The sequence below is a fragment of the Lacibacter sp. genome (assembly GCF_035299325.1).
GTDB lineage: Bacteria > Bacteroidota > Bacteroidia > Chitinophagales > Chitinophagaceae > Lacibacter.
Genome location: NZ_DATGWT010000030.1, coordinates 1 through 57671, shown reverse-complemented (window position 1 = coordinate 57671; position 57671 = coordinate 1). Strand labels below are relative to the sequence as shown.

The following is a 57671-nucleotide window of genomic DNA, read 5'->3' as shown; positions in this document are numbered from 1 at the left end:
ACTGGAAAACAAACTCAACGAATCAAAACAAAAGAAAAATTATCTGCGTATCCGCTTCCGTGGAGACACAAGTAACATCAATGGCATTGGCACAATTGCACATCTTTATTACAAAGGCGGTGAGCAGGTTGCAGAGCACACGCCCTATCGTGGCTATATGAGTTCAGTCGAAAATATCATGCACTTTGGTTTGGATAGTATTTCCACTGTTGATTCAATTGTTGTTTACTGGAATGATGGTAAGAAAGAAGTATTGAAAGATGTACTTGCCAATCAAACTATGACCATCAGCCAATCAATTTCTGCACAGCCAAATAATGAACAACAGCCAATCATTGCAACCGGTAATTGGTTTACAACTATCACTTCGCAAACAGGACTTAACTTTTTTCATAAAGAAACTGATTATGTTGATTTTAATATTCAACGTCAGTTGCCGCACAAATTATCACAGTATGGCCCTGCAATTGCAGTTGGTGATTTAAACAAGGATAGTCTCGTTGATATTGTGATTGGCGGAAGCAACCCAAATGCAGCGATCATTTACATGCAACAACCCAATCACCAATTCAGTATGAAACCATTGCATACCGGATTTCAACAAATAGCTGATGATGCCGGGGTTTACTTGTTTGATGCTGATGGCGATGCTGATCTTGATCTCTACATTGCAAGCGGAAGTAATGAACTGCCAAAAGGAAATGCAGGTTATGCTGACAGATTTTACTTAAACGATGGAAACGGCAATTTCAGCTATGATAGTCTTGCATTGCCGTTACTTATTGGCAGCAAGTCATGTGTAAAAGGAGCAGATCTTGATGCTGATGGCGATATTGATCTGTTTGTTGGCGGACGGAGTGTACCTGTTGAATATCCCAAACCAGAACAGAGTTATTTGTTGCGTAACAATTCAACAAAAGGCAAAATAAGTTTTGAACTGATCACAGACAATGCTGCACCTGCATTAAAAACTATTGGCATGGTGAGTGATGCAATCTGGAGCGATGCAGACAACGATAAAGATATTGACCTAATTGTTACCGGTGAATGGATGGGTATTCATTTTTTTAAAAATGAAAAAGGAAAGCTGCAACTTCAACCAACCATCACTGATAAACAAACCGGCTGGTGGAACTGCATTGCTGCTGCTGATCTTGATAATGATGGCGACATGGATTATATAGCCGGCAATTTCGGCAGCAATGGTTATTATCATGCAACAGAAAAACAACCGTTAACTATTTATGCAAACGACTATGATAATAACGGACGCTGGGATGCATTGCTTAGTATCTGGAAACCGAACAAGCTTCATGGCAATATGCAGGAGTTCCCCGTTGCATACCGAGATCAATTGGCTGAAGAAATTCCTTCAATTAAGAAAATATTCCCTGTATTCAACGCTTATGCTTCAGCAGATATGAAAAGCCTGTTGGGTAATTTCAAAAGGGAGAATGAGTTACAACGAACTGCTGTTACACTTACTTCTGTATGGATCGAAAATAAAGGCAAGTTTGAATTTGAAGTTCACCCTCTTCCTTTCAGTGCGCAATTCAGTTCTGTATTTGGTATAGCAGTAAGTGATTACAATGCCGATGGCAATCCCGACATCATTCTGACAGGAAACATGTTTGATATGCATCCCTTCCAGGGAAGAATGGACGCTTCGAATGCTGTTGTACTGCAAGGCAATGGTAAAGGCAACTTTACGCCATTATCAATTTTGCAAAGTGGACTATACGTACCGGGTAATGCAAAATCGCTTATTCAATTTCCATACAAAGGATCTATTGCAGTTGTTGCTGCACAAAACAGGGACAGGGCAGAATTCTTTTATTTAAAAAAGCTGCAATAAAATAAAGAACCCGGGTATGAATACCCGGGTGAAACCAACTGCATGTATGCTGAGAAAATTATTGATTTTCCAATTAGAAATAAGTAAAATTGATTGTTGAGTTCACAGGTTGCTGCCCAACAACTGTTGATTGCATAACTGCCGACTTAGGTACTCCGTTTGAATGATACTGGTAAGTATAATTTACCGTTTCTTCCAGGATATTATTATCGTCTTTATGAATTTCCGTGAGTATATTATTTGGAGAAGCCGGCACCCAAAGTAAATGCAACAAATCTTTTGCAGCATACAGCGGGTTTGTCTTATTGTCGAACGTATTTGTTACACTACCGCCAAAGATAAACAGATCAGGTTGCAAAGGATTTTGAACGAAGAACTCTGTTTTTTCTACGTTACCTGATGCGCTGTTTGTGAAAACAAATTTTAACCAGGGTTCACCGGCTGCTGAATAAATTTCTACTGACTTTAAAAAATTGTTTTGATAAGTGTAGGTTGTAACAAAAAGCTCTATTCCATCCTTTGTTTCAAATGAAGCCTCTGCCAATACACCGTTCTGGTAAATGGGAACAATTCGGATATCTTCATCAGACGTAATTTCGCTGATCTTACCCTGTGCATCGTAACTCACTTCATAATTCACCAGATCGCCCGATGTAACAAAATCATTTTTTAAAGCTGCAGTTTTTATAGTACCGTTTGCATTATATGTAAACGACACCTGATTGTCTGGCGACACAACAGTTTTGATCTTTGTGCTTGTGAAAGCATCTGATTTGTCTTTTTTGCACGAGGTGAGAATAAGTGCGGTGCTAACAAAGAGAGCAAACAGCTTAGCTGTTGATTTAAACGTAAATTTCATAATAATGATAAAGTTTAATGATTAATGACTTGACAAAGATCATTCAACTAACGTTGCACCACAACCGCATAAATATGTGAAATAAAAAAAGACCTGTAATACAGGTCTTTGGTGTTTGATTAGCATTTGTAAATCTTCTATTAATTATGATCCGTTGCAAAGATGCGGGTTGAATAACTACACTCCTATCGCATGAACATGTGGTTTGTAATTTTTTAACATTCACAGTTTTTTTACAAATCAACCATTACCAATTTATTGCTCACCGATGCAGGAATATCTTCACCTGACGCATTCATGGATATCTGATTCAGTCCATCTTTGTAACGAACCACTTTACTAAAACGAATACTTTCTTTGCTTTCAAAAATTCCGTTGAATTGCCTGCTGATCAACAACGGTGTTGCAGAGGCAGGATATACACGTAAACTTTGATAAGGAATGATGGTATCCCATAAAATTACGGGTACTGATGCTCCAGCTACCTGTTTACTAACCGAGAGACGAACTTCAGCCTGGATGCCGTCATAAACAGAACCTGAATAATCAGCTGCTTGCGCCAGACGAAATTCAACGGTCTTTGAAACAGGAATTTCTTTCTCGCTCACATCTGGTTTACTGCAGGAAGCAAACAAAAGCAAAAGAAGAGATGATGAAAAGGTTAATTTCTGCATTGTATAATTTTTTACTAAATCAAAGTAAAGAATTGCGCAGGCTTATTATGTCACATGAATATGTGATTAACAATTTTTTTTGAAATGGGAAGGAACCCGCTATTTTAATTTCGCTTCGGTTTTTACACCGCCTTCAATATAGAACAGGCGAACAATTTTGTCCATTGAAAACATATTCAAGCTGAATATCTACATCAGGCTCTGCAACATAAAACTTTGTTTTGGACTCAGCAACCAATTCAATATCCCTTCCAATATTCATAAACAACTTGCCTTGTTTTTCGATTACCTCAAAAGGGAAAACTGTCTCAAATTTACCTGCATACAGCTGAAGATTTTCAGAGGCCAATTGAAATGGCTTATGCGGATAAGGAATTACCACATCCTTATCAAACATGATTGCCGCAATTCCCCTTGGAAAAAAATCAAGATTTGTTTCTTTGTTTGCCAGAATAATGATCGTCACATCGTCCTCAACATAATTCAACATGACTGAACTGTAACCGGGAATATTTCCTGTATGAAATCTTACTTTCCGGTCGAACATATTATCGATAAAAATTCCATATCCGGCACCGCCTTCCTCACGGTTTGGCTGATTCATTTTAGAGAGATACTCTTTACCAATAATATTGCACGAATGGAGTGCCCTGTTCCAGTTCAATAAATCTTCGACCGTTGAAAATAAACCACCATCACTAAACCCCAATTTAAAGGGAACGACCATTTGCGTAATAATGCCTGCTGGCGTTTGTGTATACCCGAAAGCCCTTTTTGAAGTAACAGTATCTTGATGAAACAATCCACTGTTGTTCATCTCCGCTTTTTGAAATATATTCTTCTTAATGTAATCACCATAAGTCTCACCGGTTATTTGTTCAATGATATAGCCTAAAAGAATATAACCAGTATTACTATATCCCCAGAAAGAGCCCGGCGAAAAACTGAAAGGGAGCTTTTGGAAAAGTTTGATGATTGTGTCTTTCGAAAGTTCATTTGTATAATTCAATTGAAACAGCCCGGGTACTTGAGAATATTCCTTTATGCCCGATGTATGATTCAGCAGCATGTGTATAGTTACACTATCGCCTTTGGGATAGCCTGGAAAGAATTTACTTAATCTGTCATCAACAGAAAGCTTTCCCTGCTCTGCTAGTTGCAGAATAGCGGCTGCTGTAAATTGCTTTGTTAGCGATGCGATGGGAAAGCGGGTATCGGTAGTGTTTTTCACAGACCATTCTCTGTTTGCATAACCAAAAGCCTTTTGAAAGATAATTTCATTCTTTTTTGCCATAAGTACGGCCCCATGAAAATCATATACCGCAGCATAAGCTGTTGTATATTGATCAAGTTTTCTGTTATACTGAATTTGTGTCGAACCAAGTAAAGGCAATAAATAAAATACTGAGAACGCAAGAATGGATTTCAACATATACGTAAACTTGTTAGAAATTATGTTATTCTGCAAATCCATTTTTTAATCGAATTAAAAAAGGAAATCACAGATTGAAACAGGAATGATGTGTTTTGTTACTTTATCACTATCACTGAATTCGTATGTCCGTTTTCATTTCCTGTTACGTTGTTGGCAGGATCCAGTATCCAGTTACCATCTACTACATATTTGTACATATGTTTACCTGGCTCTGCAACAGTTTGTACAACCCACTCATCGCCTACCCGTTTCATTTTTACTGATGAAGGCGACCAATCATTAAAACTTCCTGCAACCGATACGGCTTTTGCATTGGGAAATCCTTTTAATCTGAACTCAACATTTACAACAACAGGTATTTCCTTTTGCACCTCTGCTACTAACCGTTTTAATTCCTCTTTCCACAACCCATTTGTAGTTGTTGCAATACTATGATTCATGGCAGCAAGATGCGCCTTGTGCAACGCTAACCTTGATGTTGTAAGACTATCCGGCTGCACACCCACTCCTTCCCAGTTTGTTTTGGTGATGGGATTGATGGCACGGCCAACAGGCAAAAACATGCGGAAGTGTTTGGTAAGTACTACACTCCCACCGGGGTTCGCACCTCCACCTGTTACTTCTCCAATTATTGTTGCACGTTTTAGATTTTTGAGATCATAGGTCATTTCTTCTGCACCGGAGAAAGTGGCGCCACTCGTGAGTATATAAATAGGTTTATTCAGATATTTCTTACCGGGTACTACTACCTGCGTCCATGTTTGCTGGGTAAAATTCCGTTCTCTCCAATACAGATCATTCAGATGTATCTTATCTGCAAAGAAATAGCTGCAGAGAAAGGGTATAACATTATCGCTCATAGCACCGTTTGAACGTCGAAAATCAATAATCAGAGCATCGGTATGCTGCACATAATTCATCATCGCAGCATAAAAATCACCGGCATATTCTGTTCCGCATAAAAATTTAAAATCAATGTACCCGATGTTACCTTTTAATATGTCAAGCTTTCTAACACCGTAATTCTCCAGTCGAAGAAACTCTGCATAGCCACTTTTTTCGTCTTCCGGCATCTGCATCAAATTAACACTGCGGTCTATGACCAAGGGCTCCGGTGAGAAACGAATTCCAACATGCTTATCATTACAAATGCTTCTCACGTCAGCTGTTAATTTAGCAGCAAATGCGTCAGCACTTGTAATTGTATCGTATGCCCTTTTTGTTTGCTGCTTTCGCAGATGAAGTTCGATTTGTTTTGCAGTTTCAGGAAAGATGTAACGTTCATTCATCAACTTAATCACACTATCAATCGCTTCTGATTTTTGCTCTTTTGTTATTTGCGCAGTAGTTGTATGAAAAATAAGAAGAAAAAAGATGACAAGGTTTATGACAGGCTTCATAAAAAGGTTTTGCCAAATGTAGCCAGTTGGCTATTACAGCAGCACCACATGAACATGTGAAAAAGAGGATCGCAGATCAGTCTTTTATAAAACGATAATGAAGTTGTACCAAACCCGTATCAAATGTTTTTACAGTTTGAAGTTCCAGGTTCTGTAAAGGGTTGCCCTGTTTAAATAAGGAGATGCCATCGCCAAGTAATACAGGTATGTACGAAAGATGAAGCTCATCCACCAGGCCATTCTGTAACAACCTGTTCACTACAAAAGCACCACCGTCAATAAAGATTGTTTTGCCATTTTTTTCTTTCAGTTCAGCTACCAGGTCAACTACATCCCCTGTGTAAAAATTTATTGTTCCTTCGGTGGCCCGTTCGGTTCTTGTAATGATATAAGCTTCCTTATCAGCATGAGGAAAAGCATAACCCATAGATAATACTTTATCGTATGTGTTCTTACCTAGAACAACTGTATCTACAGTAGAAATAAACGCTCCGTAACCGTAATCTTCGCCTTCCTTTTCAACCTTTGAAAGAAACGCAAGATCTCCATCGGGTGCAGCTATAAAACCATCAACACTGGCAGCGATATACACAACAACTTTCCTGCTCATAAAAATAACTTTATAGTTTACTGCTGATATTCTTCAGCATCATTTTTGCAAAACCATCTTCGGGATTAACTGCAAGTGCTTTGTTAAACCACTCAACAGCTTCCTTATATTTTTTTTGATTAACATACAGCTGTCCGGTTACATTATACATCGATGCCTCTTTCGGAAATTCCTCCCGACCCATATCAATCACCGCAAATGCTTTATCAAAATCCTTTAAGGTTTCAAACATATCTGAGTACATAATATACACCCAGGGGTTTGGAGTTTTATCATGTCCTTTTTCTTTGATGATCGCTTTGTAATTGGCACGAACATAATCAAAACCTTTCTGCTCTGTTACTTCCATTAATACATTCTCAAGATATTTTTCAGGCTTGCGGGTTTCTTTGTTGTAAAGAATACGCAAAATATTATTCGTTACTTCACGAGGATTCACCCTGTTATTGATCAATACAATCACAATGTATCCATCTTCCTTTACGATCTTGAGATCAGATGAAAAACCCTTACCACCTCCGCTATGACTATAAGTCCTTTTTCCAAAATCTGTTTGTTCATCAACCCAGCCAAAACTGTACTTATCTGCTCTGCCTGTTGCAACTTTTCCATTCCACATACTATCCCTCATAACAGGCGAAAGAAGTTTACCATTCAGTAAAGCCTTTGCAAAGCGATAAAGATCGATCACATTCGACTGCATACCACCATCCGAAAAAGCAGGGAATTCTTCTGCTGCGGCATTAATAAACGTTTTACCTGTATAGGCTAAGTATGGTGTTGCTTCATTGGGGGCTATGAAAGTGGCCGGGTAATGAATATATGAACTCTTGATGCCGGCTGGCTTAAAAATACGTTCCTCCAGGTTCTGCATATACGATTTGCCGGTAATTTTCTCAATGATCTTTCCCAATACAATAAATCCAGAGTTAGAATAATCATGTCGCTGCCCGACATAATCCAATGTTGGATCCATTGCAACCACATAGGGCATTACATCATCCAACGATTTTAATTGATGGCGCTCTGCTTCAAAATTTACATGCATCATGTAATTTCCAACACCGGAGGTATGAGTAAGAAGGTGGTGTACAGTAATACTATCAGCCTTTTTTATTTTATACTCAGGCAAAATAGATGCAAGCGTTTGATCAATGGCTATTTTTCCTTCCTGTACCAACTGCATAATAAGCGTTGCAGTAAAGGTTTTGCCCATTGATGCAATATTAAAATTAGTAGCAATGCGGTTTGGCACCTGCTCTTCTTTGTTAGCGTAACCAAATGCCTGTTGATACAACACTTCGTTGTTCTTTGCAACGAGTACACAGCCCGAGAATTGCTTGGTTTCGATATACTGCTGAATAAGACTGTCAACCTTTAATTTTTTATCTGCTGAAAGCTGTGCGAATGAATATTGAAGACCGAATGCGAATAAGAAGATGATAAGTTTCATATGTTAAATGTACTCGTGAATATATACAGAGGCAACCACATGAATATGTGAAAAGGGATCTTTTACAAGATCCCCTTCTTAAACCAACCGCTACTGAAAATGGTAATTGAATTATTGGTACTGATAGGTAAATACTATGGGAATGGTACTTCTGTCGTCTCTGTAAAGTTTTGTTGAAGGATAACCATCTGCATCATAGGTATATTCAAACGTGCTTGTTTGATACAGCTCACCGTTAGCTGCATAATGTCTCATACGACCGAAATTGTTCTTTTGAAATACAATGGATGGCAGATAAACTGTTCCAGGAAAAGGTATCTCAGGATTTTTAAACTGGTCGTATTGATCATATACTGTACTTCCGTTTAATACAAAAGGTCCGTCGTTGGTCATTTTTAAATAATACATCATCCGCTTTACATTTCCATCAGCATAATATTCAAAAATCTGCTTCGATTCCTTTGGCTGATCGATATCCGGCTGATTAAACTTTTCTCTCCACTCGATCAATTGTCCCTTGCTGTTATAACTATAGTTTATAACCGAAATTTCGCTCCCCATTGGTCTGAAACTCCGTACAACTTTCACCTGATTGCCTTCCGCTTCGTAAAAAACAGAACCTCCCTGGCTTCCTGCAGTATTGATCATGCCGTTAACATAAGAATAATTAACTGACATAACGGATGTGCCATTGCCATTTATGAACTGTATCGTATGGTTCGTCAAAAGTTTATTTGCATCATAGGTATACGAACGAAAATCAGTAGGTGATGAGGAAATTTTTGTTAACAGTTTTGATATTCGCTGCGGCTGATTTGCCGGTTTATTACAGGAAACAAGTAACAATAAAATAATCCCAAAGCTGATGAAGGTGTAACGCATAAGATTTCGTTTACAGGTTAAGAATAAATTTCGTTAACGATAGGTTGCTACATAACGGCACAGATCTATTTTAAGATCGCTGGTGCGAAATAGATATTCACCAAACAACTGTCGGCCGGCATTGATCGTAATGAAAATATAGGTATCATTTGCCGGGACATATAAAACCTGTGTTGTACCTCCTATTCCATCGCCTTCGTGTCCGTAAGTTATTGTTGGTACAGTTTTATTGTAACTTCCAAAATACTCAAGACCTAAGCCATAGTCAGGTTCTGTACTTTCTTTTCCCTGCACCCATGTACGCATTTCCTGTAAGGAAGCTGCACTAATGATATTGCCGTTTATGAGTGCGTCCATAAAACGGATCACATCCGTTCCATTAGCTGCAATACCTCCATAACCTTCCAACCCTTTTGCAATGGTGTTATTCCATTGGGTTGCATTTTCGAGCTGACCATTATTGTAACGCTCAAAATAGTAGTTAGGAAAACCAAGCTCTAGCATTTTTGTATCAGTGATATGATAGTAGGTCTTAGTAAGATTTAAAGGTTGCAGAATTTCTTCCTGCAAAACCTGTGCATAGGATTTGTTGCTTGCTTTTTCTACAACCCATTGTAACAGTGTATAACCACTGTTACTATAGAAAAAATCTGTTCCCGGTTCAAACAAGGCGGGTTTATCATAAATGAACTTTATTTTTTCTTCAAGACTCAATACTGTAAATGGATTGTTTAGTTGAAACAACTGAAAAGATGGTTCTACTGTATGATTCCGTAACCCACTGCTATGATTCATCAACTGACGAACAGTGATCTTATCACCGTTTGCAATATGCTTTAGTATATCCGGTGAAATAAAATCAGCTATAGGTGCATCAAGATTCAATATGCCTTTCTCTTTTAACCGCAATGCAACAGTTGCCAGGTAGGTTTTTGAAATACTGTAAACCCATGCAGCCATATTATCCGACATAGCGGTTTTTGTTTCAACTTTTGCATAACCACCGTTTGTAATATACCAGCCATCGGCATTCTTCACCATTACCTGGGCACCAGGTACACCTTTGGCAATATGTTTATTCAAAATAAAATCGAGACTGTCTTTCATTGGGTGATTCTCATTCTCCGGCAATGAGCCTGCAATGGGAGTAACAGCGGTGCTATATACATCCTGCCTGCAGGAAGCTAAAAGAAATAAACAGGCTACGGCCACAACGATCGAAATATGTTTCATGATCATTCAATTAATAAGTTGAGTAGGTGAATTATTTTTTTACTGAATATTTTACGCCCAGCAGAAAGAAAGAAGAAGGCAATGGTGTAAGATCAGGTGTGTAGTTGAATAATGCATTCAGCTGATAAGAAACATAAGGAGTAAATCTGCCTTTGGCTGTTTCAATTCCACGATAGCCAATACTTAACAGTGCCGGTACCTGTATAACTGCTTTTGAAGCTTTTCCTTCAACCCATTCTGTACCGTTCCACTTCAAAGGTTTTGATGGATAAAATGAAAATTGGTAGCCTGCACCGGCTCCAATTCCCAATTCAATTTTTTTTGCAATAAGAGGTGTGTAGTTAAATAACAGTTGTGTAAACAATGCATCACCTTGCTGCATGTGCCGGTTATAGCCCAACCTTAATGTTAGTCCAATACTGTTCTTTACGTTTAATGGCTGATGCACGCCAGCCATAACAACCGGCTGCATACCTTTTAATTCTGCTTTCAGAAAGGGGGCATAATAAGTTTGCACTCCTGCTGCTATCTCGTACCCAAGCGGCTTTGCCCGTTGCTGGGCAGAAAGTTTATATGCCCCGATCGTGAAAAGAAAAGAAAGAATGATGATAAGGTTAAGTTTCATGATAAGGTTTATTTGCTGCAAAGCTTCCAAATAAAAAACACTCACACAACCACATATCAATGTGATAATAAGAGATGCGATCTTTCAATCACATCTCTTTGATGAAAAGGTTTAACTCAGGCAGCTGTTAAAACAGATGAACGGTTTTGCTCAACCTGCTTCAAGCTGTTTTCGATTTGCAGGAAATGTCGTTGCTCATGTGCAATAAAAAAACGGAAAGTGTCGCCCAGTTTTAATTTAATGAGCTTGGTAAGTGAAATAGGAATACGGTTGTAGTCAAGGTTAGCCGTACGTGCAATCTGCAAGAGGTTGAGCAAATGATGTTGATGATTGATGAACTCATTCAACATTGCCACGGCATCAGGCTGAGCAGAAGGAACAGCGTTGGCAGGTGCTTTCATTTTACTTTTAAGTGTCTTTCCCTCTGTTGGCTTCATCAGGTTGGTAAAATAATTACCAAGCCAGCCGGGTGTAAAGTTTTGATTAGGCCCTGATTGATTGAGATGAAGTTTTGCTTCTATTGCTGTGATATAGTAACGGGCATAGATGTTTAAATGTTCCAGCACCTGGGCCACACTCCACTTACCTGGTTGAGGTTGTTGCGTCAGCAATGCTGCATTTGTATTTTGCAAAGCAGTGCATTGCAATAGTATTTCACGAACATCGCTTTGTAAAAGTTCAAGTAAGGTATTGCTGTTGATCTGTTTCATTGTTCTGAATTTTATACAAATTTCAACTGAGGTAACAACATCATTGTTGGTAAAAACCAAGATTTCTGAAACAGAAAAAATTCAGAGTTTAACGGAGCCCAGCAGCTTGCTGAAATTAGTAGCATCCATGCCGAGGTAAGAAGCAATGTATTTGTGTGGTACAAGGTTGAGGATATGCGGACTACGTTGCAACAGTGTCCTGAATTTTTCTTCATTGGTAAAACACTGCAATTCGATATGCCGTTGCAATGCACCTTTTAATGCATAGGCAGTAGCCTTGAATAATAATTGCTGAATATGCGGAGAAGACTTTGCCATCTGGTCAACTGCATCATACGAAATACGCAGGAAGCGACTGGCTGTTAATGTTTCAAGAAAATATAAAGACGGTGTTTGCGTAAGAAAGCTATCAGCCACTCCGCTGAAAGAAGGAGGATAAGTAAATACGATGGTGGCTTCTTTGTTACCATCACCTATGTAGAAGGCACGTTGCAATCCCTCCAGTACAAAATAAAGATGACGTTCTGTTTCGCCGGCGGCAGTAAGAATCGTTTTCCGCTTAACCGTTAACGGTTGCCAGCCTGATGTAAAACGTTCCAGCTCCGCTACAGGAAGTGGATAGATCTGTTGAACAAATTGTTTCAGCAATTCAATTTCCATCCAGCTAAAGATAAAGCAATGGCTGCTATTACAAAAAACTCATCAGTTATTTTCGGGATTACCTGTGCAGTTGATCAGCAGGTAACCATAACCTGTACCTGTTGGAACAACATAGATATGAGCCCACATTAAGTCGTTCATAAAAAATGATTTTAATAATGATATAAACGAAACTAATGTGAAGATAGATTGCAGTACCCCGTGAATCAATCGCATAACTGTGTGAATTGTGGAATTTACAGCGTGAAATGATGTGAGGAAACATCACATATATCGGCATTTAATGCGCCGGATTGAGCAAAGCAAAATAATGGAGATCAATATAGCGCCCGTTTTTCAGTTCGCATTCTTTGCGAGCACCTTCATGCGCAAAGCCAAGCTTTGTAAGCAATTGCATACTTGCATTGTTTTCGCCTTCAACAATGGCTTCGATCCGGTGCACATCCATTGTAGTAAATGCATACGCACAAATGGAGCGGATGGCTTCTGACGCATAGCCATGGCCTTGTTCTTCCGGCAATATCCAATAACCAAGCTCAACACATTTATGCTCCTGTTTGTACTGATGCAATCCGCCATTTCCAATTACCACAGCCGGGTTTTCTTTTTTGCAAAATGCCCACCAGATTCCCTCTCCCGTGTTATAAATTTCATTGTACCAATCGAGTTGAACCTGCACTTCTTCCAATGAATTATAGACAACCGACATGTGCTGATTCACCAACGGATCGCCGTAGCCTTTTAATACAGCGGCTGCATCCGTTTGTTCAACCTTTCTTAATACTAAACGTTCTGTGGTAAGAACAGGAAACATGTGAATTTCTTTCAGGCAAAATAAAAAATCCTGTTCTATAATAGAACAGAACATGTGTGATTATTTGTTGAGATCAACCATTAAACCCATCCGCACCGTTACATTCGGATCGAGATAAGGATTTGCAGCCACCCATCCATTTGTTTTTGCTTCTGCTTCGGCATATAGCTTCAGTGACTTTCCGGTTGGATAATAAGCACGCAGTTGCAAGAGACCTCCGGGCTCGGCTTTAGTGGATGTAAACAATTGGTCTTTAGGTTGCAGCCATAGCATTCCTCTTGCCTGCAATGGTATTTGCTTGCTGCCAGCACGTAGTTTGATCGAAGAATTTTCTACTTCAATACCCGGCCAAAGTTTTTCTTTGTTTCTGTAGCCATGCAATCCTACCAGCCACTGCGTTCCCTTTGTTTCGAGAAACACATCAAGACCAAGGTCATACCCAAACGAATTCAATATGTGACGAACTGAAAAGTTAAACGCCGTTTGCTCATTCAATTTGATGCGATGAATACCTACCATAGAAGGTGAAATGAAATTCAGATACTGCATCCGCCCCATCTTACTTAAATACTGATCTTCTTCGGCTGTAAGCTGACTTCGTTTGATGGCTCTGTTGATCCCCGTTCCGTTTGGATGTGTGCCACGGTTGCTGTACGGTTCATTGATGCGATGCAAATCGTATACCCATGCTGTAAAATCCCATCCCACAAAATCACGATCCATAACTGTTACTCCATATTTATTCATCGAGTCGATACTGGCATCGTAATCTTTTTGCTTGAACTGATTTACATAACCAATTGCCTGGTTGGTGACAAGAATATTCATGGCAACATTGGGCTGATTGGTGCGATGGAAAAAATTATCTTTCTGCAAAGCTCTTACCAATTGATATTGCGCCTCAATACCTGCAGCAAAACTCCGCACCATATTTTGTGGTGAAGTGTTTTTAAACCGCACCATGTCTTCATCCAGCACATGCGATACTGAACCACTTGGAATACCACCGCCAAAACGATAATAGGTTTCATCAAAGCTGGCGGCACATTGATGGGTAACACCATTCCTGTGAAACTCTTCGTGCAGCCAAACCGGACCAAACACCATGAGGTGATACGCCAACACATAATCAATTACACCGGCTGTTGCATTGGCAGCAAGCCGGTTCAGAAATTTCTTTTTCGGATTGACAGGTTTAATCCATTTGTTCCATAACCGGTTATTGAAATAATAATTTGTGGCATGCAGATTTTTTGTAACAGCAAGCGCCTGCTGCATGGAAGGACTTTCATACCCACGTATAAAATCGCCGAAGGTTGGACGTACAGTACCACCCGAAGGCAACTGCAGGCGTTTGTTGAACGACATCCCTGCTGCATAATTCATGTGCGGAAATTCAAGCACAGGAAAATCGAGCAGGAGGCGGTTTCTTATTTGTGATGAACTATCCTGTGCGGTTATTGTGCAGCAACATACAAGTGCTGCTGAAACAAGAAATGATCTGACCAATTGCATGACAAAGGTTTGATTGATGATAAAGTGGATGCAAAAATAGCCTGCTGTGCAGGCTATTGATGAAAGAGATGGATGAACTGTATATTTCAGCCCGGCCTCCATTCAAACAAATAAAAAAAATGGGATGAACTGTAAAACAGATCACATACAATTGATGATAAATACTGAAAGAAAAACAATTACAGCAGCTTGTCTTTAAACGCTTTTGCTACGGCCTCGCTTTTAGAATTGACGTGGAGCTTCTCGTAGATCTTTTTGATATGACTTCGAACAGTATCAATGGAAATAAACATTTCGGAAGCGATCATTTTGTAGCTATATCCATCAACCAGTAATTGCAGTACCTGTTTTTCCCGATCACTTAAATTGTAATCATCGTTTTGCGAAGTGTTCACCTGCGAAAACATTTTCAAAACCTGCGTTGCAATGGATGCCGTCATTGGTGCACCACCGCTTGCTGCTTCCTCAATATATTCAAGTAATTTGGCGGGAGGTGTTTTTTTCAGCACATAACCATTGGCACCGTTTCGTATAGCTTCAAACACATTCTTGTTATCATCAAAAACAGTGAGCATTAATATTTTCACATCGGCATTACGGGCTCTTATCTTTTTCAATCCTTCAATGCCATTGGTGCCGGGCATATCAATATCCATCAGGATCACATCAGGTTTCCAGGCATCCACTTCATCGGTTACGTTATCGCAATTTTTATAGGAAGCCAATACTGTAAATCCATCACTCCCGTCAATCAACATTGTAAGACCTTCACGCAGCTGCGGATTATCTTCATACAGCATTACTTTTATCATGTTGTTATTGTTTATACAAATTTAATATTAACGCCGGCACTACCAATCACATAAACATGTGCTTGTTCATCAGAACCCTCGTCCGCCTGTCATCACTGCATATACTTTCGGTACAAACCTGCGTAACACACTCCCTGCCCAAATACAAAAACAAAGTGTAATGAATGGCACCAGCAGGTAACAAAGCAACCGGTAATAAGTAATCATTGAAGTATTCATTAAAGCCCATTTCATTACATAAGGCAGCAACGGTACATGCATACCAAATATAAAAAACGAAAAACCGCTGGCATAGTTAAACCACTCTTTCTGCGTAAACCATTTGATCACTTTATCAGCTCCAAACCACATGGCCATGATACCTGCAAGTACCGATGCCTGGTAAATGATAATGAGCGGAATCCATGACGACCACACATTGGGTTCCAGCTCAAACGCCATGAATGTTTTTACAACAGATAACCCAATAAAAAGTATCAGCGCCAAACCAAGACTGAACCACTTCGGTTCTGCTTCAATGGAGAAATTCCGTTTCTGGATCCAGACACCTACTGAAAAGAAAAACAATCCCCTGAAATCAATAAATGGAAGATTGACGACGGTAATAAAAAACAGAATGAATGTAAATGGCAACCAGATATAAGGCAGTTTTATCACCAGCCAACGAATGGCAGGATAAAACAGGTTGAAGAAAAACAATGTTAGAATAAACCACAACTGGTAAGCGATGGGCCTGAAGATTAAACGCTCAAGCATTCCGGCCCAGCCAATGGAAGTATATGGACGGTTATCGCCCAGCTGATCAAGTGCAGATGCTGCCACCACATTTGCTGTATATGGAAACTGCTGCAACAGAAATGTGAACAGTAATCCAAATACACTCCAGATAAAATATGGAATGATCAGTGTGCGAAACCTGTTCTTTACCTGTTGTTTATACGGCCGATGATCGTACGTGGCATATAAATAACCGGAGATCATAAACAGCATGGGAATGCGAAAACGCAGTAACCCATTTGCAACAAAGTATTCGAAAAATGTAGTGAAGGTGAGCGGCTCTTCAACTGTACTGTACGGGGCGAGATACGTCTCATTTAAGTTATACCCATGCACATACGCCAGCAATGCTATACATACAAATGTAAAGAATCTGAATTTCTGACTGAGTGAACGGGTCATTGCAGTTAATTAAGTGGTACTGTTAATCGCACTTCAGTTCCCTCTCCTTCTGTTGACGTAAGTTGAAGCTTTCCATGCAGCGCATCGGTACGCTTTTGCATATTGCCCAGGCCATTTCCTCCATCAGCAACTTTTACATCAAAGCCAACACCATTATCTTTTACCAGTAAAATAAGTTTCCTGTTCTCAACAAACACATGCACAATTGCTTTGCTGCACTTTGAATATTTGGCTGCATTATTCACAGCTTCTTTAAAGATGAGGAAAAAATCCCTCCGTCCCTCCATATCGATCTTTGCCTCATTTACTTCCTCGCTTGCTTTAAACTCAAGATCAATTTCCTTTGCTTCAAATACATTAGTTGCAAACTCACGCATGCGTGCCACTACTTTCTGCATGGTATCATTTGCAGGTTTAATAGCCCACACAATATCATCCATTGCTTCCATCATACGCTGACTGTTATCGCTGATCTTATTGATGTACTCACCCGTCTTCCTTGCATCCGAATTCAACTTTGCTTTGGCCATTGAGCTAAGGATGTTGATGGTACTGAGTGTGCTGCCCATATCATCGTGCAAGTCACGTGCTACACGATTACGGATCTTCTCAACTGCAATCAAACGGTTAAGACGAAGCCTGTGCATACTGTAAGCCACCAATGCCACAACTAACAACAGTGTTGAAATAAACCAATATGTTCGCCAGAAAGGAGGTTTAATATAAACGTGCAGGCTGCTGATGTTTTTCGATTCCATTCCATCAAGACTCTCAGCTTTTACTTTAAAAATGTAATGGCCCGGTGCCAATGCTGTAAACGGAACAGATAAACGATCGGCCCTTATCCAGTCATCGTGCAGGCCTTCCATTTTATAATAGTAAATAAACTTTTCCCTGTTCTTAAAATCAAGACAGGCAAAGCTGATGGTGAAATTATTCTGATCAGGCATCAGCCTTACCTCAGGTAAACGTTGTAATGAATCGAGTAACTGGTATTGATTGCCCAATAAAAAATCAGTTAACGTTACATCAGGCGGCGGGCTACTCCTGCGAAACACTTCCGGTTTAAAAAACAATAAACTGTTTACTCCGGTAAACATCACATAACCTTCGCTGCAGATATAATCAGCTTTATCAGTGATCTCTCCCATTAAAATACCATCCTTGCTGCCATAACTTGTAAAGCGTTTTCGTTTATGATCGTAGCGTGACAGGCCTTTATGTGTGATGATCCAGAGATACCCATTTCTATCGAGCCTTAAACGTTTAATGGAGTTTGAAGGCAATCCTTCACGCCATGTAACCTGCTGTACTTCACCTGTTTTTTTATTGATGATATTGAGCGCTTCGGTTGATGCATAAATGATACTATCGTTCAACTGTTCAAGATCAGTGCAGGTGTTAGCGAATAACTGCCCATCGCCTTCGTCTGAAGTATAATGTTGTTCAACTTTATCTGTAATAGTATTGATGGCATATACTCCTTTATCATGTGTTGCTACCCATGCCCAGCCTTGCTTGTCAATTAAAATTTTATAAATGATGGCACCTTGCCCAAGATCAAGCACAAGTTTATAATCCGTTCCATCATATTTAATAATGCGGCCGGCCTGTGTACCAAACCACAATCTATTTTGATTGTCTTCCACAATATAACGTACCGTACGATTATCAAAAATTTCCGGGCGCTGATACTCCGTTTTACCTGTTGCAGGATCGTAGATCATTAGCTGGCCGCTCTGGCAACCAATAAATATTTTTCCTGTTGCCTTTTGCTGACACATGCTCCAGGTTAAACGATAACCATTGGCAGTACCAGCATCCATTGAAGGCATAGCTTTATAAAGCGGCGAGGGATATGGTTTGAAATTTTTAGTGAGTGTAATGATGCCTTTACCCCAGGTGCTCAACCAATAATCACCATTCTTCAATTCCATCAGATCAGTTACGCTGTAATAACCGGGCAAATTGGATAAATAAACATTGGCGATATCTGTGGAGAATGCTGAGGTATAATACAACCCCTGATCTGTAGCAATCCATATCACTCCATCCATATCTTCATAGAGCTGGTTCACTACACCATAACGGATGCCGTAATTATCGAGGTACTGTGTGCGGTGAAGTTCAAAGCTTTTATTGATCGCATCGCTTCTGTTATCAAGACTATAGAGATTGCCCAAACCATAGATCCATAAAATACCGCTCTTTGTCTGGTAAAAATTTCTTAGTTCGGCGTAAGAGGTATTAACTCCTGCAAGTCCTGCAGTATCATTCAAAGGGTACTTACCCGAAGCATCAAAACAATGAAACTGTTGCGAACCGCCCCAGTTAAACACCCAGTGCCTTCGTTGCTGATCAATATAAATTTCAGAAACATTTGATTGCACATTCTCATTGTTCAGTAAAGCAATGTTTGCCGTATTAAAATTCCTGTTCCACATTTGCTTGCTTGCTTCATCGTACACCGCCAACCCGCTGTCACAAACGATCCAATATTGTTTTTTCAGTTTATCATGAAATGTATTGAAGGTAGATTTCCATTTCTTTGGTAAATTATTGAGTGGCGTATTCTCCGTAAAAGCATTCACCGTTTTATCGTACCGTAATATTTTTCCGTAATGATGAATACTAATATACGTTTCGCCATAAGCATCCTGCCACATTCTGAACTCGGAACGTGGCGGCATTGTTGAGGATGTTTTGATGGGCACTTTACGATAACTGTAAGTAGAGGGATTGAAAATACCGAACTCCTTAACTGAATAAGCTGCCAGCCACATGCTGTTACTATCGGCCGGTAATATCTGGTTTACTGTAACTGTGGGTAAGGGATCGCCTTTTGTACCATCGGGACTGAATGTAACAAACTTAGCACCATCAAACCGCTGCACACCATTACTGCCGCCCACCCAGATATATCCTTTTTTATCCTGGTAAATACTGAAGATGACATTTGATTGCAGACCAATACCATCATCGGTACTTATCCGGTTGAATGCATAAGAAAAACGTTGTGCCGAAAGCGGAAGCACAGCTAACAGGAAAAAAACAAAGGATACAATTACTCTCATGCGGTTGTTACTTCTTCAAATGTAAACAACCGTTTCAATATTCTGCAACCCCGGTAATAAAACCACATGATTATGTGATGGCATGGCTGTAACCGTTTTAAAATACAGTTACAGTAATGCTTTCAGCCGACACACTACAATCCCACTTCGCCTCCACAACATGTTTATGCGATTGTTTTCGCCTTTCCGGAGATGCATCTTTGTATCGTTAAACTAATCATCAAAATGGCTGTAAAGCCAAAAACCTTATTATCATGAAACAATTATTTATCCTGTTCATCAGTGTACTTACAATGGCCACTGTTGCAAAAGCAGAAAACATTACAAGAGAAATGGATTTGACCGCTTCTGTTTACAGTATTGAAGTGAACGACGACATTAACGTTGTTCTTACACAAAGTACCGATAAAAAACTCCGCATCACAGGTGAAGAGAAAGACAGCAAAGCAGTATTGCTTGATCAGAAAAATGGTCGTGTGCGCCTTGTCAGCAAAAAAGGTTCACTCAAAAACAAGGTTACTGTTTATGTACCAGTACAGAACCTGCTCAAGCTCGTTATCAACGGAAAATCTTATGTACGCAGCAACGGCGTTATTGCATCAAAAAATTTGCAGGTAACAGTTGCAGGCGAAGCAAAAGTAGAGATTAACAATCTAGGCGATATTGCTTTTGAAGCAGATCAGGATATTGATCTGCAGATCAAAAAATGGCACACTTCATACAACAGACAATAATCTCCTGTATCATCAAATGAAAACCATCTGCCCATGCAGATGGTTTTTTGTTATTAGCATAAACCGGTTTATTCATGGTTTACTACAGTTCACTCAACAATAAATGCTGTTCACATATTTATGCTATTGTGCAGGCTTATACGCTATATATATTTGTTCTGTGATTGATTGATCACAAACAACATGAGATGAGACATAAAAATTAACGAGCAATTTATAGCAACCTGCGAGTTTAATTTTTATGGCGAATAACATGTGGCCAAAGTCAAATAAAAAAGAATCACATGAAAAAAGGTATATTGATGGTAACAGTACTGGCGGCCTGGTTCCTGGTAAAAAACCCGGAGTATATGCAACTGGTAAAAAGGGACAACACAACCCTTCATGCAAAAGCAATGGTGTTTGCAAAAACAGTAAAGCAAGACCTGTTTCAGTTTACTACCGTTCATTTGCCTGGAGTAAAAATAAAAACAAACAATAGCAAGCATAAAACACAATCCTGCTTATTGCAGGTAACCAATGACAAACATTTGTTTAACCATGAACCCTTATTAATCGTAAACGGCCTTTAAAAAACACTTCTTCGTTATTAGTCACACCTATAATTCTTCAGTCTGATCTTGAAAGACACAGCCGCCCCGTAAGGCGGCTTTATCGTTTGCGTAAACAAATTTTTTCAACCCTTCAATTCTTTTTATCTTTCGCTCCACGATTGCCTGCCTTAAAACAGGATTACTATGTCATTTTCACATGCAGCACGGCTGCAACAGTTTAAGAACCTCGTAGGGATCAGATTTCAACTCTACAACAGTTTGTTTACATCGCTTCCGTTTCATCGTATTGAGCGGACGGGTATTTTATTGTCTTTACTACTCAACAACAGTGAAGATGGGTATAAGAAAAAACTCAGCCCGGTTGAAATACTTGAAGATTTCTTTACCCGACACACCGTGTATCAAAAAGAACAGGAACAGATCGATCTGCTCTTTCGCTTTGTGCAATATGCCGAGCGCCAGATCGTGTTGTTTGATGCATTGGAAGATGCTTCGTTTCGTGAAGTGAACGATATGCAGGGTTCAGGTTCATTGAAACAGCTTTTTAATGAAGTGCAGATAAAGCACAAAGAAAAAGAACTGGAACAAAAGCTGAACGATTATTGCATCCGTTTGGTACTAACGGCACACCCTACCCAATTTTATCCGGGCTCTGTGTTGGGTATTATTCATGATCTGTCGAAAGCGTTGGCTGATAATAATGCAGGACTCATCAATACATATTTACAACAGCTGGGTAAAACGCCTTTCTTAAAAAAACAACGCCCTACCCCCTACGATGAAGCGGTAAGTTTGATCTGGTATTTAGAGAATGTATTTTATGTAGCTGCCGGAAAAATTTATACATCTATCAAAAATCAATTACAGTTAGGGATTGATTTTAACCAGCCATTGATCCGTATGGGTTTCTGGCCCGGTGGCGACAGAGATGGCAACCCGTTTGTAGTAACAGATATTACCTTGAAAGTAGCAGCGTTGTTACGTGGCTCCATCATTAAATGTTATTATCTGGAAGTACGTCGTTTAAAACGCAGGCTTACGTTTACAGGAGTTGATGTGTTGCTTGCCGGGCTTGAAAAGAAATTGTATGATAACATTTTTATCCCCGGTCATACAACCAGCTTAAGCAAAGATGAAATACTGGCAACGCTGTTTGAGATCAGAAGTATTCTCATTCACCAGCACAATGGTTTGTTTCAACAATCAGTTGAGCAACTCATTAACCGTGTGCAGTTATTCGGTTTGCACTTTGCTTCATTGGATATTCGCCAGGATAGTTCCGTACACAAACAGGTATTGGCAAACATTGCAGCAAAAGACAGCAGTGTTACTTTTCCTTATTTGCCGGCTTACAAAACCAACCAGGAAAATAAAGCCACCGATGAATTGGTGAAAGAAACATTGGATGTAATGAAAAACATCCGCACCATTCAGCAGGCAAATGGCGAAGATGGTTGTAACCGTTACATCATCAGCCAATGTACCAGTGCTGAAAATGTAATGGAAGTATTTCAACTGTTACTGTTGAGTGGATGGAGCAAAGAAGTATTGCCGATTGATATTGTGCCTCTGTTTGAAACCGTGGAAGATCTGCAACAGGCTCCCAAAGTAATGAAAGAGTTGTATGAGAACGAAGTGTATAAAGATCACTTACAGCAACGCAGGAAACAGCAAACCATCATGCTTGGTTTTAGTGATGGCACAAAAGATGGCGGTTATCTCATGGCCAACTGGGGCATCTTCAAAGCGAAAGAAGAACTCACCCGTATTTCAAGCGAGTATGGATACAATGTTGTGTTCTTTGACGGACGTGGTGGCCCTCCTGCACGTGGTGGTGGTAAAACCCATCGCTTCTACGCATCAATGGGTAAACAAATTTCAAACAAAGAAATCCAGTTGACTGTACAGGGACAAACTGTAAGTTCAAACTTTGGTACACACGATTCGGCACAGTTCAATATTGAGCAACTGCTCAATGCAGGCATCAGTAATGATCTGTTCTCTTCAACAAAAGCATTGCAGAAAGAAGAAGAAGCTTTGATAGTTGAAGTGGCAAAGAAAAGTTTTGATGCTTATGTTGAATTGAAACAGCATCCTTACTTTATGCAATACCTGGTTGATGTGAGTCCGTTGAAATATTACAGCGAAACCAATATTGCCAGTCGACCTGCAAAACGTGGCGGCTCTTCACGTCTTGAATTGAAAGACCTCCGTGCCATTCCATATGTTGGTGCGTGGAGCCAGATCAAACAAAACGTAACGGGTTACTATGGTGTGGGTACTGCATTAAAAGCATTAGACGATCAGGGACGTTTTGCAGAGTTCAAACAGCTGTATCAAAATTCGCTCTTCATTAAAACACTCATGGACAACTGTGAAATGGCAATGAAGAAATGTTTCTTCCCGTTAACAGAATACCTGCGTGATCATCCGGTGTATGGAGAGATATGGCAGAAGATCTATAACGAATATGAACTCACGAAAAAATATGTATTACTGCTGAGCGGCAATACTGAGCTGATGGAAGATTACCCGGTTGAACAATTGTCCATTCAAATGCGTGAACGTATTGTAATGCCACTCATCACCATTCAGCAATATGCAATTGCCAAATGCAGGGAGATGAATGAACGTGGACAACAATCGCCACATAAAGCAGCCTACGAAAAACTCATCATCCGCAGTTCATTTGGAATTATTAATGCGGCGAGGAATTCGGCATAAGGGATTTAAGTTTTGAGATATTGAAAATCCGTGTACAGGTTGTACACGGATTTTTTTGCTTTGAGCATTGTGAAACACCGAACTAAAAAGCATAATGTAAGTGAGGAAAATCAGAGAGTAGAAAACTAACATTTCAATATGAGTTGTGTATATTAGCTTATTAGTGCTAAGGCGTGAATAGCTAACAAGCATACAATTAGTCAAAGAAATTTAACATTGTTAAGACAGACAAATGCCAGACAAAACTTTCGTAGAAGAAATTAAGCAGACAAAAAAAACAAAACGAACATTTGATGACTATCTGAACTACTTCATTTTCATATTTCCTTTCGGGTTTATTTATATTGGTTTTTCTATTGCATTTGGATATTTCAAACATAATCTAGAAATTCAACAATTATTAATTTCTATTATTCCAATTTCATTTGGACTTTTATTTGCCTACTTTACTTTAAAACGGCTGAATGAGAATATCACATTTGAAATAATTGAAAATAAAAAAAACCTTGAAATAGACAATTTGAAAACAGCTCTAGAGAATAATTTTCGAATAAACGACATTTACATTGATGAAAAATTAGGTTTCATTGAAGTATTGACTAAACTGACTGGATTTTCTTGGGGAGAACGAATTACAATCATAAAAGACGGAAACTTATATTTAGTTAACAGCAGACCAAGTGGCACAAGTCAACCTGTAACAATTATTAAAGACAGAAAAAACATTAAAAAAATCAGAAGTATACTAACTGAATAATATCTCGCACAGGCGCAAGTGTATGCTTGTGCCATTAAACTCTCTTCATTTATTAGCATCAATACTTAATCAATCGTACCTACGGCACGAAAAAACACTTCCTGATTTTATCTACCGACCTGTTGTACCTGACGGCACAAAGACAAAACTGCAAATCAAAAAAGGATTACCTGTTCTTGTTTTCTTGAAGTAACTTGTTTTCCACTCAAGAACATAAAGCCTTTATGCCTTCAACAGACACGCAAGTTCCACAAATCACCCTCGATCTCATTCAAACATTGGCTATCGCCGGTCTTATTTTCTTAACAGGCATGCTGCTCAAAAAGAAAATACCTGTTTTTGAACGACTCAATATTCCATCCGCCGTTTTAGGCGGATTGGTTTTTGCTGCTTTCAATCTCATTGCACACGACAGGTTCCTGAATATACAGGTGAATACATCCATGCAATCATTGTGTATGATGCTGTTCTTTACTTCCATCGGAACAAATGCAAGTTTTGGATTATTGAAAAAAGGAGGAAAACAGGTGATGCTGTTTCTGTTAATTGCATCTGCCTTCTGCGTGATTCAGAATCTGGTGGGCATAGGCGTTGCAACGTTATTTGGTGTACCGAAATTGTTTGGCGTAATGGCCGGCTCTGTAACATTGGTTGGCGGACCTGCAACCGGTTTGGCATTCTCTCCTTTGTTTGAAGAAATGGGATTAAAAGGTGCTGAAACAATTGCCATTACTTCTGCCACATTCGGCATTGTTTTCGGAGGATTACTTGGTGGGCCAGCAGCCACATTCCTGATCAATAAATTCAACTTAGAGAAAGATGCGAAGAAGAATCATATGAAAAGGAAAAGCTTAACTACTGAAAAAGATGAGCTGCTTGGTGTTGATATTACACATGAAAATTCAGGTTTCACCATCAGCCTGGTAAATATCGGTATCATCATGGGCCTGGGAAGTGCAGTAAGTTTTCTTATTGCAAAAACCGGCATCACACTTCCTGCATATATCGGTGCCATGATCGTGGGTGCAGTATTCAGAAACATCAACGATCAAAAAGAATGGACAGTACTGGATCAGAAAACCATTGACTTTGCCGGTGGCATTGCATTGAATATTTTTCTCACCGTTGCGTTAATGGATCTGCGGTTATGGGAATTGTTTCATTTGGCATTACCACTTTCAGGAATACTCATTGCACAGGTGATCGTTGTTATTTTATTTGCACTCACTATCACCTTTGTAGTGATGGGAAAGAACTATGAATCGGCTGTAATGTCAAGTGGATTTATTGGATTTATGTTGGGAACTGTTGCCAATGCAATGGCGGTGATGAAAACAATTGTAGATAAACATGGTGTTGCGCCAAAAGCATTTCTTGTGGTTCCTTTGGTGGGTGCTTTTTTTATTGATTATATCAATGCACTTGTTATAACTGTGTTTGCCAATTTTTTGAAATAAAGGAATTGAGCTCTGGCAATAATAAAACTATCTGTACGATCCGGATGAAAGTTACGCTTCAGAAGATTTATTAACTACCATTCGAAAAGCAAGAATATAAGTTTCAGCGTTTCCCCTAATTCCAATCACCTGATTCCTAATTCCCTTCCCTCCCTCCCAACTATTTCTGTATTTTTGCCCGTCTTAAAAAAGCACTATGAGTAAAGTACAAGTAGGGTTGGTGCAAATGAGCTGCACAGCCAATAAAGAAGAGAACCTGCAAAAGGCAATTGCCAAAACAAGAGAGGCGGCGGCTAAAGGCGCACAGATCGTTTGTTTGCAGGAGCTGTTTACATCGCTTTATTTCTGCGATGAGGAGAACTATGATAATTTCCTGCTGGCCGAAGCCATTCCCGGTCCGTCGACAGAAGCATTGTGTGCTGTGGCGAAAGAACTCGGTGTGGTGATCATTGCTTCACTATTCGAAAAACGTACGCAAGGATTGTATCACAACACCACAGCGGTGTTGGATGCTGATGGCACTTACCTCGGCAAGTATCGCAAAATGCATATCCCTGATGATCCTGCGTATTATGAGAAATTCTATTTCACACCAGGTGATCTCGGCTATAAAATCTTCAAAACAAAATTCGCCAACATTGGTGTACTCATCTGTTGGGATCAATGGTATCCTGAAGCAGCACGTATCACTGCATTGATGGGAGCAGAAATATTATTTTATCCAACAGCAATTGGCTGGGCAACTTCACAAGATGAAGCAACGAACACAGAACAATACAATGCATGGCAAACGATGCAACGAAGTCATGCAGTTGCAAACGGCATTCATGTGGTGAGTGTGAATCGTGTTGGCTTAGAACAAAATGGTGCGATGCAATTCTGGGGAGGCTCGTTTGTAAGTAATCCGTTTGGTACGCTGTTGTACAAAGCAACACATACCGAAGAAGAGGTGTATGTGCAGGAACTGGATCTGAAAAAAACAGATCAGTACAGAACGCATTGGCCGTTTTTACGTGACAGAAGAATTGATTCGTATCAGCCTATTACGAAACGGTATATTGATGAAGATTAAACTGTTCATAGTTGATGGTTCATAGTGCATAGAATCAACCATCAACCATGAACTATTAACAATGAACCATGACCTCAAAACTTACTCCCAAAGAACTCGGATATTCTTTCCCGGCAGAATTTGCAAAACATGAAGCCACATGGTTAAGCTGGCCGCATAAAGAAGCAAGCTGGCCCGGAAAAATTCATACCATCTTCCCCTATTACGCACAGTTCATCAAAACACTGGCGTTAAGTGAGCAGGTGCGTATAAACGTTGCTGATGAAGCGATGAAAAATTTTGCATTGGGTCATTTGCAAACAGCAGAAGTTGATCTGAGTAAAGTTGAATTCTTTTTTCACCCCACCAACGATGCATGGTGCAGAGATCACGGACCGGCATTTCTCATCAATCCAAATGCAGAGCAGAAAAAAGTAATTGTTGATTGGGGCTATAATGCATGGGGTGGAAAATATCCTCCGTTCGATCTGGATGATGTGGTACCAACATTAATTGGTAAGCATTATAATATCCCTGTGTTCAATCCAGGCATCGTCATGGAAGGTGGTTCTGTTGAGTTTAATGGCAAAGGCACGTTGATGACATCAACAGCTTGTTTGTTAAACCCGAATCGTAATCCGAATTTGAACCAACAACAGATCGAGGAATATCTTATCAACTATTATGGTGTTGAACAAATACTGTGGATCGATGAAGGAATTGTAGGCGATGATACCGATGGACATATTGATGACACGGTTCGTTTTGTAAATGCAGACACCGTGCTAACAGTGATCGAAGAAAACAAAGCCGATGAGAACTATGATCTTCTTCAGCACAATTTAAAACAGTTGCAGCAAATGCGTTTGCTTAATGGCAAACAATTGAATATTGTTGAGCTGCCCATGCCCGATGAGTTGGTATATGACGATCAACGCCTTCCCTGCTCTTATGCAAATTTTTATATTTCGAACAAGCACGTGATTGTTCCAACCTTCCGTTCCGCAAAAGATGAGAAAGCGTTACAGATCATTCAGCAATGTTTTCCTGAACGTGAAGTGGTTGGTATTGATTCAACAGAGATCATCTGGGGGTTGGGAAGTTTCCATTGTTTAAGCCAACAGGAGCCGGCTGTATAATCATTCATTTAAAATACATTAGAAGGAAACAATGTTCAGGCGTTGTTTCCTTTTCTATTTATATAAAATTGGCTCACAGATTACACTGATTTGCACAGAAAAAAATCTGTGAACATCTGAGAAATCAGTGAGAAAGAAATCTCTCAAAAACGAAAAACCTCCCGTAAATACGAGAGGTTAATCGATTGCCCACTATAGAAAGAGCGGGCCTGCCATATATAAAAAAGGAAACTAAATAACTTTAGATCCTCCCTTAAAAACTTACTACGGCAGCTAAAATAAATGAGCCCGTACTTTTTTGTGATGGTAATACGTCGCTGTTCTTGAAATAGATAGGATCTTTTGCAGCATCTAATCTGAATTCAGGAACGATCATGAGACCCGGCACTGGTTTGATATTGAATGAAACTGTACCTGCAGTTACCGGAGAACCACTGAGGTATCCGGTAACATCATCCTTGTCAGAAAAATGTTCTCCTCTGAGTGTAATACCAAATTTATCTGTAGGGTCGATATTAACATACAATGCAGTGCCCCACCATGATACATTAGGGCCAGCTGCTGAAGGGTCAACTGTTTTGTAAGCAGCATCAAGGCCAAGCCCAAACTTACTGGTAACAGGTGCCAATACAGTTAAACCAATCTGGTTAACGTTGTTATCTCCCAGATCTTTTCCACCAACATAATTGAGGTATGCACTTACAATGTCAGATGTTTTGCTCACTTGTGCAATTACATTCTTTTTTGCAAATGGAGCAGAGATATAATCAGTTGGGTTTGCAACACCCACCATTAAACCAAAGCCGCCACCTAAGGAGAAATCAACTTTCAAACCAGTATGAGAGAATGGACCATAAGAGAACAAATGACTCATGCTGTAGTTACGGTTGAGCTGTGGATCGAGTAACTCGTAACCCATGTGAGTAGCCCATTTACCCATTGTGAATTTCACTTTATCAGAAGGAGCATATGTTACATAAGCTTGTTTAACTGCAGCCAGAACGCCTGTTTCGTTGTAAGAAAATTCAGCAGCACGTGTACCAAAACCAAGATCGGCAACTGCCCCGATTTTTCCTTTTGTATAATCAAACTTTACTGAAGCCATACCCAGCTCAAATGAATTGTGTGAGTTGGTGAAGCTGGTGAAATTATTGATTGAGGGTACATCTTTTGCGTTATTAAAATTGTAACGGTAGTAACCATCTACTGAACCGGTAATCTTAAGCGTGCCTGTTGTTGAATCCTGGGCCTTTGCAGTTAGAAATAATGACGAACATACGATAGCTAATGCAGAAATTTTTCTTAACATTGTAGTATTGCTTTTAAGTGTTAATAAGGGTACAGCAGATGTATTGCGTCAACAATGCATCATTATGCTGTACCTTTTTTAGTTTGTGATTGTTATACTTTTCGGGCAGAGAATATAGCTTACTCAGCAGTATTTGCTACTTCTTCTTCTTTCATTGCACCATTCTTGGATACCAACAAAGTTCCTTGTAAGTACTTCTCGTTATGCTGTGTTGCATCGAGACCAAGTTCTTCTTCTTCTTCAGTTACACGCATTGGAAGAATGAAGTTGATGAATTTGAAGATGAGGAATGAAGCGGTAAAGCTGAATGCCACAACAATACCTAACGCCTTCAACTGTGTGAAGAAGAATTCAGGATTGCCATAGAATAAACCGTCGTTACCGGCAGCATTCACTGTTTTTGTTGCAAACAAACCTGTCATGATCATACCCACCATACCACCAATACCATGGCAAGGGAATACGTCGAGTGTATCATCAAGACTTGATTTTTGTTTGTAATAAACAGCAATATTAGAAATGATGGCTGCTACTGCGCCAATGAAGATACTTTGAGGAACTGCAACAAAACCAGCTGCCGGTGTAATAGCTACAAGACCGACTACGGCGCCAATACAGAAACCGAGAACAGAAGGCTTTTTACCACGCACAACATCAAAGAACATCCAGCTTAAACCTGCTGCTGCTGCTGCTGTGTTAGTTGTAGCGAATGCTGAAACTGCAAGACCGTTTGCACCTAATGCAGAACCTGCATTAAAGCCAAACCATCCAAACCATAAAAGCCCTGTACCGATCAAAACGTAAGGAACGTTTGCCGGTGGGATCTCTTTATTTTCAATGTGTACTTTTCTACGCTTTAATACCAATGCACCTGCAAGGGCAGCACAACCTGCTGAAATGTGTACTACTGTACCACCCGCAAAATCAAGAACACCCCATTTGAATAAGAATCCATCAGGATGCCAGCTCCAATGCGCCAATGGTGCATACACGAGCAAACAGAACAATACTGTGAACAGGATGTAAGAAGTGAAACGGATACGTTCAGCAACCGCACCCACTACCAGACCCGGGGTGATGATCGCAAACATCATTTGGAATAAAGCAAACAATGCAAGCGGAATGCTTGGAGCCAAACTCCAGGGAGCACCTGATACTACGTCTTTAAAGAAAAGGAATGTGGTTGGGTCGCCGATAAAGCCGCCTTGTGACTGGCCAAATGCAAGACTGAACCCAACTACTACCCAAAGAACACCTACAACGCCTGCTGCTACCACACTTTTGATCATGGTAGAGATCACGTTCTTACGGTGTACCATCCCGCCGTAAAAGAAGGCAAGACCTGGGGTCATTAAGAATACTAAAGCAGTTGCTACAATGATCCAGGCAATATCTGCCCCATTGTAAACACCTTCTTTGTCTTCAAATGCTGAAGCAGCCGGAATAAAGAGCGCTGCGATGGCTACTGCCGCCAGAATAAGGAAGGGGGCAATTTGCCGGGGGGTTACTTTTTTAATCATGGTCGATCGATTTTTGGTTTAGATATTAATTAATTATTTAATTAATTATTATAAAACTAAACTACATATAAAAAACAATAGCAACGGTTAGTTTTTTTCACATTTTATATTTTATAATATCTACTGAATGGCAATAAAAAAACAGGTGCAAGTTTTTGTTTTTCAACAATTTGCACCTGTTTATACCAGTTGGGCATCATTAAATACCCACTTTAAAATCTCTAATTAAATAGCATAAAATGTAGCTGTTTGATCTTTTGTTTCCAATAAAGACGTTCCGGATAGAAATTCGTCCACTTTTCTGGCACATTCTCTTCCTTCACTGATTGCCCAAACAACCAGTGATTGACCTCTGCGCATATCACCTGCTGTAAACACTTTATTGATGTTGGTCTTATATTCCTTCTCTGTTGCTTTTACATTTTTACGCTCATCTAACTCAACTCCCAATTGTTCAAGCAAACCAACATATTGTGGGTTTACAAAACCCATAGCCAGCAAAGCAAGTTCACAAGGGATGATTCGTTCACTGCCTTCTCTTTCTACAAATGATGAAGGACGACCATCTTCACTGCTCTTCCATTCCAGGTCAACGATCTTTAATGCTTTTAGATTTCCATTTTCATCACCAATAAATTCCTTTGTGGCGATGGCCCATTTACGATCAGCACCTTCTTCATGTGAAGAGGATGTTTTCAATGTCATTGGATAGGTAGGCCAAGGCATAAATGCTGTTCTGTCTTTTGGTGGCGTTGGCATCAATTCAAACTGTGTAACAGATGCTGCTTTGTGACGGTTGCTTGTACCAACACAATCGCTACCTGTATCGCCACCACCAATTACCACTACATTTTTACCTGTTGCAAAAACATCTTCCGGAAGAATATTGCTCTCTATAGCAGCATTTGCTAAAGGATCAAGTTTTGCATTACGTTTATTCTGTTGCTTTAAGAATTGCATGGCGAAATATACTCCCTTCAAGTCACGACCTGGAACATTCAGATCTCTTGGTACAGTAGAACCTCCTGCTAAAACAATTGCATGGTATTCACGCAACAGATCGTTTACACTAACATTTACACCCACATTGGCATTACACTTAAATGTTACACCTTCATCTTCCAGCACTTTCAACCGACGATCGATCACCCACTTTTCTAATTTGAAATCAGGAATACCATAACGCAACAAACCACCAGCCTGATCATCACGTTCAAATACAGTAACTGTATGACCGGCATAATTTAATTGTGCTGCCGCAGCAAGTCCGGCAGGACCACTGCCAACAACTGCTACTTTTTTACCAGTACGTTTGTTGACCTTTTTCGGTTGTACAAATCCTTTATCGAAAGCAATTTCAATGATATGCTTTTCAATTTCTTCAATTGCAATGGCAGGTTGATTGATACCTAACACACATGCAGTTTCGCATGGCGCAGGACAGATCCTTCCTGTAAACTCAGGAAAATTATTGGTAGATGAAAGAATATCATATGCTTCTTTCCATTCCTTACGATACACTGCATCATTGAATTCAGGAATAACATTACCTAAAGGACAACCATTATGACAGAAAGGAACACCGCAATCCATGCAACGTGCACTCTGCTGGTTGAGCTTTTCATCAGGATAACGATTTACAAATTCATTGTAATCATTTACCCTTTCTTCCACACTCCTTTTAGTTGGAAGTTCTCTTGTAAATTCTAAAAACCCGGTTGGCTTACCCATGAGAACGATTTATTTTTTCCGTTTCTTAGTTACTGATAATTATTTTCCGACTGTGATTGTTTGTTTGCTTTTCAGCACCACTTTCTTATAATCAGAAGGAAATACTTTTACAAAATGATGGAGTTGATTTTCAAAATCATCCAACACAAATTTTGCAACAGTGCTTCCTGTGTATTCATAATGCTTACTGATCATTTGCTTTAACTCAACTGCATCTTCATCACTCACCGGATCAAGATCAACCATTTCTTTATTGCAGTTCGTTGCAAATTTTCCTTTTACATCATATACATAAGCAATACCACCACTCATACCTGCAGCAAAGTTGCGGCCCGTATCTCCTAGAATCACAACTCTTCCACCGGTCATGTATTCGCAACCATGATCACCAACACTTTCAACAACTACACTAGCACCTGAGTTACGAACAGCAAAACGTTCACCGGCTTTACCACGAATAAATGCTTCACCATCTGTTGCACCATAGAATGCAACGTTACCGATGATGATATTTTCTTCAGGTGTAAACGTTGATTGCTTTGGCGGATAAATAACCAATCTTGCACCGCTTAATCCTTTACCGAAATAATCATTTGCATCGCCTTCCAGTTCAAGTGTAACACCTTTGGTATTGAATGCACCAAAGCTTTGTCCGGCTGTGCCAGTGAATTTGAAATGAATGGTATCAGCAGGCAAACCTTCAGCACGGAATTTTTTCGTGATCTCGTTTGATAAAATTGTACCGGCTGTACGATCTGTATTTTTTATTTCGAATGACGCAGTTACTTTTTCTTTATTCTCTAATGCAGGTTTTGCAGCAGCCAATAATTTCCAATCGAGCACATCTGCTAAACCATGATCCTGTTCTTCGGTGCAATACAAACCTGTGAATTCAGAAGCAGGTTCTTTGTATAAAATTGGCGACAGATCAAGCTTGCTGAATTTCCAGTGATTGATATTCTCTCTCATCTGTAAACAATCAACCTGGCCAATCATTTCATTTACAGTTTTGAAACCAAGTTCTGCCATGATCTCTCTTAACTCCTGCACCATGAAGCGGAAGAAATTCACCACATGATCTGCATTACCTGTAAAACGTTTACGTAATTCAGGATCTTGTGTTGCCACACCAACAGGACATGTATTGAGATGACACTTACGCATCATGATACAACCTTCAACAACAAGAGCTGCAGTTGCAACACCCCACTCTTCTGCACCAAGTAATGCAGCGATAGCAATATCACGACCGGTTTTCATCTGACCATCGGCCTGCACAACAACACGACTACGTAATTTATTTTTCACCAATGTTTGATGTGCTTCAGCCAAACCAAGTTCCCAAGGAAGACCGGCATGTTTGATCGATGAAATTGGTGATGCACCTGTACCGCCATCATGTCCGCTGATCAATACCACATCAGCTTTCGCTTTTGTAACACCGGCAGCAATGGTACCAACACCTGCTTTACTAACCAGCTTCACGTTGATACGTGCAGCACGGTTTGCATTCTTGAGATCAAATATTAATTGAGCAAGATCTTCAATTGAATAAATATCGTGATGCGGAGGCGGAGAGATCAAACCAACACCAGGTGTTGAGTGACGTGTTTTACCGATCCATTCATCAACTTTATGACCGGGCAACTGTCCACCTTCACCAGGCTTGGCACCCTGCGCCATTTTAATTTGCAATTCATCAGCTTCTGTGAGATACAAACTTGTTACACCAAAACGTGCAGATGCAACCTGCTTAATTGCAGAACGCATGCTATCACCGTTTGGCAAACGATCATAACGTCTTTCATCTTCACCACCTTCACCGGTATTGCTCTTTCCACCTAAGCGGTTCATCGCAATAGCCAATGTTGTATGCGCTTCCCAGGAGATAGAACCAAAGCTCATAGCACCTGTAGCAAAACGTTTGTAAATAGCTTCAGCAGATTCAACTTCATCAATACTGATGGCAGGACGATTGCGCTTAAACTCAAACATACTTCTGAGTGTTGCCGCTTTTTCGCTCTGATCATTTACATGCTTTGTATATTTTTTGAACGTTGCATAGTCATTCATCTTGGTTGCATATTGCAGCAAGTGAATAGTAGTTGGGTTAAACAAATGGAATTCACCTTTGCGTTTCCATTGATATACACCACCAACTGGCAAACGATCAACAGGTACATCTTTTTTGCTGAAAGCAAAGTAATGTTTCACCAATGCTTCTTTTGCAATTTCTTCAAGCCCGATACCTTGTATGCGGCTTGTTGCGCCGGTGAAATATTTATCAACCACTTCCTGGTTCAAACCAAGAATTTCTAATATCTGTGCACCTTGATATGATTGCAAAGTAGAGATACCCATTTTAGAGAATACCTTCAACAAACCATCACACACTGCTTTCACATAATTCTTACGTAACGCTTCCCACTCAAGATTTGTTTCAAGTGAACCGTTCACTTTCATATTACGTATTGAAGCCAACGCTAAGTATGGATTAATAGCTGTTGCACCAAACGCAAGCAAACATGCAAAGTGGTGAACTTCCCACACATCACCGGCTTCTACAACAATACCAACCTGTCCACGTAACCCTTTACGGATAAGATGATGATGTACTGCAGCAGTTGCTAACAAAGAAGGAATAGCAGCATGATCACTATCAACAGCACGATCGCAAAGGATCAATACTTCAAAGCCATCATTCACTGAATCTTCTGCGTAACGGCAGATACGATCAAGACCGGCTTTCAATGAACCTGGTTTGCCATCTGCACGGAAATAGATCTGTATCGTTTTTGCCTGGAACTTACCAGTATCAATACTTCTGATCTTTTCAAGATCACTGCTGGTAAGAACAGGTTGTTTTAACGCAACTGTATGACAATGCATCGGATCTTCTTCCAGCAAATTTCCGTTGTTACCAACGAAAGCAGCAAGACTCATCACCATGCGTTCACGAATAGGATCGATCGGCGGATTAGTTACCTGTGCAAATAATTGTTTGAAGTAAGAAGTTAAATGCTGCGGTTGATCACTGAGTACGGCCAACGGCGTATCAGTTCCCATTGAACCAATTGGTTCTTTACCATCAATGGCCATTGGCTTAATGATGGTATCAATATCTTCAGTAGAGTAACCGAATGCTTTTTGATACTTATGAATATTTTCATCACTGAGATGTGTAAACGCAACACGTGGCTCAGGCAATTCTTCAAGACGGATCTTATTTTGATTCAGCCAATCTGCATATGGTTTTTGTGAGCAGATGGTTTGCTTCAGTTCTTCATCACTGATGATGCGTCCCTGTTCCATATCCACCACAAACATTTTACCCGGATGCAAGCGACCTTTCTTCACAATTGTTTTCGGATCAACCCATACAGTTCCTGTTTCACTTGCCATGATCACACGATCATCGGAAGTAATGCAGTAACGTGAAGGGCGAAGACCATTACGATCTAATGTGGCGCCGATAATTTTTCCATCAGTAAATGAAATGGAAGCAGGACCATCCCATGGTTCCATGATCGATGCATGGTATTCATAGAACGCTTTCTTCAAAGGATCCATCTGATCGTTATCATCCCATGCTTCAGGGATCAACATCATCATTACATGTGGTAATGAACGGCCGGTCATTGCCAGCAATTCGATCATATTATCCAGACATGCAGAATCTGACTGACCACCTGTTACAATTGGCAACAACATCTCCATTTCATCTTTCGTGAAGTTGGGAGAAGTGAAACCATGCTCACTTGATTTTAACCAGTTGAGGTTACCTTGCAATGTATTGATCTCGCCATTATGTGCAATGAAGCGGAATGGCTGAGCCAATTTCCATGAAGGAAATGTATTGGTAGCAAAGCGGCTGTGCACCAAACCAAAAGCACTCACCACTCTTTTATTATTGAGATCAGGAAAATAACCACGCACCTGTCCGCTGGTCAATTGTCCTTTATACACAACTGTTTTATAAGAAAGTGATGCAATGTAAAAACCAATAGCATCTTTCTTAACAGTGCTGTTAATTAAATGCGATACGTGATTACGTAACACAAACAACTTGCGTTCAAACTCATCAGGGTTTGTGATATGGTCAGGACATGCAACAAATACATGTTCCATCTCAGGTTCAACACTCAATGCTGTTGGACCAATACCATCAGGATTCACCGGCACTTTCCTGTACGTCAAAATTTCCAATCCCAGCTTTTCAGCTGTGCGATTGAAAATATCTCTGCACTCTTCACGGAGTTTTATTTCCTTGGGGAAAAACAAAACGCCCACGCCATACTTTCCAAATGAGGGAAGATGAATACCCAGCTTTAAACATTCTTCAAAGAAGAACTCATGTGGAGTCTGGATCATAATACCTGCACCATCGCCTGTATTATTTTCACAGCCACACGCACCACGATGCTCCATGTTTTCCAACACAGTTAACGCATCACTGATATGCTGATGTGATTTGTAGCCTTTAATACTCGCTACGAAGCCGATACCACAAGCATCGTGTTCAAATGCCGGGTTGTATAAACCTTGGTTGCCTGCCATTCTACATGCAAGTTTTGATGAAAAATATTATTCAAGTCAGGTTTTGAAACCTGTAATAGCAAGCAATCGCTTAAAATTACCAAATAAAACAACTAACACCTGTTGTAGCATATGTCATATTTCTAACAGAAATATCACACCAGGTAACCAAACAGGTTGTCGTTCTTATTCAGTTCCGTAAAGTTAATCTGGTACTTTTTCATATTGGCTATAAGGGCATCATAGTCCGTCCTGCTCCGCAGCTCCACTCCCACCAATGCCGGACCTGTTTCTTTATTATGCTTCTGCATGTACTCAAAACGTGTAATGTCATCATTTTCACCGAGTACATAATTTACAAATTCTTTTAATGCACCGGGACGTTGTGCAAAACGGATAAGGAAATAATGTTTCAGCCCTTCATACTGCAGACTTCGTTCTTTGATCTCCTGCATGCGGTCGATATCATTATTACTTCCGCTTACAATGCATACAATCACTTTTCCCTTGATCTCATCTGCATAATCATCCAAAGAAGCTATACTTAATGCCCCGGCTGGCTCAACTACAATGGCATCTTCGTTATAAAGCTTCAGAATCGTTGAACATATTTTTCCTTCGTTAACAAGGTGCATATCGTCCAACACATCCTTGCAAATGCTGAAGGTCACATCGCCCACACGTTTTACCGCTGCGCCGTCTACAAAGCGATCAATGTTTTCTACTGTTACCGGATGACCCGCTGCCAACGCTTCCTTCATTGAAGGAGCACCTTCGGGCTCGAGACCAATAATTTTTGTCTTGGGTGAATAAGTTTTAAAGTAAGAGCCAATGCCTGCACTTAAACCACCACCGCCAACAGGAATGAACACATAATCAATCTCACTTTGTTCTTCCAATACTTCAACGCCAACAGTACCCTGCCCTTCAATGATCCGCAGATCATCAAAGGGCGGGATAAATGTTAAGCCATTTTCTTCTGTATAAATTTTAGCTGCTGCTGCACAATCATCAAACGTGTCACCCACCAAACGCACTTCAATAAAATCCTCGCCAAACATTTTTGTTTGTGTGATCTTTTGATTAGGCGTTATCACCGGCATAAACACCACACCTTTTGCATTAAGCTTTTTACAACTGTATGCAAAACCTTGCGCATGATTACCGGCACTTGCACAAACAACGCCTTTTGCTAATGTGTCAGCAGGCAAACTGCTCATCATATTATATGCACCACGAATTTTATAGCTACGTACCACCTGCAGGTCTTCCCGCTTGAGATAAACCTTGCATTCATATTTCTTCGACAGACTTCGGCTTAACTGCAACGGCGTTTTGTGCACTACTTTTTTAATACGCAGTGCAGCGCTGGTGAAATCAAGCTTTGTATCGTTCGAAGTTGTATGCATACTATGCGGGTGTATTGATCACTTTCATATCCGTCATTGCTTTACGCAATACAGCACCTACTTTTTCAACAGGGTGTGAACGGAGAATATGATTAACAGCGATCAGTTCTTTATTATCAACCCCGGCATCTTTGCCTTCGTTGAAATTTTTACCGATCACATCTGTATCAATTGTTTTCATGAATTCTTTCAGCATTGGTTTTGCTGCATGATCGAACAGGTAGCAACCATATTCTGCTGTATCAGAAATTACACGGTTCATTTCAAACAACTTCTTACGTGCAATTGTATTTGCGATCAACGGAGTTTCATGTAATGATTCGTAGTAAGCAGATTCTGCTTTAATACCTGAAGCCACCATTGTTTCAAATGCAAGTTCAACACCAGCACGAACGAACGCAACGAGTAACAATCCATTATCGAAATATTCCTGTTCAGAAATTTTTGCTGATGTTGGTGCAGTTTTTTCAAATGCAGTTTCACCGGTTGCCTTGCGCCATGTCAACAGGTTCTTATCATCATTCGCCCAGTCTTTCATCATGGTTGATGAGAATTCACCACTCATGATATCGTCCTGGTGCTTTTGAAATAACGGACGCCAGATATTTTTAATCTCCGTTGACAATTCAAATGCTTTGATCTTCGCCGGATTCGATAAGCGATCCATCATAGCAGTAACACCACCGTGCTTTAATGCTTCTGTTACTACTTCCCAACCGTATTGAATAAGTTTTGATGCATAAGAAGGTTCAATACCCTTCTCTACCATTTTATCGAATGCAAGAATAGAACCTGTTTGCAATACACCGCACAAAATGGTTTGCTCACCCATGAGATCCGATTTTACTTCGGCAACAAACGATGAACGCAACACACCTGCACGATGACCACCGGTTGCAGCAGCATATGCTTTTGCCTGGATCAATCCTTTTCCTTCAGGATCATTCTCAGGATGTACAGCGATTAACGTTGGTACACCAAAGCCACGCTTGTATTCTTCACGTACTTCAGTACCCGGGCATTTAGGCGCCACCATGATCACTGTAATATCTTTACGGATCTGTGTGCCTTCTTCAACAATATTAAAACCGTGTGAGTAAGACAAAGTAGATCCTTGTTTCATCAACGGCATAATCGCTTTAATTACTGACGTATGCTGTTTATCGGGAGTTAAGTTCAATACGAGATCAGCAGAAGGAATCAGTTCTTCATAAGTACCAACAGTAAAACCATTCTCTGTTGCATTTTTCCATGAAGCACGTTTTTCAGCAATTGCTTCTTTACGTAACGTGTACGAAATATCCAATCCTGAATCACGCATATTTAAACCCTGGTTCAAACCTTGTGCACCGCAACCAACGATCACAATCTTTTTTCCCAATAACGCATTCACACCATCCGCAAACTCACTACGATCCATGAATTCACATACACCAAGCTGGTTCAACTGTTCCCTGAGCGGAAGTGTGTTAAAGTAATTTGCCATTTTCTGTTCTTATTTTTTGTTTGATTTTAAATGTTTATTTTTTTGATAGATTTCTTCTGATTGCCATTGCGTAACCGAGGTGTAATGCATCATGTACCATAACAAACCGAACGGCGTCTTCAATGTTATTTAATGTATAGCCATAGGATGTTGTATAGGTCTTGTATTGAACAAAAACATTTTCACTCAATCCTTTTTCAAGTTCATCAATGCAAGACATTGCATACTCTTTCAACTCATCAATTTCTTCCTGGCTGATAAAACTTTCGGGCTTTGTTCCTTTTTTAAATCCAGCCGTCAATTCGTCCGGCACATCCGGTTCAACTCCTGAAAGTCCATTGCACAACCCTTGCTGAGCTGTTATGATATGGCCAAAATTCCAGGCAATATTATTGTTCATGCCTGCAGGAATTTCATTCAGTTCTTCAATGGATAATCCATCTACAAGATCAATGAAACGTGTCCTGGTTTGTCTTATTAAATCAAATTGCTCTTTCATCCTGTTTTACATTGTAAACACTTCTTCACCTTTATCCAGGTATTCGTTTTCGATCACTTCTTCACTTGGCTCACGGTATTCAAACTCTTTCAGTTTTTTGTGGAAACCATCACTTGCTTTAATAATCGCCACCCTTGCCGAGCGAACAAATTCAATTAACCCATATGGTTCAAGTACTTTAATGAATGCATCAGTTTCATCACGCTGACCGCTCACTTCAAACACCGTATAATCTTTACGGATCACTACTGCTTTTGCACCATACTGGCTCAACAGGCGTTCTACCTTTACCTCTTCTGCGATAATTTCTGTTGGCACTTTATATAAAGCCAGCTCCTGCCAAATGATCTCTTCATTTGTATTGTAATAGGCTTTCAATACTTCCACCTGTTTTTCGATCTGGCGGCAGAGTTTGCGTACCACTTCTTCTGTTTCGTTGATCACAATCGTGAAACGATGCACACTATCCACCTCACTTGGTGATGTATTTAAACTTTCAATATTGATCTTCCGTTTGGAAAAGAGAATAGCGATACGGTTCAATAAACCGATCTGGTTCTCTGTGTATACCGTTATGGTGTATTCCTGTTTTTGCATATGCTTTGTTTTTACTAAACCGCCTGCAGGGTTTGCAACCGCTGCCGGGGTTCTTTAGATTTCTTCTTTGCTTAATACGATTTCTGATACGCCTCTTCCCTGTGGCACCATCGGGAATACATTGTTTTCTTTGCCAACCATTACTTCCAGCAAATAGCTGCCGTCATGATCGATCATTGTTTTCAATGCAGCTTTTAATTCTGAACGTTCGCTGATGCGTTGTCCATCGATATAATATCCTTTTGCTACTGCAACAAAATCCGGACTCGTAATATCAACAAACGAATAACGTTTTTCATGGAACAGTTGCTGCCACTGGCGTACCATACCTAAGAACTGGTTATTTAAGATCAGGATCTTAACATTTGGTTTGAACTGCATGATGGTTCCTAATTCCTGTATCGTCATTTGGAAACCACCATCACCAATAATGGCAACCGTTGTTCTTGACGGATCACCATACGCTGCACCAATTGCTGCAGGTAATGCATAACCCATTGTACCCAAACCACCACTGGTGATATTACTTTTCGTTTGATTCATTTGTGCATAACGGCAAGCCACCATCTGGTGCTGACCAACATCCGTTACAATAATTGCATTGCCATCTGTTAACTCATTCAATGCTTTGATCACTTCACCCATCGTAAGAATATCCGTTGCAGGATTCATTTCAGGGTCAATGCACAAGGATTGTTCTTTCGCCATGCAGTCATGGAACTTTTGTAACCATTGCGGATATACTTTGCTTTCAACCAAAGCAGTTAACATCGGCAATGTTTCTTTACAATCGCCCCAAACAGGAACAGTTGTTTTTACATTCTTATCTATCTCTGCCGGATCAATATCGAGATGAACAATTTTTGCCTGCTTAGCATATTTATCTAAACGACCGGTTACACGATCATCGAAACGCATACCAACAGCGATCAACACATCACATTCATTCGTCAGTAAATTCGGTCCGTAGTTCCCATGCATACCCAACATACCAACACCCAATGGATGATCAGTTGGAATTGCACTCATACCCATAATGGTCCATGCTGCAGGAATACCGGCTTTTTCAATAAATGCTTTGAATTCTTTTTCTGCTTTACCAAGTATCACACCTTGCCCGAAGATCACGAATGGACGTTCTGCTTCATTAATAAGCTTTGCTGCTTGTTCAATATATTCTTTCCGTACAATCGGTTTTGGACGATAGCTGCGGATATGCTCACACTTTTTATATCCTTCATACTCGAATAATTGCAGCTGTGCATTTTTTGTAATATCGATCAATACAGGACCCGGACGACCACTGCCAGCTATGTAAAATGCTTTTGCTAATGCAGCTGGAATTTCACTTGCATCTGTTACCTGGTGATTCCATTTGGTAACAGGTGTAGTAATATTGATCACATCTGTTTCCTGGAATGCATCAGTACCCAACAAATGTGCAAACACTTGTCCGGTGATACACACCAATGGTGTTGAATCGATCATCGCATCAGCCAAACCTGTTACAAGATTTGTTGCACCGGGACCACTTGTTGCAAACACAACACCCGTTTTACCACTAGCTCTTGCAAAACCCTGTGCTGCATGAATAGCACCTTGTTCATGACGAACAAGAATATGTTCTAAACGATCATTGTAATCGTACAATGCATCATAGATCGGCATTATTGCGCCACCCGGATAACCGAAGATGGTCTTTACGTTTTCATTGAGCAAAGCATCTAATACAGCTACACTTCCACTTACGGACTTTGTTGCTTCTGTTTGCTTTTTCTCTTCTTTTATTGTGAGTGTTTCCATTTCACTTTTATTTATTGTTGCTTTTTTACAGCTGAATGTTGTTCTTGTTTTTGAAAGGGTTTACGCCTCATCTGTTACACAACCTTGTGAAGCATCCTTCACGCACATTGCATATTTATACAATACACCTTTCTTTTCTTTTAATGCAGGCTGCTTCCAGTTTTTACGTCTTTCTGCTATCACTTCGTCAGCTACTTTCAGGTTGATCTTGTTGCTGGTTGCATCCAGTTCAATGATATCATCATCCTGCACCAATGCGATCAAACCACCTTCAAATGCTTCCGGAGTGATGTGACCGACGACGAAACCATGTGAACCACCACTAAATCTTCCATCAGTGATCAATGCAACATCTTTACCCAAACCGGCACCTGTAATGGCTGATGTTGGTTTCAACATCTCCGGCATACCCGGTGCACCTTTCGGTCCTTCATATCTGATAACTACTACATCACCTTTTTTCACTCTTCCGTTTGCAATACCCGCCACCAGATCTTTTTCACCATCAAATACTCTTGCAGGTCCTTCAAAACGTTCACCTTCTTTACCACTGATCTTTGCTACACTACCTTTCTCTGCAAGATTGCCATACAAGATTTGTAAGTGACCGGTTACTTTCAACGGTGCTTCTAATGGGAAAATAATTTTTTGCGTTTCGAAATTTATCGGTGCAATGTTTTCTAAATTTTCGGCAACTGTTTTACCGGTTACTGTTAAACAATCTCCATGCAGCAATCCTTTTTGTAATAAATATTTCATTACAGCAGGTACACCACCATGTGCATGCAATTCCTGCATCAGATATTTTCCGCTTGGTTTAAAATCAGCAAGAACAGGTGTTTTATCACTGATGCGTTGGAAATCATCCTGTGTTAAATCAACATCAACACTTTTCGCCATGGCGATCAAATGCAATACGGCGTTGGTGCTTCCACCAAAGATCATGATGGTAACAATGGCATTTTCAAATGCCTTCTTCGTCATGATATCTTTTGGCTTAATATCTTTCTCCAGTAAAACTTTGATTGCTCTTCCTGCATCTAAACACTCATTCTTTTTATCATCGCTTATTGCAGGATTTGATGAGGAGTAAGGTAAACTCATACCCAATGCTTCAATTGCTGATGCCATCGTATTCGCTGTGTACATACCCCCGCAAGCACCTGCACCCGGGCAACTATGTTTCACTACTTCTTTAAAATCTTCAGGCGTAATAGTGCCTGCTAATTTTTTACCCAATGCTTCAAATGCAGAAATGATGTTGAGCTCTTCTCCTTTATGATGACCCGGCGCAATCGTTCCACCGTACACCATAATAGAAGGACGGTTCAAACGGCCCATCGCCATAATAGCACCCGGCATGTTTTTATCACAGCCCGGTAATGCAATTAATCCATCATAATAAAATCCACCACAGACACTTTCAATACTGTCAGCAATGAGATCACGACTCACCAACGAATAACGCATACCATCCGTACCATTGCTGATACCATCACTAATACCGATCGTATTAAATATTAAACCAACGAGATCATTCTTCCACACACCTTCCTTCACCACTTTTGCAAGATCATTCAGGTGCATATTACAAGTGTTACCATCGTAACCCATACTTGCAATACCTACCTGCGCTTTTTTCAGATCATCTTCTGTTAAGCCAATGCCATACAACATGGCTTGTGCAGCCGGTTGTGTTTCGTCTTGCGTTAATACTTTCGAATACTTGTTTAATTCAGCCATTTTATATTGTTGTTATTCTACCGATCAATTGTCCCCAAGGGACATAATATTATTAAGCAACTGCTTCTTCTTTCTTTGCTTCTTCCTGTCTTTGTGGTTCAAAATTTTCTACCACTAAATTTTTATACGCTGTTTGAATCTTCCTGCTTACACTATCATTCCATTTCAATGCAAACTTTTGATCATCCAAACTATCAAACCCAATTACTTCTGCTGCAGTACCACAATAAAAAACAGCATCTGCATTTTTTAACTCATCAATTGTAAACACCTTTTCTTCAACTTCTATTCCCAACCCGGCACACAATTCAAACACCGTTGCTCTTGTAATACCGGGAAGGATATTTCCTTTTGCCGGTGTAAAGAGCTTGCCATCTTTTTCATAAAACAAATTAGCACCTGGCGCTTCTGCAACATTGCCATTCATATCGAGCAACAATGCTTCATCAAAACCTTTTGCTTTCGCTTCATGACTGGCGAGTAATGAGTTTACATAGTGACCTGCTGCTTTTGCTTCGATCTTGAACGCTTTTGGATTCGGACGTTCAAACGAACTGGTCATGATACGTAACAACTTATCGCCAAGAAACGGCTGCATGGCCCACACTTCAATCACCAAAAACGATTGTTCATTCTGTACAAAACTCATATTCGCCGGAGCATAAACTACGGGACGGATGTAAGCATCCTGCAGATCATTGCGCTTCAACACTTCGTATGTAACAGCAGTTAACTCTTCTGTTGTCCAGTGATAAGGAAGGTTCACCAACTCAGCCGAACGTTGCAAACGATCATAATGTTCTTTGGCTTTGAAAATTTTCGTTTCTCCATTCACTGTTCTGTACGAACGGATACCTTCAAACACGCTGTAACCATAATGAAAACTCTGACTGTAGAGATCCATTTTTGCTTCTGCCGCTTTTACATACTCACCGTTGAGATACAAAATCGTTTCACTGTTGTAATAAGTTGCCATACATTTTTTTCTTTTTTAGCGGTAATAAAAAAACCCGCCTCTTTTGGAGGCGGGTCGTTATGTTTAATTTAAACGTTCGTTTTACATACAACTGGCACCTCCGTTGATAGCAGGAATAATAATGACTACCACAATGACAATTGTGTTTACAAGTAGTAGATTATTTAATTTGCTTTTCAACATAGTGCGTTGTTCGAAAAACGAATATACCGCCTTATTGAAAATAAACAAAGAACTTTTTTAGACTGAAGGGGAAAGAATGTTGACATCTCCCAATCCTGTCTTCTTTATATAATGGTTGACTTACGCAACTCAATATTTTCTTTTTTGATCGTACCCGGTATTTTACCGGCAACATATTCACCAATGAGATCACCAATGGTACTGGTGAAATAAAAATTCATCGGGTCAATATCTTTTGTTACGAAGTTGTGTTGTAAAGTCCAGTCAATTGCTTCACGGATCACTTGTGCCTCATCGGGTAAACCAAAGTAATCAAGCATCATTGCTGCTGAGAGAATAGAGCCGATGGGGTTGGCAATATCTTTTCCTGCTGCTTTTGGGAAAGAACCATGGATCGGTTCGAATAATGCTGTGCCGTTACCAACCGATGCCGATGGCAGCATGCCCATTGATGCATTCAATACACTTGCCTCATCACTGATAATGTCGCCAAACATATTCTCTGTTAAGATCACGTCAAACTGCTTGGGATTTAAGATCACCTGCACAGCTGCATTATCAACATACATGTATTCAGCAGTTACATCAGGGTACTGCGTTGCAATTTCCTGCACCACTTTACGCCAGAGGCGTGATGTTTCCAACACATTCGATTTATCAAGCAGTGTTAACTTTTTCTTTCTGCCCAGTGCATGTTTAAATGCAAGATGAGCAATGCGTTCAATTTCCGGCCGGCTGTACACACATTCATCACTTGCATTATTTCCATCTTCACTTGTATGCTTGTTGCCAAAATAAATACCACCTGTCAGTTCACGAAAGATCACGAGGTCAACACCTTCAAGGTGCGATGCCTTAAATGGAGATAAATGCTGCAAACCGCTATAAGTAATAACCGGGCGGATATTTGCAAACAAACCTAACGCCTGCCTTATACCAAATAACCCCTGCTCCGGACGAACCTTTGCAGAAGGATCGTTATCATATTTCGGATCGCCCACTGCACCAAACAAAACAGCATCACTATCCAAACAAATATCAATTGTTTCAGACGGCAATGCAGTTCCTGTTTTATCAATTGCAACAGCTCCAACCAACGCTTCTTTGTAATGAAAGACATGCCCGTATTCCTGTGCAATTGCATCCAATACTTTAATGGACTGGGCTGTTACCTCCGGTCCTATTCCATCTCCGTTTAATATTGCGATCTTCTTTTCCATGATGAGGTTGGTGTGTTTTCTTAGTTTATGTTTAAGCGCTTACAGTAACCTGTTCAGCCAATACTTTCAAATCAGCATCTTCCACTTCTTTCTTTGAATCTGCCAATGCAAGAAAGCGTTCATATAATTCATCAACCTGGTTACGATCGAAACTGTAACCAAGATTTTTAAAACGATAAGCCAGTGCGCTTCTTCCGCTGCGTGCAGTCAATACAATTTTTGATGTATCTGCTCCCACTTCTTCAGGTGCAATGATCTCGTATGTTGTTGCTTCTTTTAAAAATCCATCCTGGTGAATACCTGAGGAATGAGAGAATGCATTGTCACCCACTACAGCTTTGTTTGGTTGCACCACCATGCGCATGGTTTCGCTTACCAAACGGCTCATTGGTAACAGTTGCTTGGGATCAACGTTTGTATAAAGTCCGAGTTCAGGATGCTTGCGAATGGTCATCACCACTTCTTCAAGCGATGTGTTACCTGCACGTTCGCCAATACCATTGATCGTACACTCGATCTGGCGTGCACCAGCAATAGCACCTGCAATAGAGTTAGCAGTTGCTAAACCAAGATCGTTATGACAATGACAGGAAAGAATTGCTTTATCGATATTGCTTACATTGTTCATTAAGTAAGCCATCTTTTCTGCATACTGATGAGGTAAACAAAATCCTGTTGTATCGGGAACGTTTACAACCGTTGCGCCCGCAGCAATAACTGCTTCTGTCAACTGAGCCAAAAACTGCAGGTCTGCACGACCTGCATCTTCGGCATAAAATTCTACATCGGGCACATAATTACGGGCAAGCTTAACCGCTTTAACGGCACGTTCAAGTATTTCTTCCCTCGTGGAATTGAATTTGTATTTGATGTGGTTATCGGATGATCCGATACCGGTGTGGATACGTGGGCGGCGTGCGGGCTTTAATGCCTCTGCTGCCACTTCAATATCCTTTTGTACGGCACGGGTTAAACCGCATACCGTTGCATTCTTAATTACTTTGGAAATCTGGTTAACACTTTCAAAGTCGCCCGGACTTGAGATCGGGAAACCTGCTTCAATAATATCAACACCTAACACCTCCAGTTTCAACGCAAGCTCAACTTTCTCCGTAGTATTTAACTTGCAACCCGGTACCTGCTCTCCGTCTCTGAGAGTGGTATCAAAAATGAACACTTGTTTGTCGGCCATAATAATCTTTAATGCTGTGAAAAAAGCAGGTTTATTACTTCATTCGCATATAATTAATTGAAGTAACAACCTGCAGCATAAAATTATTTAATATTGAAGGGGTTCGCAAACCTTATTTCATGTATTTTACGACAGATAAGCGATGCCCTTTTACCGAAAACCCTTGACAGCAAAGGATTATAGAAGAAACGAATTACGATGCCCAACAGATCGACCGATACGACCTTTCAACTGGTGAAGTCGCTGGAAAAGAGCGAAAAGCGCAATTTTAAGCTTTATGTTCAGCGAAACTCAGCCGATCCGAATCTTAAGATTATCCAGCTTTTTGATGCCATGGATAAAATGGATGAGTACGATGAGGCCACCCTTTTGCGCAAAAACCAGAGCCTTGCCAAGCCACAACTCTCCAACCTCAAGGCTCATTTATACAAATCTATCCTCAGCAGCCTCCGGCTGATTAAGCAGGAAGACAATATCACGATTCAGCTGAACGAACAGATGGATTTTGCCCGCATCCTCTACAATAAAGGTCTTTACCTGCAAAGCCTGAAGACCTTAGATAAGATGAAGGAACAGGCCCGGCAGTTTGAACAGGTGACCTACCTGCAACAGATCCTTTTCTTTGAAAAGAAGATCGAAGCATTGTACATCACCCGAAGTATGCAGGACAGGGCCGATAAACTTTCGAAAGAATCAACTGCTGTTGAAGAACAGCTCACCAATATTTCGCAGCTTTCAAACCTTTCGCTTCAACTCTACAGCTGGTATATTAAAAATGGTGTGGCAAGAAATGAAAAGGAAGGTGATGAAGCCAAGGCATATTTTGAAAATCATTTACCGAAGAACGCTGAAAAGCTAACCGGATTTTATGAGCAGTTGTATTTATACCAATCGCATTGCTGGGTAGCATTTATCCGCCAGGATTATTTGCTCTATTATCGTTACACACAAAAATGGGTGGATCTGTTTGAAAAATACCCGGCGATGATGGAGGCTGAAACAGCTCACTACATCAAAGGCATGCACAATTTAATGAGTGCACACTTTGATCTGAGCAACGAATCCAAACTCAACGAAAGTATTGAGCAGCTTGAAAAATTTTCGCACAGGAAAGTTGCACAGCAAAACGAAAACTACCGCATCCTTTGTTTTGTGTATCTCTCCATTGCCAAAATCAACAAACATTTTTTAGAAGGAACGTTCTCTCAAGGGTTGCGGCTTGTACCGGGTATTGAAGAAAAGCTGGATGAATATGGACTCTTCCTCGACCGGCATCGTGTACTTACCTTCTACTATAAAATTGCCTGTTTGTATTTCGGCAGTGGCAATAACGAAAAAGCAATTGAATACCTCAACAAGATCATTAACTGGAAAGTTGACCTGCGTACCGATCTGCAATGTTACGCACGCCTCCTGCATTTGATCGCTCATTTTGAATTGGGGAATTACGATCTGCTGGAATACCTGATCAAATCGGTTTACCGTTTTATGGGCCGCATGGAGAACCTGAGTGGTGTGGAAGAAGAAATGTTCAGCTTTTTACGTAATGCATTGCAATTATCACCTGCACAAGTAAGACCTGCTTTTCAAACCCTGCTCGAACGTATCAGCAGATACGAAGGCAACAGGTTTGAAACAAGAGCGTTTGTATACTTAGACGTAGTAAGCTGGCTCGAAAGTAAAATTGAAAATGTACCCGTGCAGGATATTATTCATAGTAAATATAAGCGACAGAAGAAAACAATTAGCTGATCATTGTTGTTACCATAAAGCATGAAAAAATCACTCCATCTTTTAACGTTCTTTATCCTTCTTGTTTTAAGCAGTACTGCACAAAACATCAACCCAAAAAATATTGAAATTGTTCGTGACAGTTTTGGCGTGCCGCACATCTTTGCCAAAACCGATGCTGAAGTTGCCTATGGATTAGCATGGGCGCATGCAGAAGATGATTTTAAAAGTTTACAGGATGTGGTGTTACCTGCCAAAGGTTTGATGGGACGTGTGCAGGGCAAAGCCGGTGCTGCCGGTGATTATGCATTTGCCTTATTCCGCTGTATGGAAATTACCGAAGAAAAATGGAATACACTTACGCCTGCTTTTCTGAAACTGATCGATGGATATGTGCAAGGTATCAACGCTTATGCAAAAGCACATCCCAATGAAGTGTTGCACAAAAAAATATTCCCCATCACTTCTAAAGAATATATTGCTTCATCGGTGCTGGCATTAACCGCTTTCAATGGAGCTGATAAGGCATTGATGGGAATTTTCAATAATGTAATTGAAACAGATCCTGAGTTGAATAAGAAAGGCAGTAATGCCATGGCTGTGCATCCACGCAAAACAACTACTGGTGAAGCGTTTCTGTTGATCAATGCACACCAACCCAACACAGGATCGCAGGCTTTTTACGAAGCACATATTACTAGCGAAGAAGGATTGAATGTACATGGTGGTTTACTGGCAGGTGGTCCATGTATTTTACATGGAGTAAATGAGAATTTAGGTTGGGCACATACGGTGAATTATGTTGATCGTGTTGATGTGTTTCAACTAGAAATGAATCCTGCCAATGAAAAGCAATACAAGTTTGATAATGAATGGATCGATCTCGAAGAGAAAACAATTACACTCCGCATTAAAGGAATTCCGGTTGGCGTAAAACGAAAAGTTTATTGGAGTAAGTATGGAGCCACCATGAAGAACAAACAAGGTTATTTTTCTATTCGCCTTGGTGCCAATATGGATATCCGTGTGCTTGAACAATGGTATGAAATGGATAAGGCGAAAAACTTCACCGAGTTTTATGCAGCTATTAAAGATCAGCGTCTATCAATGTTCAACATTACCTATGCTGATAAACACGATACGATCTTTTATGTGAACAATGGATTAGTACCGGTACGTAATCCTGCTCCGCAGTACAATTGGAAATCAACTTTACCCGGTAACACTTCACAAACCTTGTGGACTGCCTTTCGAAAATTTAGCGAACTGCCGCAATATATAAATCCGAAGAGCGGTTATTTGTTCAACACCAATCACTCATCTTTTTTCGCAACAGCAACTACTGATAACTTAAGCGCCGATAAATTTCCTGCTGCTGATGGTTGGGAAACCTGGCATAACAACCGCAGCATACGTGTGGTAGAACAAATGCCTGCTGCACAATTGGATTACATAACGTTTAAGCAAATCAAATTTGATAAACAACTGCCTGCCACACTTCGTTATCCGCATAATATCGATTCGTTGTTTCTGTTAAATGAAACAGAGTATCCATTGTATGCACCACTCATTAAAAATTTAAAAGCATGGAATAAACAAGGAACTGCCGACAGTAAAGGTGCAGCGGTATTCCTGTTAAGCTATCTGCACCTCGCAAAAAAATTAGGTGCTGGGCCTGCACGCATGCTTACCAGAGCAGAAGCAGTTGAAACCTATGCCAATGTGTATGACTATATGACGAAACATTTTAATCGAACCGATCTTGCATTGGGCGACATTCAAAAACTGGTGCGTGGTGATAAGGAATGGCCGCTCTGGGGTTTTCCTGATCTGCTTTCTCCACAATGGACTTCCAACTATAAAGACGGTAAATTAAAATCGGTTGGTGGTGATGGTTTGATCATGTTCATACGCTTTACAAAGGATGCACTGCCGCAAATTGAAACAGTAAACATGTATGGAGCTTCTGCCAAAAAAGGCAACAAACATTTTGATGACCAGGTGGAAATGTACATCAACCAACAAACAAAACGCATGACGTTGAATAAGGAAGAAGTGTATAAAATGGCGGAGAGGGTTTATCATCCGGGGGAATGATGAGCTGTTACATTATCTCATAAATCAGATTGTCAGGGTTAATGATATAGGCCACTACTAACTAATCAGTAATTTTTAAATGAGACGACTTTTACTTTCTCCTTTTTTTATTCTTCTTCTTAATAGTTGCACAGACAGCTCGCCAAATTCAGGTTCTAAAGCTTCTGTGTCTACCCCGTCAACCCCTGTTATCAACTATGCTGTGACAAATTATTTTGCCCACGACACATCTTTATTTACTGAAGGCTTTTTATTTCACAATGGACAACTGTTTGAAAGCACAGGTTCGCCTAAACAACTACCCCAAACCAGATCAGTTATTGGTATAACAGACCTTGCCACCGGAAAATTTGATGTAAAAATTGAAATTGATAAAAGCAAATACTTTGGTGAAGGCATAGTGTTCTTCAAAAACAAATTGTATCAATTAACTTATGTAAATCGAATCGGATTTATCTATGACGCAAAAACTTTTAAAGAAATAGGGCAATTTAACTATTCAAACATTGAAGGTTGGGGATTGACAACAGACGGCACAAGCTTAATAATGAGCGACGGCACAAGTAATCTTACTTACTTAGACCCTGTAAAATTAACGCCATTAAAAACATTGCAAGTAACAGAACAAGGATATCCCATTGAGAAATTAAATGAACTTGAATTCATAAAGGGATTTCTCTACGCAAATATCTGGACGAGTGACATTATCGTAAAAATTGATCCTTTAAGTGGAAATGTAGTTGGCAAAATGGATCTGAGTTCATTAACAAACGAAGCAAAGAGAATTAATCCGAATGCTGATGTATTAAATGGTATCGCATATGACTCAACAACAGACAAAATATATGTTACGGGAAAACTATGGCCTAATATTTATCAAATTCAGTTTTCACACTAGAGAAAATAATTGTTGCTAACATGAACAATGCAAAAAACCAAAGAAAACTGCTCTTCATCAATTCTTCGTACTATCCTTCTTCGGTACAATTTTGTAATCAGCATCCGTAATACCTTTTACACCTCTGCCTTTCTTTGTGCTATCAGGCACATTATTTTTTGGTGCTGTAACAACCGGCGGTGTAAATACCGGTGCGGCATTTGTTTTAACAGCAGCAGTATCTGGTTGTAATGGCTGTGGCCCCGTTACAGGAGCAATGCTATTACTGTCAACAGGCAAACCATTAGATGATGTTGCTGGAGCAGATGTATTATTCTGCGGCGTTTGTGTATTGTTTGTACCCGGCGAATTATTTCTTACTTGGCTTTTATTGTTGTTCGGTGTCGTTACAGGTGCAGTAATCGTTGGCTGATCGCTAGAAGTAATTGCTTGTTTACGGTTATTGAAAAAATAAATGAATACAATGGCAACGGCAGCAATGATGAATCCACGGTTGAGCCATGTACGTGGACCACTTGTTGGTGCAGCAGGCGGATTGGCCGGACCCTCGTCTGTCGGCAGATCAGTATCGAGCTGTGTTTCGATACGTGCCCAGATAGCATCCACCATATCCGGTGCCGTTAGCTGTTCCAGCTTTTCGGTAATGGTTAATTCGTATGTTGCTTTTTGATTCATCCGCTATGTTGTGCGACTGAGTTGTTGTTGTAATGTTTTTCGGGCTTCGCTGAGGTGCCATTTCGATGTACCCTCACTGATGTTTAGTTTTTCGGCTACTTCCCGGTGATTATAGCCTTCCACTGCATACAATACAAACACGGCATGGGTAGCGGGTGGCAACTGGTGTATGAGTTTCATAATTTCATCAGCACCCATCCGTTCCAACACGTTATTACTGATCTGTGGTTCTTCCACTGTTTCAAGCTCCATGTCTTTACTGAAACGTTCTCTTGCTTTCAGATGATCGAGCCCTTCGTTCATCACAATCCGTTTGATCCATGTCTGCAAAGCTCCTTTTGTTTTATCAAACGTATGGATGCTTTTAAAGATCTTCACAAAGGCATGACTCATGATATCAGCAGCATCGGCTTCATCACGGGAGTAACGCAGGGCAATGGTCATAGCATAGTTATAAAACTGCCGGTAAAACTGTTCCTGTGCCCTGCGGTTATTGCGTTTGCAATCTTCCACCAACTGATCAATATCGAGTGCTTCTGCAATCACTTCTTTTCGTAATGCTGCTTTTTTTCGACTGTTGCTAAATTGCTTATTTCAGATTTTAGATTTGCGATTTCAGATTATCCTCTCAGCAACCTTCACTTATCTTCTTTTGCATTTTTACTATCCACTAATTACTACCGGCTATCGGCTTTCTTCAAACACTACATCTCTTTGTCTTTCTCCACATCCTGCATCCGCTTCAGCAAAATAGCCGATGAAATTGATGATAAAATAATTTTATCTCTTGCATCTAAATTATTAGCAAACCAGATGCTGTTATCCAATATATCAATGATGGCTACTACGCCATCATCCCAACGCAATTCGTATCCGGTGAGGATGGCTCCGCCCAATACTTTTGTTTCTTTTCCGCTTTTAGTGGTGAGTTTCTCCAGTCGCAACGGCCTGATGGTAATATTTTCTTTTCCATTGGTCGCATACCCTTCTTCTTCTACATACGGACGATCAAAGATTCTCCGTGCTGTATCTTTTCGTGCATCATATTTATTCATCAACACTACCGACCAGGGATCGTTTTCTTTCGCCATCAACGGAAGTATCGCAGCAGTGAATGCATATTCATATCGTTGCGTTGCATTCACCTGTCCGAGAAAAGGATTGTTGCTTTTGTACACGAGTTGATTTTCGCTGAACTTTTCAGTTGCAAAAACTTCCGCCATTAAATTTCCATCCTGGATCGTGTATTGAAATTTGTTGCGTTGTTTCAGGTTGCGTACATCGGTATCAATATTGAGCACACGCAGCAACATGGTTTGCGGATCGAGACTGAATTTTGTGTACTGAAATGAACTGCTGAAATCCCAACCACGCTTAACTGCTGAAGTAGAAAATTCGCCGAAGCTTAATTTCTGGTTGATCATCCATCCATTCAATCCCTTCACCTGCATTTTGGTCGCCTGCGAGCTGAAGCTCGCAGGAACCGATACCTTGGCTGCTGTGCAGGATACTAAAAACAGCAGGGCTATGAGTGATACTTTCTGTGTCATATAAATTCGTTTATGAATGTACTTAAAAAACGCTTTTATTAATAATTGAAAATGGTCTTGATTGTAAACAAATGTTCTCCGGTCATAGACGATTTGTAACGGCGGATCAACTCGATGGGATAACCTTGGTTATCGTATTTATATTCGAAACTGTAAGCAACATTAGCAGGATAAATACCGTAGTGCGTGCGTGCCTGCCAGTTGAGATTGTTCTTGGAGCTGCGGCTCAAAAACAGATCGGGCCAGTTCATGTGTATATAAGGGTTGATGCCATTGTCGTGATCATATCTGCCTGTTTCATAAAAAGTGTTGCTGTAATTACTGTTATCGGAAAACAGGTTGCCATGTCTCCAGCGTTGATAATAGTTCATAGTAATTGAAGTGTTTGAATAACTGAAATCAAAAGTTACTTCATCAAATCCATCTCCGTTTGCACCATGATGTGCAATGTCTACTTCTGTTTTGCATACATTAAGGATATCTTCTGTAATGTGATTGATCTTTCCTGCTGCATTGTAACGGATGCTTCTTGTACCCGCAAACACATCGCCTTCGTTATAGATGCTTATTTTTTCTACACGTCCGTCTGTGTATTCCAGGTTTTCTGTTCTTGCAACAAACGGTGTACCATCGGCCGGACGCTTCTGCATAAACTCAACTTTTGTAAGACGACCTTTCCCATCGTAGATATAGTTGTTCTTCGACTCAGCTTTATACATATTGCCATCCCAACGTGCAGTGATCTCGGATTTCAGTTTTTTAGCTTCCTTCTCTTCCCCAAATTCGTACACAATATCTTTTTTCAATTCTTCTTTTGCATAACGCTTTGTATAGGTGCCACCCCATTTTTGTACAATAAACTCATGATAAGCTGCCTCCTTTTTTAAGGTAACCGTGTTGATACCGGGTAACAAGCTGATGAATTGTGTACTCTTCAACTCATTGGCCGCATCGAACGTACGGTACACCAACGAAGACTGAATACTGTCGTACAGAATATCGCCCACCTTTATGCGTGTACGCATTTTGATGCTGAGTTCTGTTTCTTCAGGTGTGTTGCTGTTACCAAACTCGCCCGCTGCATAACCAAAATCAATGGCTTTATCGGTAGCTTCTACTTTCAGAAATTCAGCTGCAACAACCAACGAAGTAGCGGCCGGCAATACCATCGGATAAGCCAATGGTCTATTAACCTGTGTTGCTTTAGGCGAATTGGTTACAGGCACTGCAAATAATACATTACCGGTGCCTGATACGATCATGAGTTTGCTGATGCGGTACGTGCCTGCAGGCAATTCCATTTCTTCGGTTGTAAATTTTCCGTTGAAGCTGATGGCTGCGAGTTTATTGTTTAACACCAGTTCGTCCTGTGCGTTCACCACATCGAACTTTGCAAACAGGTTAGCCATTGGCTGGTTGGGCAAATCAGGCAATGCATCGGCCGTGATACGATACTTGTGCGAAAGACCGGGCTGTGGACCCGGACCTCCGCCTGGTTTGTTAGGTTCTACCGGTTTCTTACAGGAAACAAGGATGATAAGGCTTGCGAAGAAAAGCGTGAATACGCTGCGAAATGTCTGTTTCATATTCTTTGATTATAAGGTTTATAAATGCCATTTTTGTGGCGTTTGATAGAGATACCCCACACGGGCACAAAAGGGTTGGGTAGAAAATGGGGCGTTAACGGAATTTTAACAAATGAGGCCAAATCGGATGGTTCCGCTGCTATTAAAAAGCCCAACAGATTCCTCCTTCGTCGGAAAGACAGCATTTTTTGATCTTTATTACAATAGCTCATCTTCAGCACTAAGCCCAGCCTACCTGTCATACTGTGGAACGAAGGATCTGCCTGACAATAAATAGTTTGCTATCAGCTTATTGTCCCCGCAATCGTTCCCATACTTCCCCTTCCACAACTAACACCCGCAAGTTTCAAACAACGTAAATTTGGGCCGCCCAACTGCAGCAGCAAACATGAACGAACGATTACAACAACTGGCACAGCAACTCGAAGGAGAATTTTATTTTGACACCACCATGCGTACCCTTTATGCCACCGATGCGTCGGCATACCGTGAGTTACCATTGGCCGTGGCCATTCCTAAAACCAAAGACGATCTTAAAAAGCTCATCGCTTTTGCACATACCAACAAGACATCACTCATTCCACGTACAGCAGGTACATCACTTGCAGGACAGGTAGTAGGCAGCGGTATTATCGTTGATGTGTCGAAATACTTCACCAAAATTCTTGAACTGAACAAAGAAGAAAAATGGGTGCGTGTGCAGCCGGGTGTGATCCGTGATGAG

Annotated in this window: 45 protein-coding genes (1 of these 45 running past the window's edge); 12 read left to right on the top strand and 33 right to left on the bottom strand. The window is 40.3% G+C overall.

The genetic code is table 11. The features are described 5' to 3' along the window. A protein-coding gene (locus VK159_RS17945) for a VCBS repeat-containing protein (RefSeq protein WP_324231545.1) crosses the window boundary here: on the top strand, positions 1-1855 show its 3' portion. 1505 nt of this gene lie to the left of the window's left edge; the window shows 1855 of its 3360 coding nt (coding positions 1506-3360); the start codon falls outside the window, past its left edge; it ends in the stop codon at positions 1853-1855. 73 nt (positions 1856-1928) lie between these two features. Here the strand turns inward: VK159_RS17945 and VK159_RS17940 are convergent, their stop codons facing one another. The 16 genes from VK159_RS17940 to VK159_RS17865 form a co-directional block, all read right to left on the bottom strand. Continuing rightward, complete coding sequence (locus VK159_RS17940) at positions 1929-2714, bottom strand: hypothetical protein (protein WP_324231544.1); 786 nt, start codon at positions 2712-2714, stop codon at positions 1929-1931. A 233-nt stretch (positions 2715-2947) separates the two neighbouring features. After that, a complete protein-coding gene (locus VK159_RS17935; RefSeq protein ID WP_324231543.1) occupies positions 2948-3388 on the bottom strand; it encodes a hypothetical protein in 441 nt (146 codons plus the stop codon). A 133-nt stretch (positions 3389-3521) separates the two neighbouring features. Next, a complete protein-coding gene (locus tag VK159_RS17930; RefSeq protein ID WP_324231542.1) occupies positions 3522-4820 on the bottom strand; it encodes a serine hydrolase domain-containing protein in 1299 nt (432 codons plus the stop codon). Positions 4821-4918: 98 nt separating this feature from the next. After that, on the bottom strand, positions 4919-6223 hold the full coding sequence (locus tag VK159_RS17925; protein ID WP_324231541.1) for a S41 family peptidase: 1305 nt from the start codon (positions 6221-6223) through the stop codon (positions 4919-4921). A 76-nt stretch (positions 6224-6299) separates the two neighbouring features. Next, complete coding sequence (locus tag VK159_RS17920; protein ID WP_324231540.1) at positions 6300-6833, bottom strand: dihydrofolate reductase family protein; 534 nt, start codon at positions 6831-6833, stop codon at positions 6300-6302. A 10-nt stretch (positions 6834-6843) separates the two neighbouring features. After that, positions 6844-8286 carry a serine hydrolase gene (locus VK159_RS17915; protein ID WP_324231539.1) on the bottom strand — a complete coding sequence of 481 codons (1443 nt, stop codon included), beginning with the start codon at positions 8284-8286 and terminating at the stop codon, positions 6844-6846. A gap of 111 nt (positions 8287-8397) precedes the next feature. Beyond that, positions 8398-9168, bottom strand: a complete 771-nt coding sequence (locus tag VK159_RS17910; protein ID WP_324231538.1) for a hypothetical protein — start codon at positions 9166-9168, stop codon at positions 8398-8400. Between the two features lie 33 nt (positions 9169-9201). Beyond that, on the bottom strand, positions 9202-10401 hold the full coding sequence (locus tag VK159_RS17905) for a serine hydrolase domain-containing protein (RefSeq protein WP_324231537.1): 1200 nt from the start codon (positions 10399-10401) through the stop codon (positions 9202-9204). A 31-nt stretch (positions 10402-10432) separates the two neighbouring features. Beyond that, a complete protein-coding gene (locus tag VK159_RS17900) occupies positions 10433-11026 on the bottom strand; it encodes a hypothetical protein (RefSeq protein WP_324231536.1) in 594 nt (197 codons plus the stop codon). 116 nt (positions 11027-11142) lie between these two features. Then, on the bottom strand, positions 11143-11736 hold the full coding sequence (locus VK159_RS17895) for a DinB family protein (RefSeq protein WP_324231535.1): 594 nt from the start codon (positions 11734-11736) through the stop codon (positions 11143-11145). Positions 11737-11817: 81 nt separating this feature from the next. Next, positions 11818-12396, bottom strand: a complete 579-nt coding sequence (locus tag VK159_RS17890) for a Crp/Fnr family transcriptional regulator (RefSeq protein WP_324231534.1) — start codon at positions 12394-12396, stop codon at positions 11818-11820. A gap of 280 nt (positions 12397-12676) precedes the next feature. Then, positions 12677-13264: a GNAT family protein gene (locus VK159_RS17885; RefSeq protein WP_324231533.1), complete on the bottom strand. Its 588-nt coding sequence runs from the start codon at positions 13262-13264 to the stop codon at positions 12677-12679. Between the two features lie 6 nt (positions 13265-13270). Continuing rightward, positions 13271-14725 (bottom strand): hypothetical protein, encoded by a 1455-nt coding sequence (locus tag VK159_RS17880; RefSeq protein ID WP_324231532.1) that lies wholly within the window; start codon positions 14723-14725, stop codon positions 13271-13273. A 179-nt stretch (positions 14726-14904) separates the two neighbouring features. Continuing rightward, positions 14905-15537: a response regulator transcription factor gene (locus tag VK159_RS17875; protein WP_324231531.1), complete on the bottom strand. Its 633-nt coding sequence runs from the start codon at positions 15535-15537 to the stop codon at positions 14905-14907. A 69-nt stretch (positions 15538-15606) separates the two neighbouring features. After that, a complete protein-coding gene (locus VK159_RS17870) occupies positions 15607-16716 on the bottom strand; it encodes an acyltransferase (RefSeq protein WP_324231530.1) in 1110 nt (369 codons plus the stop codon). Between the two features lie 5 nt (positions 16717-16721). Next, positions 16722-19790, bottom strand: a complete 3069-nt coding sequence (locus VK159_RS17865) for a ligand-binding sensor domain-containing protein (RefSeq protein ID WP_324231529.1) — start codon at positions 19788-19790, stop codon at positions 16722-16724. 254 nt (positions 19791-20044) lie between these two features. On the opposite strand from VK159_RS17865, the gene VK159_RS17860 reads away from it, so the two are divergent. From VK159_RS17860 to VK159_RS17830, 7 genes are all read left to right on the top strand, one after another. Then, on the top strand, positions 20045-20524 hold the full coding sequence (locus VK159_RS17860; protein ID WP_324231528.1) for a GIN domain-containing protein: 480 nt from the start codon (positions 20045-20047) through the stop codon (positions 20522-20524). Between the two features lie 284 nt (positions 20525-20808). Next, positions 20809-21096: a hypothetical protein gene (locus VK159_RS17855; RefSeq protein ID WP_324231527.1), complete on the top strand. Its 288-nt coding sequence runs from the start codon at positions 20809-20811 to the stop codon at positions 21094-21096. A gap of 165 nt (positions 21097-21261) precedes the next feature. Then, a complete protein-coding gene (locus VK159_RS17850; protein ID WP_324231526.1) occupies positions 21262-23802 on the top strand; it encodes a phosphoenolpyruvate carboxylase in 2541 nt (846 codons plus the stop codon). Between the two features lie 232 nt (positions 23803-24034). After that, entirely contained in the window at positions 24035-24559 is a 525-nt protein-coding gene (locus tag VK159_RS17845) for a hypothetical protein (RefSeq protein ID WP_324231525.1), read from the top strand. A 224-nt stretch (positions 24560-24783) separates the two neighbouring features. Beyond that, positions 24784-26016 (top strand): sodium/glutamate symporter, encoded by a 1233-nt coding sequence (gene gltS / locus VK159_RS17840; protein ID WP_324231524.1) that lies wholly within the window; start codon positions 24784-24786, stop codon positions 26014-26016. Between the two features lie 196 nt (positions 26017-26212). Next, complete coding sequence (locus VK159_RS17835; protein ID WP_324231523.1) at positions 26213-27088, top strand: carbon-nitrogen hydrolase; 876 nt, start codon at positions 26213-26215, stop codon at positions 27086-27088. Positions 27089-27156: 68 nt separating this feature from the next. Further along, positions 27157-28206, top strand: a complete 1050-nt coding sequence (locus tag VK159_RS17830; protein WP_324231522.1) for an agmatine deiminase family protein — start codon at positions 27157-27159, stop codon at positions 28204-28206. A gap of 253 nt (positions 28207-28459) precedes the next feature. On the opposite strand, the gene VK159_RS17825 is transcribed toward VK159_RS17830, so the two are convergent. From VK159_RS17825 to VK159_RS17765, 13 genes are all read right to left on the bottom strand, one after another. Then, positions 28460-29515, bottom strand: coding sequence for a porin (locus VK159_RS17825; RefSeq protein ID WP_324231521.1), 1056 nt, complete (start codon positions 29513-29515; stop codon positions 28460-28462). A 119-nt stretch (positions 29516-29634) separates the two neighbouring features. Continuing rightward, entirely contained in the window at positions 29635-31035 is a 1401-nt protein-coding gene (locus tag VK159_RS17820) for an ammonium transporter (protein WP_324231520.1), read from the bottom strand. A gap of 225 nt (positions 31036-31260) precedes the next feature. After that, complete coding sequence (locus VK159_RS17815) at positions 31261-32766, bottom strand: glutamate synthase subunit beta (RefSeq protein ID WP_324231519.1); 1506 nt, start codon at positions 32764-32766, stop codon at positions 31261-31263. A 39-nt stretch (positions 32767-32805) separates the two neighbouring features. Then, positions 32806-37323 carry a glutamate synthase large subunit gene (gene gltB / locus VK159_RS17810; RefSeq protein WP_324231518.1) on the bottom strand — a complete coding sequence of 1506 codons (4518 nt, stop codon included), beginning with the start codon at positions 37321-37323 and terminating at the stop codon, positions 32806-32808. Positions 37324-37457: 134 nt separating this feature from the next. Further along, positions 37458-38711: a threonine ammonia-lyase gene (ilvA, locus tag VK159_RS17805; protein ID WP_324231517.1), complete on the bottom strand. Its 1254-nt coding sequence runs from the start codon at positions 38709-38711 to the stop codon at positions 37458-37460. A 1-nt stretch (position 38712) separates the two neighbouring features. Further along, on the bottom strand, positions 38713-40197 hold the full coding sequence (gene ilvC, locus VK159_RS17800; RefSeq protein ID WP_324231516.1) for a ketol-acid reductoisomerase: 1485 nt from the start codon (positions 40195-40197) through the stop codon (positions 38713-38715). A 34-nt stretch (positions 40198-40231) separates the two neighbouring features. Continuing rightward, entirely contained in the window at positions 40232-40696 is a 465-nt protein-coding gene (locus VK159_RS17795; protein ID WP_324231515.1) for a DinB family protein, read from the bottom strand. 6 nt (positions 40697-40702) lie between these two features. After that, positions 40703-41293 (bottom strand): acetolactate synthase small subunit, encoded by a 591-nt coding sequence (ilvN, locus tag VK159_RS17790; protein WP_182801680.1) that lies wholly within the window; start codon positions 41291-41293, stop codon positions 40703-40705. Between the two features lie 54 nt (positions 41294-41347). Then, positions 41348-43096 carry a biosynthetic-type acetolactate synthase large subunit gene (ilvB, locus tag VK159_RS17785; protein WP_324231514.1) on the bottom strand — a complete coding sequence of 583 codons (1749 nt, stop codon included), beginning with the start codon at positions 43094-43096 and terminating at the stop codon, positions 41348-41350. Between the two features lie 60 nt (positions 43097-43156). Further along, positions 43157-44839, bottom strand: a complete 1683-nt coding sequence (gene ilvD, locus VK159_RS17780; protein WP_324231513.1) for a dihydroxy-acid dehydratase — start codon at positions 44837-44839, stop codon at positions 43157-43159. A gap of 52 nt (positions 44840-44891) precedes the next feature. After that, on the bottom strand, positions 44892-45815 hold the full coding sequence (ilvE, locus tag VK159_RS17775; protein WP_324231512.1) for a branched-chain-amino-acid transaminase: 924 nt from the start codon (positions 45813-45815) through the stop codon (positions 44892-44894). Positions 45816-46102: 287 nt separating this feature from the next. Further along, positions 46103-47218: a 3-isopropylmalate dehydrogenase gene (gene leuB, locus VK159_RS17770; RefSeq protein ID WP_324231511.1), complete on the bottom strand. Its 1116-nt coding sequence runs from the start codon at positions 47216-47218 to the stop codon at positions 46103-46105. A gap of 31 nt (positions 47219-47249) precedes the next feature. Next, the gene (locus VK159_RS17765) at positions 47250-48410 is read right to left on the bottom strand and encodes a 2-isopropylmalate synthase (protein WP_324231510.1); all 1161 of its coding nucleotides are present in this window, start codon (positions 48408-48410) and stop codon (positions 47250-47252) included. Positions 48411-48608: 198 nt separating this feature from the next. Between VK159_RS17765 and VK159_RS17760 the strand changes: the two genes are divergently transcribed. The 3 genes from VK159_RS17760 to VK159_RS17750 all read left to right on the top strand — a co-directional run bounded on the left by VK159_RS17760 (position 48609) and on the right by VK159_RS17750 (position 53136). Then, positions 48609-50162, top strand: a complete 1554-nt coding sequence (locus tag VK159_RS17760; protein WP_324231509.1) for a hypothetical protein — start codon at positions 48609-48611, stop codon at positions 50160-50162. 21 nt (positions 50163-50183) lie between these two features. Then, entirely contained in the window at positions 50184-52238 is a 2055-nt protein-coding gene (locus VK159_RS17755; RefSeq protein WP_324231508.1) for a penicillin acylase family protein, read from the top strand. A 79-nt stretch (positions 52239-52317) separates the two neighbouring features. Beyond that, entirely contained in the window at positions 52318-53136 is an 819-nt protein-coding gene (locus VK159_RS17750; protein WP_324231507.1) for a glutaminyl-peptide cyclotransferase, read from the top strand. A gap of 57 nt (positions 53137-53193) precedes the next feature. On the opposite strand, the gene VK159_RS17745 is transcribed toward VK159_RS17750, so the two are convergent. The 4 genes from VK159_RS17745 to VK159_RS17730 form a co-directional block, all read right to left on the bottom strand. Continuing rightward, complete coding sequence (locus VK159_RS17745; RefSeq protein ID WP_324231506.1) at positions 53194-53811, bottom strand: hypothetical protein; 618 nt, start codon at positions 53809-53811, stop codon at positions 53194-53196. Positions 53812-53814: 3 nt separating this feature from the next. Then, the gene (locus tag VK159_RS17740) at positions 53815-54357 is read right to left on the bottom strand and encodes an RNA polymerase sigma factor (protein WP_324231505.1); all 543 of its coding nucleotides are present in this window, start codon (positions 54355-54357) and stop codon (positions 53815-53817) included. Positions 54358-54515: 158 nt separating this feature from the next. Then, positions 54516-55361, bottom strand: a complete 846-nt coding sequence (locus VK159_RS17735; RefSeq protein WP_324231504.1) for a hypothetical protein — start codon at positions 55359-55361, stop codon at positions 54516-54518. A 38-nt stretch (positions 55362-55399) separates the two neighbouring features. After that, the gene (locus VK159_RS17730) at positions 55400-56947 is read right to left on the bottom strand and encodes a hypothetical protein (RefSeq protein WP_324231503.1); all 1548 of its coding nucleotides are present in this window, start codon (positions 56945-56947) and stop codon (positions 55400-55402) included. Positions 56948-57335: 388 nt separating this feature from the next. Between VK159_RS17730 and VK159_RS17725 the strand changes: the two genes are divergently transcribed. Next, positions 57336-57671 (top strand): FAD-binding oxidoreductase (locus VK159_RS17725; protein WP_324231502.1); only part of this gene is annotated, 336 nt, incomplete at its 3' end.

What these genes read in the sequence shown, in the direction of transcription:
- VK159_RS17925 (WP_324231541.1), bottom strand. Translation starts at nt 6,223, where the DNA reads ATGAAGCCTGTCATAAACCTTGTCATCTTTTTTCTTCTTATTTTTCAT.
- VK159_RS17940 (WP_324231544.1), bottom strand. Translation starts at nt 2,714, where the DNA reads ATGAAATTTACGTTTAAATCAACAGCTAAGCTGTTTGCTCTCTTTGTT.
- leuB (WP_324231511.1), bottom strand. Translation starts at nt 47,218, where the DNA reads ATGGAAAAGAAGATCGCAATATTAAACGGAGATGGAATAGGACCGGAG.
- ilvN (WP_182801680.1), bottom strand. Translation starts at nt 41,293, where the DNA reads ATGCAAAAACAGGAATACACCATAACGGTATACACAGAGAACCAGATC.
- VK159_RS17750 (WP_324231507.1), top strand. Translation starts at nt 52,318, where the DNA reads ATGAGACGACTTTTACTTTCTCCTTTTTTTATTCTTCTTCTTAATAGT.
- VK159_RS17875 (WP_324231531.1), bottom strand. Translation starts at nt 15,537, where the DNA reads ATGATAAAAGTAATGCTGTATGAAGATAATCCGCAGCTGCGTGAAGGT.
- VK159_RS17850 (WP_324231526.1), top strand. Translation starts at nt 21,262, where the DNA reads ATGTCATTTTCACATGCAGCACGGCTGCAACAGTTTAAGAACCTCGTA.
- gltS (WP_324231524.1), top strand. Translation starts at nt 24,784, where the DNA reads ATGCCTTCAACAGACACGCAAGTTCCACAAATCACCCTCGATCTCATT.
- ilvC (WP_324231516.1), bottom strand. Translation starts at nt 40,197, where the DNA reads ATGGCAAATTACTTTAACACACTTCCGCTCAGGGAACAGTTGAACCAG.
- VK159_RS17900 (WP_324231536.1), bottom strand. Translation starts at nt 11,026, where the DNA reads ATGAAACTTAACCTTATCATCATTCTTTCTTTTCTTTTCACGATCGGG.
- VK159_RS17830 (WP_324231522.1), top strand. Translation starts at nt 27,157, where the DNA reads ATGACCTCAAAACTTACTCCCAAAGAACTCGGATATTCTTTCCCGGCA.
- VK159_RS17865 (WP_324231529.1), bottom strand. Translation starts at nt 19,790, where the DNA reads ATGAGAGTAATTGTATCCTTTGTTTTTTTCCTGTTAGCTGTGCTTCCG.
- VK159_RS17895 (WP_324231535.1), bottom strand. Translation starts at nt 11,736, where the DNA reads ATGAAACAGATCAACAGCAATACCTTACTTGAACTTTTACAAAGCGAT.
- VK159_RS17915 (WP_324231539.1), bottom strand. Translation starts at nt 8,286, where the DNA reads ATGAAACTTATCATCTTCTTATTCGCATTCGGTCTTCAATATTCATTC.
- VK159_RS17905 (WP_324231537.1), bottom strand. Translation starts at nt 10,401, where the DNA reads ATGAAACATATTTCGATCGTTGTGGCCGTAGCCTGTTTATTTCTTTTA.
- VK159_RS17745 (WP_324231506.1), bottom strand. Translation starts at nt 53,811, where the DNA reads ATGAATCAAAAAGCAACATACGAATTAACCATTACCGAAAAGCTGGAA.
- ilvB (WP_324231514.1), bottom strand. Translation starts at nt 43,096, where the DNA reads ATGGAAACACTCACAATAAAAGAAGAGAAAAAGCAAACAGAAGCAACA.
- gltB (WP_324231518.1), bottom strand. Translation starts at nt 37,323, where the DNA reads ATGGCAGGCAACCAAGGTTTATACAACCCGGCATTTGAACACGATGCT.
- ilvE (WP_324231512.1), bottom strand. Translation starts at nt 45,815, where the DNA reads ATGGCAACTTATTACAACAGTGAAACGATTTTGTATCTCAACGGTGAG.
- VK159_RS17880 (WP_324231532.1), bottom strand. Translation starts at nt 14,725, where the DNA reads ATGCAATTGGTCAGATCATTTCTTGTTTCAGCAGCACTTGTATGTTGC.
- VK159_RS17815 (WP_324231519.1), bottom strand. Translation starts at nt 32,766, where the DNA reads ATGGGTAAGCCAACCGGGTTTTTAGAATTTACAAGAGAACTTCCAACT.
- VK159_RS17935 (WP_324231543.1), bottom strand. Translation starts at nt 3,388, where the DNA reads ATGCAGAAATTAACCTTTTCATCATCTCTTCTTTTGCTTTTGTTTGCT.
- VK159_RS17920 (WP_324231540.1), bottom strand. Translation starts at nt 6,833, where the DNA reads ATGAGCAGGAAAGTTGTTGTGTATATCGCTGCCAGTGTTGATGGTTTT.
- ilvA (WP_324231517.1), bottom strand. Translation starts at nt 38,711, where the DNA reads ATGCATACAACTTCGAACGATACAAAGCTTGATTTCACCAGCGCTGCA.
- VK159_RS17735 (WP_324231504.1), bottom strand. Translation starts at nt 55,361, where the DNA reads ATGACACAGAAAGTATCACTCATAGCCCTGCTGTTTTTAGTATCCTGC.
- VK159_RS17760 (WP_324231509.1), top strand. Translation starts at nt 48,609, where the DNA reads ATGCCCAACAGATCGACCGATACGACCTTTCAACTGGTGAAGTCGCTG.
- VK159_RS17730 (WP_324231503.1), bottom strand. Translation starts at nt 56,947, where the DNA reads ATGAAACAGACATTTCGCAGCGTATTCACGCTTTTCTTCGCAAGCCTT.
- ilvD (WP_324231513.1), bottom strand. Translation starts at nt 44,839, where the DNA reads ATGGCTGAATTAAACAAGTATTCGAAAGTATTAACGCAAGACGAAACA.
- VK159_RS17890 (WP_324231534.1), bottom strand. Translation starts at nt 12,396, where the DNA reads ATGGAAATTGAATTGCTGAAACAATTTGTTCAACAGATCTATCCACTT.
- VK159_RS17825 (WP_324231521.1), bottom strand. Translation starts at nt 29,515, where the DNA reads ATGTTAAGAAAAATTTCTGCATTAGCTATCGTATGTTCGTCATTATTT.
- VK159_RS17820 (WP_324231520.1), bottom strand. Translation starts at nt 31,035, where the DNA reads ATGATTAAAAAAGTAACCCCCCGGCAAATTGCCCCCTTCCTTATTCTG.
- VK159_RS17765 (WP_324231510.1), bottom strand. Translation starts at nt 48,410, where the DNA reads ATGGCCGACAAACAAGTGTTCATTTTTGATACCACTCTCAGAGACGGA.
- VK159_RS17855 (WP_324231527.1), top strand. Translation starts at nt 20,809, where the DNA reads ATGAAAAAAGGTATATTGATGGTAACAGTACTGGCGGCCTGGTTCCTG.
- VK159_RS17910 (WP_324231538.1), bottom strand. Translation starts at nt 9,168, where the DNA reads ATGCGTTACACCTTCATCAGCTTTGGGATTATTTTATTGTTACTTGTT.
- VK159_RS17795 (WP_324231515.1), bottom strand. Translation starts at nt 40,696, where the DNA reads ATGAAAGAGCAATTTGATTTAATAAGACAAACCAGGACACGTTTCATT.
- VK159_RS17870 (WP_324231530.1), bottom strand. Translation starts at nt 16,716, where the DNA reads ATGACCCGTTCACTCAGTCAGAAATTCAGATTCTTTACATTTGTATGT.
- VK159_RS17930 (WP_324231542.1), bottom strand. Translation starts at nt 4,820, where the DNA reads ATGTTGAAATCCATTCTTGCGTTCTCAGTATTTTATTTATTGCCTTTA.
- VK159_RS17755 (WP_324231508.1), top strand. Translation starts at nt 50,184, where the DNA reads ATGAAAAAATCACTCCATCTTTTAACGTTCTTTATCCTTCTTGTTTTA.
- VK159_RS17845 (WP_324231525.1), top strand. Translation starts at nt 24,035, where the DNA reads ATGCCAGACAAAACTTTCGTAGAAGAAATTAAGCAGACAAAAAAAACA.
- VK159_RS17835 (WP_324231523.1), top strand. Translation starts at nt 26,213, where the DNA reads ATGAGTAAAGTACAAGTAGGGTTGGTGCAAATGAGCTGCACAGCCAAT.
- VK159_RS17885 (WP_324231533.1), bottom strand. Translation starts at nt 13,264, where the DNA reads ATGTTCTGTTCTATTATAGAACAGGATTTTTTATTTTGCCTGAAAGAA.
- VK159_RS17860 (WP_324231528.1), top strand. Translation starts at nt 20,045, where the DNA reads ATGAAACAATTATTTATCCTGTTCATCAGTGTACTTACAATGGCCACT.